This window comes from Tardiphaga sp. OK246 (assembly GCF_900188215.1).
Classification (GTDB): Bacteria; Pseudomonadota; Alphaproteobacteria; order Rhizobiales; family Xanthobacteraceae; genus Tardiphaga; species Tardiphaga robiniae.
In genome coordinates this window covers 168,392-225,098 of record NZ_FZOX01000008.1, presented here as the reverse complement: position 1 = coordinate 225,098, position 56,707 = coordinate 168,392, and the positions used below count along the sequence as shown (strand labels likewise).

At 60.8% G+C, this 56,707-nt stretch carries 57 protein-coding genes, 1 tRNA gene and 1 pseudogene (2 of these 59 cut by a window edge); 39 read left to right on the top strand and 20 right to left on the bottom strand.

Annotation, left to right across the window (positions count from 1 at the left end):
- From CHC01_RS28895 to CHC01_RS28885, 3 genes are all read right to left on the bottom strand, one after another.
- On the bottom strand, positions 1-774 hold the 5' end (the start) of the coding sequence (locus CHC01_RS28895; protein WP_089267769.1) for a bifunctional diguanylate cyclase/phosphodiesterase. The gene continues 1,956 nt to the left of window position 1, outside the view; the window shows 774 of its 2,730 coding nt (coding positions 1-774); the start codon lies at positions 772-774; its stop codon lies beyond the left edge, outside the window.
- A gap of 125 nt (positions 775-899) precedes the next feature.
- The gene (locus tag CHC01_RS28890) at positions 900-2,390 is read right to left on the bottom strand and encodes a sensor domain-containing diguanylate cyclase (RefSeq protein WP_089267768.1); all 1,491 of its coding nucleotides are present in this window, start codon (positions 2,388-2,390) and stop codon (positions 900-902) included.
- Positions 2,391-2,631: 241 nt separating this feature from the next.
- Positions 2,632-3,381, bottom strand: a complete 750-nt coding sequence (locus tag CHC01_RS28885) for an SDR family NAD(P)-dependent oxidoreductase (protein WP_089267767.1) — start codon at positions 3,379-3,381, stop codon at positions 2,632-2,634.
- Positions 3,382-3,730: 349 nt separating this feature from the next.
- Here CHC01_RS28885 and CHC01_RS28875 point away from each other — a divergent pair, with 349 nt between their 5' ends.
- Positions 3,731-4,657 carry an AraC family transcriptional regulator gene (locus CHC01_RS28875; RefSeq protein ID WP_231078897.1) on the top strand — a complete coding sequence of 309 codons (927 nt, stop codon included), beginning with the start codon at positions 3,731-3,733 and terminating at the stop codon, positions 4,655-4,657.
- Between the two features lie 303 nt (positions 4,658-4,960).
- Positions 4,961-5,593: an HAD-IA family hydrolase gene (locus CHC01_RS28870; protein ID WP_176454738.1), complete on the top strand. Its 633-nt coding sequence runs from the start codon at positions 4,961-4,963 to the stop codon at positions 5,591-5,593.
- A gap of 220 nt (positions 5,594-5,813) precedes the next feature.
- Here CHC01_RS28870 and CHC01_RS28865 read toward each other — a convergent pair whose 3' ends face one another.
- Both CHC01_RS28865 and CHC01_RS28860 read right to left on the bottom strand, forming a co-directional pair.
- Positions 5,814-6,146, bottom strand: a complete 333-nt coding sequence (locus CHC01_RS28865) for a PepSY domain-containing protein (protein ID WP_068729486.1) — start codon at positions 6,144-6,146, stop codon at positions 5,814-5,816.
- Between the two features lie 119 nt (positions 6,147-6,265).
- Positions 6,266-6,562: a DUF2283 domain-containing protein gene (locus tag CHC01_RS28860; protein ID WP_283805468.1), complete on the bottom strand. Its 297-nt coding sequence runs from the start codon at positions 6,560-6,562 to the stop codon at positions 6,266-6,268.
- Between the two features lie 131 nt (positions 6,563-6,693).
- Between CHC01_RS28860 and CHC01_RS28855 the strand changes: the two genes are divergently transcribed.
- The 4 genes and pseudogenes from CHC01_RS28855 to CHC01_RS33360 form a co-directional block, all read left to right on the top strand.
- The gene (locus CHC01_RS28855) at positions 6,694-7,137 is read left to right on the top strand and encodes an SRPBCC family protein (RefSeq protein ID WP_089267764.1); all 444 of its coding nucleotides are present in this window, start codon (positions 6,694-6,696) and stop codon (positions 7,135-7,137) included.
- Positions 7,138-7,199: 62 nt separating this feature from the next.
- The gene (locus CHC01_RS28850; RefSeq protein ID WP_089267763.1) at positions 7,200-7,853 is read left to right on the top strand and encodes a dihydrofolate reductase family protein; all 654 of its coding nucleotides are present in this window, start codon (positions 7,200-7,202) and stop codon (positions 7,851-7,853) included.
- A 331-nt stretch (positions 7,854-8,184) separates the two neighbouring features.
- Complete coding sequence (locus tag CHC01_RS28845) at positions 8,185-8,451, top strand: hypothetical protein (RefSeq protein WP_089267858.1); 267 nt, start codon at positions 8,185-8,187, stop codon at positions 8,449-8,451.
- 193 nt (positions 8,452-8,644) lie between these two features.
- Positions 8,645-8,788, top strand: a pseudogene (locus CHC01_RS33360) (helix-turn-helix domain-containing protein); the annotation flags it as partial.
- Between the two features lie 106 nt (positions 8,789-8,894).
- Here the strand turns inward: CHC01_RS33360 and CHC01_RS28835 are convergent.
- From CHC01_RS28835 to CHC01_RS28825, 3 genes are read right to left on the bottom strand one after another with little or no spacing between them, the layout of a single operon-like run.
- Complete coding sequence (locus CHC01_RS28835) at positions 8,895-9,452, bottom strand: Mov34/MPN/PAD-1 family protein (protein ID WP_141137196.1); 558 nt, start codon at positions 9,450-9,452, stop codon at positions 8,895-8,897.
- Entirely contained in the window at positions 9,404-11,038 is a 1,635-nt protein-coding gene (locus CHC01_RS28830) for a ThiF family adenylyltransferase (protein WP_089267761.1), read from the bottom strand. The genes CHC01_RS28835 and CHC01_RS28830 overlap by 49 nt, the downstream gene beginning before the upstream one ends.
- A gap of 4 nt (positions 11,039-11,042) precedes the next feature.
- A complete protein-coding gene (locus CHC01_RS28825; protein ID WP_089267760.1) occupies positions 11,043-12,236 on the bottom strand; it encodes a CBASS cGAMP synthase in 1,194 nt (397 codons plus the stop codon).
- A gap of 220 nt (positions 12,237-12,456) precedes the next feature.
- Here CHC01_RS28825 and CHC01_RS28820 point away from each other — a divergent pair, with 220 nt between their 5' ends.
- On the top strand, positions 12,457-13,032 hold the full coding sequence (locus CHC01_RS28820) for a hypothetical protein (protein WP_210421721.1): 576 nt from the start codon (positions 12,457-12,459) through the stop codon (positions 13,030-13,032).
- Positions 13,033-13,101: 69 nt separating this feature from the next.
- Here CHC01_RS28820 and rpmB read toward each other — a convergent pair whose 3' ends face one another.
- Entirely contained in the window at positions 13,102-13,404 is a 303-nt protein-coding gene (gene rpmB / locus CHC01_RS28815; RefSeq protein WP_089267758.1) for a 50S ribosomal protein L28, read from the bottom strand.
- A gap of 372 nt (positions 13,405-13,776) precedes the next feature.
- On the opposite strand from rpmB, the gene CHC01_RS28810 reads away from it, so the two are divergent.
- The 5 genes from CHC01_RS28810 (at position 13,777) to CHC01_RS28790 (ending at position 20,768) form a co-directional block, all read left to right on the top strand.
- Positions 13,777-14,748, top strand: a complete 972-nt coding sequence (locus CHC01_RS28810; RefSeq protein WP_244558558.1) for a DUF3108 domain-containing protein — start codon at positions 13,777-13,779, stop codon at positions 14,746-14,748.
- A gap of 420 nt (positions 14,749-15,168) precedes the next feature.
- Positions 15,169-18,636 carry a helicase-related protein gene (locus CHC01_RS28805; RefSeq protein WP_089267757.1) on the top strand — a complete coding sequence of 1,156 codons (3,468 nt, stop codon included), beginning with the start codon at positions 15,169-15,171 and terminating at the stop codon, positions 18,634-18,636.
- A 48-nt stretch (positions 18,637-18,684) separates the two neighbouring features.
- Entirely contained in the window at positions 18,685-18,954 is a 270-nt protein-coding gene (locus CHC01_RS28800) for an RNA-binding S4 domain-containing protein (protein WP_089267756.1), read from the top strand.
- A gap of 151 nt (positions 18,955-19,105) precedes the next feature.
- The gene (gene fdxA, locus CHC01_RS28795; RefSeq protein WP_068730400.1) at positions 19,106-19,444 is read left to right on the top strand and encodes a ferredoxin FdxA; all 339 of its coding nucleotides are present in this window, start codon (positions 19,106-19,108) and stop codon (positions 19,442-19,444) included.
- Positions 19,445-19,703: 259 nt separating this feature from the next.
- Positions 19,704-20,768: a CarD family transcriptional regulator gene (locus CHC01_RS28790; protein ID WP_439059997.1), complete on the top strand. Its 1,065-nt coding sequence runs from the start codon at positions 19,704-19,706 to the stop codon at positions 20,766-20,768.
- Between the two features lie 83 nt (positions 20,769-20,851).
- On the opposite strand, the gene CHC01_RS28785 is transcribed toward CHC01_RS28790, so the two are convergent.
- Positions 20,852-22,315: a M48 family metalloprotease gene (locus CHC01_RS28785; protein WP_502695689.1), complete on the bottom strand. Its 1,464-nt coding sequence runs from the start codon at positions 22,313-22,315 to the stop codon at positions 20,852-20,854.
- Between the two features lie 101 nt (positions 22,316-22,416).
- Entirely contained in the window at positions 22,417-23,178 is a 762-nt protein-coding gene (locus tag CHC01_RS28780; RefSeq protein WP_244558557.1) for a thermonuclease family protein, read from the bottom strand.
- Between the two features lie 222 nt (positions 23,179-23,400).
- Here CHC01_RS28780 and CHC01_RS28775 point away from each other — a divergent pair, with 222 nt between their 5' ends.
- The 4 genes from CHC01_RS28775 (at position 23,401) to CHC01_RS28760 (ending at position 28,450) form a co-directional block, all read left to right on the top strand.
- On the top strand, positions 23,401-24,606 hold the full coding sequence (locus CHC01_RS28775; RefSeq protein ID WP_089267753.1) for an ABC transporter substrate-binding protein: 1,206 nt from the start codon (positions 23,401-23,403) through the stop codon (positions 24,604-24,606).
- 55 nt (positions 24,607-24,661) lie between these two features.
- Entirely contained in the window at positions 24,662-25,450 is a 789-nt protein-coding gene (locus tag CHC01_RS28770) for an enoyl-CoA hydratase (RefSeq protein WP_170849608.1), read from the top strand.
- 2 nt (positions 25,451-25,452) lie between these two features.
- Positions 25,453-26,214 carry a VOC family protein gene (locus CHC01_RS28765; protein WP_439065200.1) on the top strand — a complete coding sequence of 254 codons (762 nt, stop codon included), beginning with the start codon at positions 25,453-25,455 and terminating at the stop codon, positions 26,212-26,214.
- A gap of 109 nt (positions 26,215-26,323) precedes the next feature.
- Positions 26,324-28,450 carry an acetate--CoA ligase family protein gene (locus tag CHC01_RS28760; protein ID WP_089267750.1) on the top strand — a complete coding sequence of 709 codons (2,127 nt, stop codon included), beginning with the start codon at positions 26,324-26,326 and terminating at the stop codon, positions 28,448-28,450.
- A gap of 97 nt (positions 28,451-28,547) precedes the next feature.
- Here CHC01_RS28760 and CHC01_RS28755 read toward each other — a convergent pair whose 3' ends face one another.
- The 3 genes from CHC01_RS28755 to CHC01_RS28745 form a co-directional block, all read right to left on the bottom strand.
- Positions 28,548-29,354, bottom strand: a complete 807-nt coding sequence (locus CHC01_RS28755; protein ID WP_089267749.1) for an enoyl-CoA hydratase/isomerase family protein — start codon at positions 29,352-29,354, stop codon at positions 28,548-28,550.
- Between the two features lie 130 nt (positions 29,355-29,484).
- Entirely contained in the window at positions 29,485-30,645 is a 1,161-nt protein-coding gene (locus CHC01_RS28750) for an acyl-CoA dehydrogenase family protein (RefSeq protein WP_089267748.1), read from the bottom strand.
- Between the two features lie 28 nt (positions 30,646-30,673).
- Positions 30,674-31,738: an acyl-CoA dehydrogenase family protein gene (locus CHC01_RS28745; RefSeq protein WP_089267747.1), complete on the bottom strand. Its 1,065-nt coding sequence runs from the start codon at positions 31,736-31,738 to the stop codon at positions 30,674-30,676.
- A gap of 256 nt (positions 31,739-31,994) precedes the next feature.
- On the opposite strand from CHC01_RS28745, the gene CHC01_RS28740 reads away from it, so the two are divergent.
- Positions 31,995-32,780: an SDR family NAD(P)-dependent oxidoreductase gene (locus tag CHC01_RS28740; protein WP_089267855.1), complete on the top strand. Its 786-nt coding sequence runs from the start codon at positions 31,995-31,997 to the stop codon at positions 32,778-32,780.
- Positions 32,781-32,853: 73 nt separating this feature from the next.
- Here the strand turns inward: CHC01_RS28740 and CHC01_RS28735 are convergent, their stop codons facing one another.
- Together CHC01_RS28735 and CHC01_RS28730 are read right to left on the bottom strand one after the other, a co-directional pair.
- Positions 32,854-33,123 (bottom strand): GlsB/YeaQ/YmgE family stress response membrane protein, encoded by a 270-nt coding sequence (locus CHC01_RS28735; RefSeq protein ID WP_089267746.1) that lies wholly within the window; start codon positions 33,121-33,123, stop codon positions 32,854-32,856.
- A gap of 27 nt (positions 33,124-33,150) precedes the next feature.
- Positions 33,151-33,780, bottom strand: a complete 630-nt coding sequence (locus tag CHC01_RS28730) for a YidB family protein (RefSeq protein WP_089267854.1) — start codon at positions 33,778-33,780, stop codon at positions 33,151-33,153.
- A gap of 133 nt (positions 33,781-33,913) precedes the next feature.
- Here CHC01_RS28730 and CHC01_RS28725 point away from each other — a divergent pair, with 133 nt between their 5' ends.
- The 3 genes from CHC01_RS28725 to CHC01_RS28715 all read left to right on the top strand — a co-directional run bounded on the left by CHC01_RS28725 (position 33,914) and on the right by CHC01_RS28715 (position 36,438).
- Positions 33,914-34,930 carry a 2-dehydropantoate 2-reductase gene (locus CHC01_RS28725; protein ID WP_089267745.1) on the top strand — a complete coding sequence of 339 codons (1,017 nt, stop codon included), beginning with the start codon at positions 33,914-33,916 and terminating at the stop codon, positions 34,928-34,930.
- Between the two features lie 474 nt (positions 34,931-35,404).
- Positions 35,405-35,662 (top strand): hypothetical protein, encoded by a 258-nt coding sequence (locus tag CHC01_RS28720; protein WP_231078919.1) that lies wholly within the window; start codon positions 35,405-35,407, stop codon positions 35,660-35,662.
- Positions 35,663-36,000: 338 nt separating this feature from the next.
- The gene (locus CHC01_RS28715; protein WP_244558556.1) at positions 36,001-36,438 is read left to right on the top strand and encodes a CAP domain-containing protein; all 438 of its coding nucleotides are present in this window, start codon (positions 36,001-36,003) and stop codon (positions 36,436-36,438) included.
- A 21-nt stretch (positions 36,439-36,459) separates the two neighbouring features.
- Here the strand turns inward: CHC01_RS28715 and CHC01_RS28710 are convergent, their stop codons facing one another.
- Positions 36,460-37,185 (bottom strand): hypothetical protein, encoded by a 726-nt coding sequence (locus CHC01_RS28710; protein ID WP_244558555.1) that lies wholly within the window; start codon positions 37,183-37,185, stop codon positions 36,460-36,462.
- A gap of 337 nt (positions 37,186-37,522) precedes the next feature.
- Complete coding sequence (locus CHC01_RS28705) at positions 37,523-37,903, bottom strand: hypothetical protein (RefSeq protein WP_089267744.1); 381 nt, start codon at positions 37,901-37,903, stop codon at positions 37,523-37,525.
- A gap of 195 nt (positions 37,904-38,098) precedes the next feature.
- Between CHC01_RS28705 and CHC01_RS28700 the strand changes: the two genes are divergently transcribed.
- Positions 38,099-38,175 (top strand) — tRNA-Arg (locus tag CHC01_RS28700).
- Positions 38,176-38,235: 60 nt separating this feature from the next.
- Here the strand turns inward: CHC01_RS28700 and CHC01_RS28695 are convergent.
- Together CHC01_RS28695 and CHC01_RS28690 are read right to left on the bottom strand one after the other, a co-directional pair.
- Positions 38,236-40,965: a bifunctional diguanylate cyclase/phosphodiesterase gene (locus tag CHC01_RS28695; protein WP_089267743.1), complete on the bottom strand. Its 2,730-nt coding sequence runs from the start codon at positions 40,963-40,965 to the stop codon at positions 38,236-38,238.
- 105 nt (positions 40,966-41,070) lie between these two features.
- Complete coding sequence (locus tag CHC01_RS28690; RefSeq protein ID WP_089267742.1) at positions 41,071-41,820, bottom strand: GntR family transcriptional regulator; 750 nt, start codon at positions 41,818-41,820, stop codon at positions 41,071-41,073.
- A 227-nt stretch (positions 41,821-42,047) separates the two neighbouring features.
- Here CHC01_RS28690 and CHC01_RS28685 point away from each other — a divergent pair, with 227 nt between their 5' ends.
- From CHC01_RS28685 to CHC01_RS28600, 18 genes are all read left to right on the top strand, one after another.
- On the top strand, positions 42,048-43,289 hold the full coding sequence (locus CHC01_RS28685) for an alpha/beta hydrolase family protein (RefSeq protein ID WP_176454737.1): 1,242 nt from the start codon (positions 42,048-42,050) through the stop codon (positions 43,287-43,289).
- Positions 43,290-43,291: 2 nt separating this feature from the next.
- Complete coding sequence (locus CHC01_RS28680; RefSeq protein ID WP_089267740.1) at positions 43,292-43,939, top strand: cysteine hydrolase family protein; 648 nt, start codon at positions 43,292-43,294, stop codon at positions 43,937-43,939.
- A gap of 37 nt (positions 43,940-43,976) precedes the next feature.
- Positions 43,977-44,861 carry a polysaccharide deacetylase family protein gene (locus tag CHC01_RS28675; protein ID WP_244558554.1) on the top strand — a complete coding sequence of 295 codons (885 nt, stop codon included), beginning with the start codon at positions 43,977-43,979 and terminating at the stop codon, positions 44,859-44,861.
- A complete protein-coding gene (locus CHC01_RS28670) occupies positions 44,858-45,565 on the top strand; it encodes a fumarylacetoacetate hydrolase family protein (RefSeq protein WP_309942401.1) in 708 nt (235 codons plus the stop codon). The genes CHC01_RS28675 and CHC01_RS28670 overlap by 4 nt, the downstream gene beginning before the upstream one ends.
- A gap of 2 nt (positions 45,566-45,567) precedes the next feature.
- Entirely contained in the window at positions 45,568-46,452 is an 885-nt protein-coding gene (locus CHC01_RS28665) for a polysaccharide deacetylase family protein (protein WP_089267739.1), read from the top strand.
- Positions 46,453-46,471: 19 nt separating this feature from the next.
- A complete protein-coding gene (locus CHC01_RS28660) occupies positions 46,472-47,323 on the top strand; it encodes a branched-chain amino acid ABC transporter permease (protein ID WP_068729440.1) in 852 nt (283 codons plus the stop codon).
- Positions 47,320-48,282, top strand: coding sequence for a branched-chain amino acid ABC transporter permease (locus tag CHC01_RS28655; RefSeq protein WP_089267738.1), 963 nt, complete (start codon positions 47,320-47,322; stop codon positions 48,280-48,282). The genes CHC01_RS28660 and CHC01_RS28655 overlap by 4 nt, the downstream gene beginning before the upstream one ends.
- Before the next feature lie 45 nt (positions 48,283-48,327).
- Positions 48,328-49,587 carry an ABC transporter substrate-binding protein gene (locus CHC01_RS28650; RefSeq protein WP_089267737.1) on the top strand — a complete coding sequence of 420 codons (1,260 nt, stop codon included), beginning with the start codon at positions 48,328-48,330 and terminating at the stop codon, positions 49,585-49,587.
- A gap of 62 nt (positions 49,588-49,649) precedes the next feature.
- Entirely contained in the window at positions 49,650-50,405 is a 756-nt protein-coding gene (locus CHC01_RS28645) for an ABC transporter ATP-binding protein (protein WP_176454736.1), read from the top strand.
- Positions 50,398-51,102 carry an ABC transporter ATP-binding protein gene (locus CHC01_RS28640; protein WP_089267735.1) on the top strand — a complete coding sequence of 235 codons (705 nt, stop codon included), beginning with the start codon at positions 50,398-50,400 and terminating at the stop codon, positions 51,100-51,102. The genes CHC01_RS28645 and CHC01_RS28640 overlap by 8 nt, the downstream gene beginning before the upstream one ends.
- A 7-nt stretch (positions 51,103-51,109) precedes the next feature.
- Complete coding sequence (locus CHC01_RS28635; RefSeq protein ID WP_141137194.1) at positions 51,110-51,304, top strand: hypothetical protein; 195 nt, start codon at positions 51,110-51,112, stop codon at positions 51,302-51,304.
- The gene (locus CHC01_RS28630; protein WP_089267733.1) at positions 51,304-52,689 is read left to right on the top strand and encodes an amidase; all 1,386 of its coding nucleotides are present in this window, start codon (positions 51,304-51,306) and stop codon (positions 52,687-52,689) included. The genes CHC01_RS28635 and CHC01_RS28630 overlap by 1 nt, the downstream gene beginning before the upstream one ends.
- Positions 52,690-52,705: 16 nt before the next feature.
- Positions 52,706-53,695: an amidohydrolase family protein gene (locus CHC01_RS28625; protein ID WP_089267732.1), complete on the top strand. Its 990-nt coding sequence runs from the start codon at positions 52,706-52,708 to the stop codon at positions 53,693-53,695.
- 12 nt (positions 53,696-53,707) lie between these two features.
- Positions 53,708-54,382 carry a flavin reductase family protein gene (locus tag CHC01_RS28620; RefSeq protein ID WP_244558553.1) on the top strand — a complete coding sequence of 225 codons (675 nt, stop codon included), beginning with the start codon at positions 53,708-53,710 and terminating at the stop codon, positions 54,380-54,382.
- A 115-nt stretch (positions 54,383-54,497) separates the two neighbouring features.
- On the top strand, positions 54,498-54,848 hold the full coding sequence (locus tag CHC01_RS28615) for a VanZ family protein (RefSeq protein WP_089267849.1): 351 nt from the start codon (positions 54,498-54,500) through the stop codon (positions 54,846-54,848).
- 347 nt (positions 54,849-55,195) lie between these two features.
- The gene (locus CHC01_RS28610; RefSeq protein ID WP_141137193.1) at positions 55,196-56,098 is read left to right on the top strand and encodes a LysR family transcriptional regulator; all 903 of its coding nucleotides are present in this window, start codon (positions 55,196-55,198) and stop codon (positions 56,096-56,098) included.
- 154 nt (positions 56,099-56,252) lie between these two features.
- Positions 56,253-56,687 carry a TadE/TadG family type IV pilus assembly protein gene (locus tag CHC01_RS28605; protein WP_089267729.1) on the top strand — a complete coding sequence of 145 codons (435 nt, stop codon included), beginning with the start codon at positions 56,253-56,255 and terminating at the stop codon, positions 56,685-56,687.
- 12 nt (positions 56,688-56,699) lie between these two features.
- A protein-coding gene (locus CHC01_RS28600) for a TadG family pilus assembly protein (protein ID WP_089267848.1) crosses the window boundary here: on the top strand, positions 56,700-56,707 show its 5' end (the start). It continues 1,651 nt past the right edge of the window; the window shows 8 of its 1,659 coding nt (coding positions 1-8); it begins with the start codon at positions 56,700-56,702; its stop codon lies off the right edge, out of view.

Here is a 56,707-nt window from a genome sequence, read left to right as displayed (position 1 = left end):
CTGCAGCAGCGGGCCGCTATTGAAAACCTTGCCGATCGAAGAGGGCGTCTGCGGGTAGCGCGCCAGCAAGGTGCCATCGCGGTGGAACATCGCAATGGTCGCGTTCTCGCCGAGCGTGACGGAGGCAAAGAACTTCTCGAACTGATGGGGCTCGACGCTGCGTGTCACGACGCCGAAGAACTCGCCCTTCGGGCCTAGAATACGGCGTGCAAACAGCGTCTTCCACTTGCCAGTGATGCGGCTCAGGACCGGCTGTACGATCTCGTCGTCAAAAGTGAGGTCTTGCGATTTGAGTTTCTGGAAATATTCACGGTCGGCCAGCACCAGATCCGGTCCGGGCCAGGCTCCTGTCCAGTTGACCAGACGGCCTTCGGCGTCGAGTACGGTGATGTCGTTGGCGAATTCATCATCCAGCTTCGACTTCAGCATCATGTGGGATTCGTAGCTCGACATGCTGCTGGCAAAGCTGTGCACCGACATCACGCCGTTGGCGAGAAGATGAGCCGTGAGGCTCTTCTGGATGCGCTGGAGATCCTGGAACTGCTGATCGAAATGCCGGCTGAGCAGCAGCACGGTGTTTTCAAGTTCGCGGTTGGAATTGTCGATGGTGCGCTGACGGAAATTGTTCACAGTCATCGCCGTGCCGGCGGCAATGGTGACGATCAGCACGGCGCCAACGAGCACGAGCCAGCGCACCGGCGCGCGGCGTGTCGTTGAGCGCCCATCGCCATGCTCGGCGGCGCCCGGCGCTGAAACGCGCACGTCGTTCGTCATTCGCCTCCCCAGCAGCCGCATGAATTCCTACCCCTCGTGCATAGGAATACCCGAGCAAGGGTGGAAGACGCGTTAGGAAGTCAGGTGAACCGCGGGTTAATTACAACCGTACAAATGGTATCTGCTTACGCCGCAAGGCTTTTCTGCTGCGGTGCGACCGGCCATGTCTGGTTGCGACCGTGCGCTTTTGCGGCATAGAGCGCACTGTCGGCATTGCTGATCAGGTCGTTCGACGTGGTCAGCGATGACGGCACGAGACACGCTGCACCGACGCTGATCGTCGTCGTGGTCATGCCGTCGCGCTCGAGATGGCCGACTTCGACGCGGATCCGTTCGCCGAGCTCGATGGCGTCGGCGAGGGAGAGGCCCGGCAGGATCAGCGCGAATTCCTCGCCGCCATAGCGCGCGGCGCAATCGCTGGCGCGTTTGGCATGCCGGGCGATGCTCCAGGCGATCCCGCACAGAACGAGGTCACCGGCTTGATGGCCGAAATTGTCGTTGAACACCTTGAAATGGTCGGCGTCGATCATCAGCAGCGAGATCGGTGCGCGGGCGCGCTGGGCGCGCTGCCATTCCTTGTCCATGACCACGTCGAAATGACGTCGGTTGGCGAGACCGGTGAGGCCGTCGGTCATGGCGAGGCGCGCCATCCTGTCTTCCATCTCGCCGCGCTTGCCCATCTCGCGCGCCAGGATCAGCATCAGCGCGCAGGCGATCAGGCCGAGTGCGGCCATGGCGCCGCCGATCTGCAGCGCTTCCTTGCGCCACTGGCCGAAGATCACGTCGGTGGACCGCCCCACCATCACGATCAGCGGGTGGGAGCCTTCACGCCAGACAAAAAGACGCCGCACGCCGTCAGTCGCGGAATCGCCGATATGGGAGCCGGAGAAATAGGCCAGCGCTTTCTGTACGCCCGGGACCCGACTGAGATCGCGGCCGATGATCTCCATGTCGAACGGTGCGCGCATGATCAACACGCCGTCCTGCCGGATGACGGAAATCACGTCGTTCGGCTCGAGCTGCAAGCGATCGGCGATCTCGTGGAAATAGCTGTAGCGGATGAAGCCGGCGACGATGCCCAGAAAAGTTCCGTCGCGCGCCGCGATGCGGCGGCTCAGCACGATGCCGTAACTGCCCTGATGCAGCATCGGCTTGGAGATATAGAGGCCGAACAGCGGATCGCGCTTGTGGACCTTGAAGAATTCCTCATCGGTGAAATTCTGCGGCTTCGGATCCAGCGTCGACGAATCCAGCGTCACGTTGCCGGCGACGTCCGTGACCTGGATGGCGCCGAAGTGGCGCGCGGTGGCGGCGTGGTCGAACAGGATCAGTTGCCGCATCGGCCGCGAAATCTCGACCAGTTCCGGCGAGGTCATGTTGCTGACCACGTTGCGCAGCGACAGATCGTAAAGTTCCACATTGCGGGCGACATCGGCATCGATGCTGGAGGCGAGGTTGCCGAGCGTCTGGTGCGCCAGCTTCTCGTCGCCGCGCCGCATGCTGAGCAGTACGCTGCCGCAGATGACTGTGAATCCGACAACGACGATCGCCGCAGCGGCCAGCAGCCAGCGCGGGGAGATCCGGCGGGTCGTCTCGGATGTATTACGGGCCAGCATTGGCTTTCGTCGATCAAAAAGGACTGCGTTACAATCACCGACGCATAGCATCAGAACCGGTAATTCTTTGACAGCTACGCGGTGATCAACAGTTTCGTTTCGCCGTTTTGTGACGGGCGGTTAATAGGATGTGAAAGAAATCGAGACGCTTTGGCCGGCGAATGCGCAAAAAGAAATATGGGCGTGCCGCGCAGGCACGCCCACAAGCGTCGGGAGGAACCTGGGAAAGCGGGTTCCCGCATCACCGCATGGCGCCGGCCACCATGATGTCGCGGCCGGAACGATCAGCCCTGTCGTCGCAGGTCAGCGCCACGGCGATGTCGGCGATGCCTTCAGTTGTGTGGTTGCGCGCGGCGGGCAAAGCGATGAACTGCCGGTTCCGCACGCTGCCGTCGAGCACGTCGATGGCGGCGGGTTCCTCCGGGCCGAGCATGCCGGGCGCGATGGTGCTGACGCGGACATTGCGCGTGCCATAGGCGCGGGACAATCCGCGCGTCATGGCATCGATGGCGGCGTCGGCGCCGGGGTCCGGCAGCGATGCGGGCGCTGTCGGAATGCCATCGAGCGCGGTGAGATTGACGATGCTGCCGCCGGCGACGCCGAACATCCGCACCGCCTCCTGGCACAGCAGCATGGCGCCGAACACCTTCAGCTCGCGCTGCCGGTGCAACTCGTCCTCGGACACCACGTCCGCCACCTCGCTGCGCGCGAGGGCGCCGTTATTGACGAGAATATCGAGCCGGCCGAAGGTCGCCGCGATTTCCTCATAGAGCCGCCGCACGTCCGGCCAGCGGGCGATGTCGCCCTGGACGGCGATGGCCCGGCCGCCGCGCCACACGATTTCGGCGACCACGCGCGCCGCGCCGCGGGGATCGTCCGCGTGATGCACGATCACCGCCGCGCCTTCTGCGCCGAAGCGCCGCGCAATGCCCGCGCCGATGCCGTCCGCGGCGCCGGTCACGAGCGCAACTTTTCCTGCCAGTCTTGTCATGGCATGTCCTTAGATCTGGATGATGTCTGTCTTGATCGTCAGTCGTGTGCGTAGATTTTGAGGCGGAATCGATCCGGGCGTGATCGCGCCCCGACAACAGTCTGGACGCGCAATGCGGGGAGTTCGACCCGATACCCGTATGGCCTGGCAGATCCGAGGCCCGCGGGCGGCTCGCCGATCTGCTCTGTGGCTGACGCCGTTATCGCAAATGCAGCCGCGTCGGTGTTAGCGCGATCCTGCATCTGTTTTGCACGATCCTGCAAAAGTGATCCCGCAGCCATTTCCCTGCCACGGCACTGCACCTAGATACACCTCGGCATAAAAGGCCTGCCGCTTGAGGGGTTTGCGTGTGACCGAGACGATTCGTGAGATTGCCGACATCATTGCCCGTTACGCCGCCAATGGCAGCGACCATCCGACCGGCCTCGCCAGCCTCTATCTGAAGCGGCAGACCGAGCCGACGCAGCTCGTGCATACCGCGCAGTGGCCGTGTTTCGGCCTCGTGGCGCAGGGCGCCAAGCGGCTGCAACTGGGCACCGAGACCTACACCTATGCCGCCGGCGATTATGTGCTGGTGTCGCTCGATCTGCCGATGTCGTCCTGCATCGTCGAGGCCTCGGAAGCGCAGCCGCATCTCGGCATGGGCTTTGCGATCGATCCGCAACTGTTGAAGGAGGTGCTCGGCCGGTTCGGCAACGGTCATGCCGATGCGCCCGCGCATCCGCAGCTCCCCGAGCGCGGCGTCGTCGTCGCCAAGGCCTCCGCCGATCTGCTCGACGCCACGCTGCGGCTGCTGCGCCTGCTCGACCGGCCGCAGGACATTCCGGTGATGGCGCCGCTGCTCGAACAGGAAGTGCTGTATCGCCTGCTGGTCGGCCCTTACGGCGCGCGTCTGCGGCAGATCGCGCTGGCCGAGAGCCCGAGCAACAAGGTCGCCAAGGCCATTTCCTGGCTGCGCAGCAACTATGCCAGCCCGCTCCGCATCGAGGATCTCGCCGACCGCGTCGGCATGAGCGAGTCCTCGCTGCACCACAATTTCAAGACCGTCACCGCGATGACGCCGATGCAGTATCAGAAGCAGCTTCGTTTGCACGAGGCGCGCCGCCTGATGCTGGTGGAGCGGCTCGATGTCGGCAGCGCCGGCTATGCGGTCGGCTATCAGAGCCCGTCGCAATTCTCCCGCGAATATGCCCGGCTCTACGGCCAGCCCCCGATCCGCGACGTCGGCTCCGCGCGCGGCCCGGTGCTCGGAGGCGAGGCCCGCGTCGCGGGGTGACGTCGCTCTTTTCTTCCCCTCTCCCCCAGGCGAAGCGAAGCTTCGCTAGGCGGGAGAGGGTGGCGCGTAGCGCCGGGAGAGGGGGACTTTCCGCACGCGCGGAGTTCGCCCAGCCATACTCCGTCCTCTCCCCACGTCATTGCCGGGCAGCGCGAAGCGAGCTTCGCTAGATGACCCGGCAATCCACCTTAAGCCGCGAGCGCAGACGAAGATGGATACGCGGGTCAAGCCCGCGTATGACGTCGGAGTGTGAGGCGGCGTGGTCGATTCATAAAAGCGGCCGGGTAACAAAAGGGAACATTCATGATCTCTGCGGTGATCTTTGATTTCGGCGGGGTGATCACCTCCTCGCCCTTCGAGGCCTTTGCGCATTACGAGCAGAGCCATGGCCTGCCGAAGGACATCATCCGCCGCACCAATGCGGACAACCATTTCGAGAATGCCTGGGCGAAATTCGAGCGCGCCGAAATCGATCTCGCCACCTTCGACGCGCTGTTCGCTGCCGAGTCCAAAGCGCTCGGCGCCGAAGTGCCCGGCCGCGATGTGGTCAAGCTGCTGAAGGGCGAGATCCGCCCCGACATGGTCGAGGCGCTGCGCCGCATCAAGGCGGCGTTCAAGACCGGCTGCATCACCAACAACCTGCCGGCCAATGCGATGGGCTCCACCGACGGCCGCGCGCTCTATGTGGCCGAGGTGATGGTGCTGTTCGATCACGTGATCGAGTCCGCCAAGATCGGCCTGCGCAAGCCCGATCCGCGCATCTACACGATGATGACCGACAAACTGTCAGTCGATCCGAAACACTGCGTCTATCTCGACGACCTCGGCGTCAACCTCAAGCCCGCGCGCGAACTGGGGATGACCACGATCAAGGTGACATCCGCCGCGCAGGCGATCGCGGAGCTCGAAGCTGCGACGGGATTGAAGCTGACGTAAGCCGCGAACGCGGACAGCAGTGTTCCCTCCCCCTTGCGGGGAGGGTCAGGGTGGGGGTGCCCCAAGCTCTGATGTCACGTGTGGCACCCCCACCCCGGCCTATCGGCCGACCCTCCCCGCAAGGGGGAGGGAGTCTACCAGCCGCGGCGCGTCTCACATCAGTGCTACACAAAAACAAACGGCGCGCTCATCGCGCGCCGCTTGCTCACTTCCCACCCGATCAGATAATCGACCGATCCACATGACGCACTTCGCCGGTGCGCGCATCGATGTCGACCTGGATCCACTTGCCGTATTGATCGCGGCCCTCGATCTCCCATTCGTTGTCGTCGAAATGGGTGTTCTGCACCGTCACCACGCCGATCCCCGAGGCGATCGCCAGCGCATCCTGCAGCGTCAGCGGGCCCGATGGCACCACCACGGCGGCTCGCGGGGCGGGCTGCCGCATATAGACGTCGGCGGCGAAGGCCGGCGCCGCGACGCCAATCGCGCCCGCCAGTGCCAGCGGAAGCAAGGCCTTCGAAAATACGGCCTTCTTCAAAATCTGTTGCATCGAAATCTCCTCATCTGTCCCACGCGCCGCATGCGGCGCAACCGGGTTAAGAACGGTGCACGCTGCACTGCGTTCCCGGAGGAAATGAGGCGATTTGGTGCGGGAAAAGCGGTGATGCGCTATGCTGGCAGCAGCACATCAGCACTCTCACGAATGAGATTTTTGGTCGAGGTCAGTGATGACAAAGAAAGCTGGCAAAGCGTTGGTGAAAAACCGCAACACCCGCGGGTGAGGGGCCTTGCGCTTACTCTGCTGCGCTCACCGCTGGCAGCGAACGTCTCGATTCGCGTGAGGTCGCGCTTGCCGGATGCCTGATCGATAGCGAAGCCCACCACATCGCCGTTGGCGTCGCGATCGACCACCAGCCCTGCGACGATTTCCCGGCTCCCGGCGCCGGGCGCATCCTTCAGCACGATATAGAGACTGTCAGGATTTTTATTCCGCTGAGATGTCGGGGCCTGGCGGGCCCGTTCGTCATGGATGTATCGGGCGGCGGAAGCTGCCCGCCGGACGACAACCGAAGTAACCGAGCCACAGGAAGAAGCCCATGCCCAGCACGATCCGTCTGCATCGCGTCATTGCCGCCAGGCCGCAGAAGCTCTATCGCGCGTTCCTCGAGCCTGACGCGATTGCGAGCTGGCTTCCGCCCTTCGGGTTCACATGCACCGTCCATGAGCTGGATGCGAAGGTCGGTGGCCATCACAGGATGTCATTCCGCAACTTCACCACGGGCGGCAGTCACTCCTTTGGCGGGACCTATCTGGAGCTCGTTCCCGGTGAGCGTCTCGTCTACACCGGCCGCTTCGATGATCCCAACCTGCCGGGCGAGATGAAGGTCACGGTGACGTTGAAGGCCGTGTCTGTCGGCACGGAGGTGAATATCGAGCAGCAGGGCGTGCCCGACGTGATCCCGCCCGAGGCCTGCTATCTCGGCTGGCAGGAATCCCTGCGCAAGCTCACGAAACTCGTCGAGCCCGAGATCAACCAGTAGCGCCGCCGTCGCTTCCGGAATGGTTTAAGGAAACGCGACCAACAGCAGAAGGAGCGCCAGCCATGTCACTCGCCCGTGTCCAACATGTCTCCGTCTCGCTCGACGGTTTCGCCACCGGCGAAGGCCAGAGCCTTGACGCGCCGTTCGGTCACGCCGGCGAGCGGCTGCACCAATGGATGTTCGCGACCCGATGGGGTCGCCAGATGCTCGGCCAGCCCGGCGGCACGGCGGGCATCGACGACGCGTTCCTGCGGCTGTTCGCGCCCGGGATCGGCGCCGAGATCATGGGCGCCAGGAAGTTCGGTCCTCCCACATGGCATGAGGATCCGGACTGGAAAGGCTGGTGGGGTCCCAACCCGCCGTTCCATACGCCGGTCTTCGTCCTCACCCATCATCCGCGCGCATCGATCGACATGGAGGGTGGCACGGTGTTCCACTTCATCGACGCTTCGCCTGCCGAGGCCCTTGAGACGGCCCGCGAGGCTGCGGCCGGCAAGGACGTGCGCATCGGCGGCGGTCCCACCACGATCCGCGACTTCCTTGCCGCCGGGCTCGTCGATCACATGCACATCGTGGTGGTTCCGATCCTGCTCGGCCGCGGCGTGCGCCTGTGGGATGGCGTGGAGGGTCTTGAGAAGGACTACGAGATCGAGACGACATCCTCTCCGGGCGGGGTCGCACACATGACATTCGCTCGAAAGCACAAACCGCTATGAGAAACGGCGCCAGAAACCGATCCCAGAATGCCATGTCGTCGAACTGCCGAAGGCGTTCGGTAACGGCGCGATCCACGACATGAGGAACCGATGGTCCGTTTGGCGTAAGGGAGTGCCGAGACCACCAGATCGATGATGAGCGTTTCGTCGCAGTCTGTGATCGGAATATTCGTAAAGCACCTCAGGTCGCGCCGGGGCAGCCTCGGGAGGCCGGGGCTGGCTGGCGCGATGCGCGGAAACTGCAATGTTGCAATGCGGTATTGAACTGTGCAATGCAGCAAAAGAAGTCTAGGCTCCCTCGTTCAATCCTACGAGGAGATTAACAGTGAAGATGACCTTATCGATCACCGTCGCGGCCGTGATCTCGATTGCGGGTGGCTGCGCCGGCTTCGCTGCGGAGTTGCCGACCTATGGATCGGCGGGTTTGCCGATATCGGCGGTGCAGGTTCGCGTGCTGGGAGCTGCGAACGTCCAGGAGCAGTCGGCGGCGCCAACCTCCACGGCGTCTCTGCATCAGCTGAGAGTTCTGGCACCGCGGACGGAAATGACGACCGCGACGGCACCAACCCGGACCGAAACCGCTCGCTCACTTCGTTGACCGGCACCTCGTACCGATATCACCGCGTCTTTCATTTTCGAAAGGGCTTCGCGTGCACATCAGGGCGGTGCCGCACCTCTCCCCGCCGGGGAGAGGTCGCCGCGTCTTCGCGGCGGTGAGGGGGCTCATGACAGACGGGCGATCCATCTGCTCAATGTTACCAATCCCGTGATATCTCTATCAGCAGGCCAATCTCAGCCAGGCGGTGTTTGCAAGCTACCTCAAGCTGACAGTCGGCTATGTGTCCACGCTCGAACGCGGCACGGAAAGCCCGAAAGGACCGACGCTCGTCCTGCTCGATCTCATCCGCCGCAAGGGCTTTGAGGCGATTCTTTGATTGCGATAAGAGCCGTGAGTTGCCAGCGCCGCGCGCGGGGCAACCGAGTTAAGAACGACGCGCGGCGCTGCGTTCCCGGAGGATGAGGCGATTTTGTGAGAGAAAACTAAATAGAGGAATCTTGGACCGCTCTGTTTCGCACTTGAAAAGCAATTCCATCCGCAGATCGTTCAACTTCCCGATACGTTATGGGCGTGCGTTCGTGCGGCACACAAAGGCCTATCCAACAGCTCTTCCAACCAACGATAAGAAAAACCATCGGCGCAGTCCGTTGCTCGGTGATTTCATTCCAGCTTCGAACATCAATGGATGAGGGAGTAGGGTCGTTCTCTGGGTGAGAGTGCCATTCGCCGATCCAATCAACGATATTACTCGACTGCTTCCACCGTTTAATAGCGATTTCGCTATGACCGTTGGCAGACCTGCAAAATGAAAACATTGTGCTGGAATCCCAGCGCATTGGACGGGTGGCTTCTGTAACTTCCAGATGAGGGCCGCGCCGTTTTCCAAGAAGTATGCCGCCACGTTCTTTGTCGTGGCCAAACGATCTTACATCGGAAACTATCTCTTCCAGTGCCCCAAGGGACACCAGAATAGTCGAAGAGATTTCGGTACTCATCCGTTGCATGCCCCGCAACTGTTGCTGCGCTTCGGAGATGTCCACTTAACATCGTTTCCTTCCGCGTGATTCAAAGTCACGGTACGCAGTCTTTGTCCCGGCTGATGTTCGGCCCAATCAAGAACTGCCCGTAAAGTAAGGGCCGCAGCAACAGTTGGAGCATCGGCTGAGAAGGGAACGTAGCCTGCTTCACCGCAATTAGCCGGCGCTATTTGTTGTGGCGCTTTAACGTCTTTGGCAGGCGATTGGCGCCAACTCCCTCCAAAAATAGGTTTCAAGCAGTGATAACAGGCCAAGCCGTCATTTAAGTTCAGGAAAGATTGAGCCGCAATGCCATTTCCAAATACCCAAGTGTGGAGAATAGCCAGCTCATCGCCTGATCTTTTTGAATTCATGCGCAATTCGTTGAGCGCCGTCGCAACATTGTAGTCTCCGGTTGCATCGATGATTAGGTCCGATCGCTCAATGCTTGACCAATCCTGAACCGCATTTCTATGGAATGGGGCAATCTGAACGTCAGGATGAAATTGGCCAAGATGCTCCGCGAGGGCGATCGCCTTTGGTTGCTCTAGGTCTGAGTACCCTAAGACATGACGACCCAAATTTCCGGGGCGAAGGATGTCGGTATCGTAGATATTGAAACGCTCTTCGCAACCCGCTCCCGATTGAACCAAGAGCTTCGCGAGGTGCCCGCCGATGGTACCGCATCCCACCATGGATATCTTTTTCTCAATCAGAGTTGTCTTGCCATATAGATTTCGCTTAACAACCTGCTTCAGATCGAGTTGAAGTCCTGTCATCTTCCTTAAGCCCACGTTTGAAAGCGAATTAACTAGCTGCTTGCGAAGAAAACTTTTGCGCACCCCGCTTGCACTTTTCAGTAGTTGTATGTTGGGAGGAAAGACGGGGTGCCAACCGATCAGAGCATTTGGCGAAACGACGAAAACTGGCTTTGAATCTGCGGCTGAGGTGATAATTTTCTCTTGTAGCCCTGCGGGACCGTTGGGTTGTCTTTTGATCCAGTCGATAAAATCAGCCAGATTTTCTGATTTAAAAGCTGGTGTATGTTTCAGCGTTGAATTGAACGAGATTGTCGTTGTTGGTTGGCGTGAAGAAGTCTTTGCGTTCTTCCATTTCCCGGTTGGGACAAGAGCTCTTTTTTGCTTTTCGCCAATCCCAAAAACAATCAACTCCGAATCAAATATGGCGTTGGTTTCTGACGAAGGGAGCGCCACGTAGATCGTGGTTCCTTTCCAGTATGAAGCTAGTTCTGCTTCGTATTCAGCAGTTGCTCCATCGGCAAAAGATCGCTCCAGCGTTTCCTTTGCCTCCTCTAAAACTCGTAATATCGATCCGCCAGGATTGTAAATGTCCAGCGGCAATCCGCCTTGACCAGTATAGCAGATCGTGTCGTCCGTGTTGACGTGCGCCAAATGCTGAACTGGCAACTCGTCTGCATCGATTAATCTGACAACTGGCAGTTCAGAGAAACTGAAATCAGAAATTTCAATTTCAACGATAACTTTGTTTCCGTAAGGAAAAACTGGACCGATGTAAGTTGATGGTGGATTCGAAAGTCGAAAGCCTTTCGCCTTCAGCGTCCTGTCAATTTCCCAAAGGGGCTCCCGCACGAAACTACCCCGATGTGGAAGCCGTGACCTTTGGAACAGGTGTAGCGACCGCTGCTTGTGCTATTACTGCCGCAGCAACCGGCGGAACGATTTTGATGACGTCCGGACGGTTCGGGATGCGGTCACCGAATGCCTTGCGGAGGGCGTCGACCACCAATTCTGCAACGCCCGTGTTTACCAAAGCATCAGTCATTCGCTCGGCAAGCGCATGTGCCGCCCGGACAATTTCTCTGCGGTCGTTCGCTGACCAATCGTTGAGAACTTTTTGCTGGCCTGGAAATGCAGGATTCAAGATTTCTCGTTCGAGAATGTCAGGTAATCGCTGCGAAATCTCGTAAACAACTTGATCGTCGCTAAGGCTGCGATGCGCGCCATTCATGTGTTCGAGCGCCTCGGCGATAGCCGCCATGATCGTAATCGAAGTAAGGCGCCCGTTGGACCAACGGAAATCCCGCCATCCTTTGAAGTAGCGGCACCCTCGTCGAAAAAGCTCGCCATATCGTTCAACGCAGCGATCTACCCATTCGTGCAGCGCTAGTGGATCCGATTGATCCCAGTCGCCATTGCGATGTGCGAGCATGATTTTGTCAGTAGGCAGCTTCGCGTACTCGTGACCAGCTCGCTTGAGGATGACCGAGTCAGCGCGAGCGTTAAGGGCCACGGCATCCATTGCGATCATTCGATCAGCAGGTGCTGAGTAGATTGGAATGTCGATGTGACTTTCAGCATCCAATACAACTCGGACACATGTTTCTTTGGATTTGTCGAGCTCCCAACCTTGTTCTTTGCAGAGCGAAGCGAGAGCCTCTTCGACAAGACTGAACAGTGCCTGCGCGACGAGTGCAGGCTTCCCATTCTGCAAGTACTCGACGCCGACATACATGCCGTCATCAAGGTCTAGTTGCTGAACGATCCGTAAAACTGGATCCACTAGCAGGTTGTAGGCAACAGAGCCTTGAGTAAAAAATTTAGGCGAGACTTCTGGCCGCGTGCGTCGCGCGCGAATTGCAAAGCTCGCATCCCAAAACTGGTCTTCGCTTCGGATCCGTTTGGCTTCTTCTCGAATTCTTTCTCGGATCAGACCTCGCGCCGCAAGCAGCTTTGCGTGCCTTGCGGGGCCAACCTGAAGAGCTTCATGATAGCTCTTGGTTTCTCGCAAACCGATGAACAACGCATTCGCATTCGCGAGAAACTTCATTGAGGCACCCCTTCAAGTTGCCTGGAAGAATCGGTCTTTCATTGTAGTTGATTCATACTCTAGCTTTCTATAGCATGTTCATGTTATGTTCAAATTATGCCCAACGAAATACCTAGTGGGGATAGTCGCGTGGCTCACCGCTATGGTGGGCTTGGCAATAACGTTTGCGAACCGAGTAATTCTCGACGGGGCCGGTCTAACGATAGGCATCGGCCTTACGGTGAGCGTCGTTCAGGTCCTGATTGCGCTCGTACTAGTTTCCCCGCTCTGGCGAAAATTCTGGAAATGGTGGCCGCAGCTTAATAACTGGATCTACCCAGATTTGAACGGAGAGTGGGATGTCGAACTCACCTCGAACTGGCCTCGGATCGATGCCCTGTTAAAAACAGCAAATGGAGAGCTGCCTCAGCTTGATTTCAGGCAGGGCAATCCGTCGTTGTTACCCGCGATGGGCAGCTACAAGATGAAAGCCGAGATCACTCAGTCTTGGAGCACTTTTGAGATTCAACTGTGGAATCCAGGCCAAATTGGCCCGATCAAAGAGTCGAGGACTTTGTTAGTTGAGCCGTTTCGTAAGAACGAAGGGAGACGGCATGGGTTGGCCTACATCTTCGAGCAACGAAACGACACTGAGGAAATCGGCGACAATGATGCGTTCTGCGGCGCTGCATGGATTGAGCTTGATCGAAATGATCCCAAAGTTCTCTGCGGAAAAATGTGGACCAACCGTATGTGGGAGCGAGGAATGAATACTGCCGCCAAGCTCACATTCAGGCGAGCTATGAAGAAGAAATAAAAAAGGCCGGATCTTGCGATCCGGCCGTTTTCAAATTTCAGTCCGCTCAAGCTGAGCGGCGGGTCAGGCTCAGGCCGCGACTGCTGCGGTCTCGGCCTTCTTCTTTTCGATGGCGCGCTTGAGCAGCACGGCCTTCTGGGACAGCTCGCTCTCGCGGGCCTTGATCAGATAGGCATCGAAGCCACCGCGGTGGTCGACCGACTTCACGGCATTGGCCGACACGCGCAGGCGCACGCCGCGGCCGAGAACGTCGGACAGGAAGGTGACATTGACCAGGTTCGGCAGAAACCGGCGCTTGGTCTTGATGTTCGAGTGGCTCACCTTGTGGCCCACCTGGGGGCCCTTCAGTGTCAGTTCACAGCGCCGAGACATGGCGAAAATCCTCTGTCATCCCCGCAGCTAAAAGGCGAAGAGCCCAAAGCCGGGCAGGGGGTCAAAAATCACGTCCATTTCAGGAGTGGCGGACGTATAGGGGGCTTGGCCGCGATCGTCAAGATATCCGGACAGCGAAAGTCGCGGCAAAACCGGCAAAAGCCTGCGCATTCGGGTTCTGTATAGCCCGGCCTACGAGCGGAAACCACATGGAATCTGGCGCGGTTCCCATCATATAAACGACGTATTCGGGCCGGAAACAGGTCGCTCCAGCCCAATTGAGCGATGCGGCCCTGCGCCTTTGGCCGGGGATCGCCGACCAGGTGATATCAGCAAGTGAGCCTTCGCACGCCCCGCTTTGTGACCCGACCGGTGACCATCCCGCGGACCGCCGCGCCCGCAAGAGTACGATTTGCGGGTTTTGGCGCGCGTTTCGCCGTCGCCGCGGGCCTGATGCTGCCGGTTTTGCCGGTGGACGCCTCGGCGCAGGTGCAAGGCCAGATCCAAAGCCAGACCCAAGGCCAAGCTCAAGGCCAGAGCCCGGCCGCCGTGCCGGTTCAGGCCCCTGCGCAGGCGGTGTTGGCCGGCGGCAAGCTCGAGGCCAAATATGAAGCCAGCCTCGCCGGCATCGCGGTGGGCAAGGGCCAGTGGGCCATCGACATCAACGAAGACCAGTATTCCGCGACCGCCAGTGGCGGCACCGCGGGTCTGCTAAAGGCATTTGCCGGCGGCTCGGGCTCCGGCCAGTCCACCGGCCGCGTGGTCGCGGGCGCGCTGGTGCCGTCGAATTATCAGGCCGTCACCACCTCCGCGAAGAAGTCCGAGACGATCAAGATGCTGATCACGCCGGGCTATGTGAAGGAGTTCTCCATCGAGCCGGAGCCGCCGCTCGATCCCGAGAAGATTCCGATCACCGATGCGCATCGCCGCAACGTGATCGATCCGATGACCGGCTCGCTGATGCGCGTCGGCGGCACCGGCGAGTTGCTGACGCCGGATTCGTGCCGCACCGGCGCGTCGATCTTCGATGGCCGCATGCGCTACGATCTCAAGCTCGACTACAAGCGCATGGAAAGCGTGAAGGCCGAGAAGGGCTATCGCGGGCCTGCCATCGTCTGCGCCGTCTATTTCACGCCGATCGCCGGCTATGTGCCCGACCGCGCCGCCATCAAATATCTTGCCGCCCAGCGCAATATCGAAGTGACCCTGGTGCCGATCGCCGGAACCCGCGTGCTGGTGCCCTATCGCATGGTGGTACCAACCCCGCTTGGCGTCGCCATGCTGGAAGCCACCGAATTCGTCACCACCCCCGCGCCGGCCAAGGCCGTGGCGAAGACGAACTGAGTCGACCCCGCCAGCTCATGGTTCGAGACGCGCGAAGCCGCGCTCCTCACCATGAGGGACCGAGACGGGACGCTGCCGCAATGATGCCGCAAGACAAAGTGCGCCATCGCAGCATCGTCGCAAACGCGCCGCAGGATTTGCGCAGGATCCCGGCTTGACTCAAAGCCGGTTCGGAGTCCGTGCGCTGTTCATAACTTCGGGGATTTGTCGGCCCTTGTTGCGCTGTCACAAACTTGATCTAGTCAGTCTCGGAGAATGTCAGCGCGAGATGTTGGGGTGATGCGGCCAGGGAGGTGCCGAGTCACCGATTCGGGCCGCTTTCGTTCCGGACTCGTTCCAAACCATCAAAAAGCGCGGCTCTGAAGCGTCGTAACCTGTCTCGGTCCTTGACAGTCGGCGACGCGGAAATATCTGAAAAACATGGCCTTTTTGTCTTCTCCGCCCACGCTGTCCAACGGCAGGGCCCCCGGCGCCGGCGTTACCGCGGTGCTCGGCCCCACCAATACCGGCAAGACCCATCTCGCCATCGAGCGCATGCTCGCGCATTCGTCGGGCATCATCGGCCTGCCGCTGCGCCTGCTGGCGCGCGAGGTCTATAATAAAATTTTGGACCGCGTCGGCCCCGAAGCCGTGGCGCTGATCACCGGCGAAGAGAAGATCAAGCCCGCCAAGCCGCGCTACTGGGTCTCCACCGTCGAGGCGATGCCGCGAGATCTCGACGTGTCGTTTCTGGCCGTCGATGAAATCCAGATCGCGGCAGATCTGGAGCGCGGCCACGTCTTCACCGATCGCATCCTGCATCGCCGCGGCCGCGACGAAACGCTGCTGCTCGGCGCCGCGACCATGCGGCCGATCATCGAGCGTTTGCTGCCCGGCGCCAGCATCGTCACGCGGCCGCGTCTGTCGCATCTGGAATTTGCCGGCGATCGCAAGATCACGCGGCAGCCGCGCAGGACAGCGATTGTCGCATTTTCCGCCGATGAAGTTTACGCGATCGCCGAACTCATCAAGCGCCAGCACGGCGGCGCTGCGGTGGTCCTGGGCTCGCTGTCGCCGCGCACCCGCAACGCGCAGGTCGCGATGTTCCAGAATGGTGACGTTGACTACTTAGTGGCAACCGACGCGGTCGGAATGGGCCTCAATCTCGACGTCGACCACGTCGCCTTCGCCAGCGATCGCAAATATGACGGCTATCAATTCCGCCGTCTGACGCCATCCGAATTCGCGCAGATCGCCGGCCGCGCCGGCCGCGCCACGCGCAACGGCACTTTCGGCACCACAGGTCGCTGCGAGCCGTTCGAGCCGGAGCTCGTCAATCAGTTGCAGAACCACATCTTCGAGCCGGTGAAGGTGCTGCAGTGGCGCAATTCGAAGCTGGATTTCTCGTCGATCGCGTCGCTGCAGGTGTCGCTGGCGGAGGTGCCGCGCCACGAGGCGCTGACCCGTGCGCCGATCGCCGAAGACCTGCGCGTGCTCGATCATGCCGTCCGTGACGTCGACGTGCGCGAAATGGCGCAGGGCAAGGCCGCCGTCGAGAAACTGTGGGACGCCTGCCAGATTCCAGATTACCGCCGCATCGCGCCCGCTGCACACGCAGAGCTGGTAGTCACTATCTTCAACTTCCTGATGCAGCGTGGGCGCATCCCGGATGCCTGGTTTGGCGCTCAAATCGCGCAAGCGGACCGAACCGATGGCGATATCGACACGTTATCGGGCCGAATCGCGCAAATCCGGACCTGGACATTCGTGGCAAATCGCCCCGATTGGCTCTCAGATCCTGATCATTGGCAGGGAATTTCGCGCGAATTGGAAAATAAACTGTCAGATGCCCTTCATGAGAGGCTCACTGAGCGTTTCGTTGATCGTCGTACCAGTGTATTGATGCGCCGCTTGCGGGAAAACACGATGCTGAATACTGAAATTGGTAAGACGGGCGAAGTGATCGTAGAGGGCCATGTAATTGGCCGTCTCGACGGATTTACATTTTTGCCCGATGCGGCCGAGGCTGGCTCGGATGCGAAGGCCTTGCAGGCCACGGCGCTGAAGGCGCTGGCCGGCGAGATCGACGCGCGCGCCGAGAAACTCGGCAACGCGCCGGACGATCAGTTCGTGCTCGCCTCCGACGGCACCATGCGCTGGACCGGCGACGCGGTAGCCCGTCTGGTCGCAGCCGACGATGTGCTGCATCCCCGTCTCCGCATCATCGCCGATGAGCGCCTTTCCGGCGCGCCGCGCGATGCGGTGCAGGCCCGCCTCGATCTCTGGCTGAAGACGCATATCGAGAAGCTGCTCGGACCGCTGTTCGATCTGACCAAGGCCGAAGACATCACCGGCATCGCGCGCGGCATTGCCTTCCAGCTCACCGAAGCGCTCGGCGTGCTGGAGCGGCAGAAGATCGCGACCGAGATGAAGGACCTCGATCAGCCGTCGCGCGCGACCTTGCGCAAATACGGCGTGCGCTTCGGCGCCTATCACATCTATATTCCCGGTCTGCTGAAGCCTGCGGGGCGTTCGCTCGCGGCGCTGCTCTGGGCGCTGAAGCAGGACAATGTCGATATGTCGGCGCTGTCGAGCGCGCAGCATCTCGCAGGGTCGGGTCGTACATCCTTCCCGGTCGACAAGTTGCTCGATCGCGATGCCTATCGCGTGCTCGGCTATCGCCAGTGCGGCGAGCGCGCCGTGCGCGTCGATATTCTTGAACGTCTGGCCGACCTGATCCGTCCAGCTCTCGCTTGGCGCGAAGCGTCACCGGGCGAGAAGCCCGCCGGTGCCTTTGATGGCCGCCACTTCGTGGTGACGCAGGCGATGACCTCGCTCACCGGCTCGGCCGGCGAAGATTTCGCCTCGATCCTGCGTGCCCTGGGCTATCGCATGGAGAAGAAGGCGCCGCTGCCGCCGGCAGCTCCGAAGCCGGTCGCTGCGACGACGCCGATCGAGGTCAAGGCAGACGACAACACCGGCGATCAGCCCGACGCCCTGGTGGGACTTGCCGAGTCTGACAAGCCCGGTGAGGACAATGTCATTGCGGTCGAGGCTGCCGCTGAGGCCGCCGAGACGGCTGAGATCGCGGCTGCGGACGTCGCACCTGCCGAGGTTGCGACCGAAGCGGCCCCGGCCGAGGAAGCTGCAGCCGTGCCGTCGGCATCGCTGTTGCCTGAAGTCGCGCTGGTGCCCAGCACCGCGCCTGAGGCTGCGCCCGTTGAAGAGACGGCTTCCGTCGAAGCGCAGCCAGAGCCCGCTGCGGCCGTTGCCGAAACCGGGACTGTTGCCGAGACCGCAGCGGCTGATGCTGCTGCGCCTGCCGAGAGCGACCCCGCTGCGGTTCCTGCCGTCGCTGCCGAGCCCGAACTGGTCGAAGTCTGGCGCCCGGGTGGCCGTTCGGAAGAACGCCGTCCGCCGCGCCATGACCGCAACCGCCACCATCGCAACACCAACGCCCCGCAGGGCGCTGCGCAATCGGCTCCCGCCGAAGACGCCGTGGCCGATGGCGCGCAGCGCGAGCGGCATGACCGCGGAGGCCAAGGGCGCCGCGATCGCAACAATAACAACGAGTTCCGCCGTCCGCGCAGCGACGCGCCGGCCGCCGCGGTCTCCGCTGAAGGTGCGCCGAACCGCGACAACCGTGGCAATCGCGGTAACCGCGACAACAACAAGCCGGGCGATGCCGGTCGTCCGCCGCGCGAGCGCGAACGCTTCCAGGGCAAGGGCAAAGGGCCCTTCAAGGGCGGCGACAAGGGCCGTGAGGGCCGTGGCAACGACCGCGGCGGGGCGACCCGTCCATTCGCCACATCGGCCGCACCGCGCGAACGGGACCGTCCGATCGATCCGAACTCCCCCTTCGCGAAACTCGCCGCGCTCAAGGAACAGCTCAGCGGCCGCAAGGATTGATGCAGGTCATGTAAGGCGGCACCGAGCCGCCATTTGGTGGTGTGTCGGTTGGAGCGCCAGCGTCTCGATAAATGGCTGTGGCACGCGCGGGTGGTAAAGGCCCGCACCAGTGCCGCTGCGCTGGTGGAAGGCGGCAAGGTTCGCATCAATGGCGAGCGCGAGAAATCGCCGGGCCATGGTGTGAAGATCGGCGACGTGCTCACGGTGGCGCTGGATCGCACCGTGCGGGTGATGAAGGTCGAGGGCTTCTCGGAACGGCGTGGCGATGCCACTGCGGCGCGCGTGCTCTATACCGATTTGCAACACCTTCCGGAGTAACTATCTAGGCTAGATGCCGCGTCCAACGATGGTTTCGTGGCAGGCTTTTTCCTTGGTCGAAATGCCCTGACCTATGCCGGCTGCATCCCTTGCGGCAGCGGGGTTGGTGCGCTACGCAAACATTGAATATCGATCGTTTCCGGAGTTCTGGATGACTTACGTCGTCACCGACAATTGCATCAAATGTAAATACACCGACTGCGTCGAAGTGTGTCCCGTGGACTGCTTCTACGAGGGTGAAAACATGCTGGTCATCCATCCGGACGAATGCATTGATTGCGGTGTCTGCGAGCCCGAATGCCCGGCGGACGCGATCAAGCCTGATACCGAAGGCAATATCGAGAAGTGGCTGCAGATCAATCTGGAACACGCCAAGACGTGGCCGAACATCACCCAGAAGATCGACGAACTGCCCGAAGCCAAGGAATTCGATGGTCAGGAAGGCAAGTACGAGAAGTATTTCTCGGCGGCGCCTGGCAAGGGCGACTGAGTTCCCCGGTCACAACGATCAAGCAATTGATTGGGTGACCCCGATACCCCCAGCCACACGAAATTTACCCTAGCCCCGATTATGCCCCGGAAGCGGCCGCCGAGCGGCCGCGACAGGGCATAAATCATTGATTTTTGCGGGAAATGTGCTATAATAGGCACAATTCAAGAAGCTGGACCATGTGGTGCCGCTCGATTTGGCCCTGCCGGGTTCCCGTTTAAACATCAAACAGGGGCGTGGCGGTTTCCACGCGCAGGCTGTGTCACAGAAAACGCGTAAAAAGAGTGTTTCCAAGGCTGCTGTTTCGAAGAAGGCTACTGCTTCGAAGGTTTTGGATCCGAAGGCTTCCAAGAAAACAACTGCGGCGAGCCGCGTTGTGAAGGGTCCTGCTGCGAAGAATTCTGTCACCAAAGGCCGTGCCCGGGCTCCTGTCAAGGACACCCGGACCGCCGCGAAGGCTGCGGCTGAAAAGTCCTCCAAAAATAAAAGAAGTGCAATGCCCAACAAGACTGCCAAACCTGCCCCGAAGGCTGCTGCTTCGAAGACCACTGCCGCCAAGCCTGCTGCGCCGAAACCGGCCGCGAAGGCTCCCGCCGCCGCTCCTGCTGTGAAGGCAGCTGCGCCGAAGGAAGTTGCCAAGGTTGCTGCGAAGCCGGTCGTTGCCAAACCGGTTGCCGCCAAGCCGGCGCCCGCTGCGGCTCCGCGCGTCGAAGAGCCGAAGAAGCCACTGACCCAGCGTCAGGGCTTCAAGACCAACGAATTCGTTGTCTATCCGGCGCATGGTGTTGGCCAGATCCTCGCCATCGAAGAGCAGGAAATTGCAGGCGCCAGGCTTGAACTCTTCGTGATCAATTTCATGAAGGACAAGATGACCCTGCGCGTTCCGACCGCGAAGGTCGCGAATGTCGGCATGCGCAAGCTGTCCGAGCCGGCGCTGGTCAAGCGCGCGCTGGAGACACTGAAGGGCCGTGCCCGCATCAAGCGCACCATGTGGTCGCGCCGCGCACAGGAATACGAAGCGAAGATCAACTCGGGCGATATCGTTGCCATCGCCGAAGTGGTCCGCGATCTGTTCCGCTCCGACTCGCAGCCCGAGCAGTCCTACAGCGAACGTCAGCTGTATGAAGCAGCTCTCGATCGTCTGTCGCGCGAAATCGCTGTGGTTCAGCACGTCACCGAGACCGAAGCGGTCAAGGAGATCGAAGGCCAGCTCGCCAAGAGCCCGCGCCGTGGCGCCAAGGCCGAGGCAGGCGCCGAAGCCGGTGCTGACGAGGCCGACAGCGATGGTGACGATGATGTCGCCGCCGCGGACGAGGCTGCATAAGCAGCGTCTCGCAAGTTGAATACGAAAAGCCCGGCCGAGAGGCCGGGCTTTTTTGTTGTCTATGAGAAAGTACTTGGTGGATCTCAATCCACCACGACCTTGACGCGGTCGCGGGCTTTCACGCTGGCATTGTTCTCGAGCCCGTTCAATACGCGGAAGCGCTCCAGTGGACGATCGACGCCGCTCATGCGATGCGACAGTGACTCCACGGTGTCTCCGGGCTGCACGGTGATCACCTTGATGCGCAGCGGACGGGCGGCCTGAATCTCGGCCAGGGTCAGGCGGCGGAACGAGTTGACGGTGTCGCGGGCGTTGCGTTCGCTCTCGGTGCTCTTCTGCTTGGCAGCGAAGATGAAGCGGTAGACATCGCTGCCGAAGCGCAACGCGTAAACGCGGAATTGCCACTGGTCGCCGCGCGCGATGGCGGACGCTGCCGGGAAGCCGTTGATGGTCAGCTCTTCCGTGGTGGCTTTGTCGACATTCTCCATCCATCCGGAATTGAGATAGTCGCTCAGCGTCTGTTCGGATGGTACGCGGACCACATCGAAGCGCATGGCCTGATTGCCGCCTTCGCGCACGCCGATCACCGCCTGCGCCGTATTGTCGAGAGTGAAGGCCTCCGGCGCCTGGAAGGTGAAGCCGAGCTTGGGATGCAGGAAGCGGCGGCCGCGCACGAAACCCTCGCTCGGGTCCTCGCCATAGACGATGCCGTCGATGGCCGAGAGATAGGTCTCGCGATCGCGCTCGCCGCCGTCGGGCGAGGAATATTGCCGCGCATTGGCCTGCGCATTCTGCACGCGCTCGGGCGTCGCCGGATGGGATGACAGGAAGTCCTGCGCGCGGGGATCGAGTGGCGTGCGGCTGGCCTTCAGCGCCGCGTTACGCTCCATCGCAGAGAGAAAGCGCGACGCGCCATAGGGATCGAACTTTGCGCGGGCCGAGATGCCTACGCCTATGCCGTCGGCTTCGAATTCCTGCGCGCGCGAGAAGCTCGCCATCGTCAGTTTGGATTTGGCGAGCGCGAGCGCAGTGAGATCGGGATCGCTGCCCATATCGGTGACGACGCGCGTGACGATCGATGCCTGCCGTGCCTGCTCCTCGCGGATGGATGCGTGTTTGGCGAGCACATGCGCCATCTCGTGCGACAGCACCGATGAAATCTCGGATGTATCGCTGGCCAGCGCGATCAGGCCGCGCGTGACATAGAGTTGTCCGGTCGGCAGGGCGAAGGCGTTGACGGCGCCGGAATTGAGGATCGTGACCTTGTAGGCGAGGTCCGGTCGCTCAGAGGCAGCGACCAGCCGATCGACGGTTTTGGTGATCAGTGATTCCAGCCGCGGGTCGTCATAGGCGCCGCCATAGGATGCGAGGATGCGCTCGTGTTCTTTCTCGGCGGCCGGGGTCTGCACCACGGCAGGCTTCGGCGGCTTGGCCGGCACCGTCGGCTTGACCGACGAGGCGGCCTCGAACCGGCTGGCATCGCCGCAGGCCGATAGAGCGAGCGCGGCGCACAGCAGGGCAGGCGCAGCCCAAAGGCGGCGGCTCAAGCTGGTTTGCCGTCCCACACCAGTCACGTCGTCCACTCTCTGCCCAAACAGCCCATTCGCCCAAATCATCTTCGCTCAAGCGATCTTGCTGCCCAAGTGGCCTATTTGTCCCCGACCACTTCGATCTGCCACACCCCGAGCGCCTCGATCCGCGGCCCGCCGCGCCTCTCGATCCATCCCCGAACGCGAATATGTCGTCTTTCCAGGGACTTAAGTATAATTCCTGCCGTCTCGAAGGCGGCTATCATGCGCCTTGAAACGGTCACCGCAAAGTCCTCAGTCCAGCGACGCCCGAAATTGACGTAGGTCACCGTCCCGGCCTGGCGAACCGACAGAACCCGCCCCTCGACCACCCCGAAACGCCCCACATCGGCCAAGATATCGCCGGGACTTTCCGCGTTTTTTATGACGTTGGTTTGAGCCCAGATTCCGCGCTTCAGCCGGCGGGCCAAGCCTTCTGCAGCGGCGAGTTCCGCCGCACAGGCCTTGTCGGAAATCGCGCCAGAGGCGAGGGCGGCGCCCTGTGCTAGAAGCTGCGCCTGGAGCGACGGCGCAGTGGGATCGACGAAGACAAAGGCCGGTTGTCGGCCGTAGCGATCCGGCATGTCGCTTTCGCCGTACAAGGTGACATCACGGCCGGAGGCCAGTGCGAAGAGATCATTCGTCGGCCCTGATGAGTTTGCGATCGGCTCGATCCCCGCCAGACGGATCACGTTGCCGTCGCTCAAACGCAATGTTCTGACATCGATCACGTCGGCGACACGACCTTCGCCCTGCGCGGCGAACATGCAGGCCGCCGACGCAGGTTGCGCGGACGTTGAAAAAATGCCGATTGCCAGCAACAGCGCTGCGGCACGCGACACGTCACACTTTGCTGATGCGGCACGCATCACGCCACCTTGCGAGCTCCGGTCAACCTCTCGTCTATTATAGCCAGCAATCCATTCCGCTTTGCGGAAAACCTTGATGTCTTTGCAGCTATTCTTGGCAGCGCCGCCGCTTGCCGCTGTTGTTCCATTGCGGCATGATCGCGATAACAACAACACCGCGCACGAACAACAACGGCGCGTCTGAGGGAGGGACTTTTGAAGAAGATCATTTCAGGTCTGCTGGCGTCAGCAATGGCATTCGCGGCCACAAGTGCCATGGCGCAGACCAAGCCGCTGAAGCTCGGCGCCATTCTCGATATGTCGGGTCTGTATGCCGATATCACCGGCGTCGGCAGCGAGACCGCAGCCAAGATGGCCGCGGAAGATTTCGGCGGTGAAGTGCTGGGCCGCAAGATCGAGATCATTGCTGCTGACCATCTCAACAAGGCTGATCTGTCCGCCAACATCGCACGCGACATGCTTGATAATCAGGGCGTCGAGGCGATCATCGACGTTGCGGCATCGGCGACCGCGCTGGCTGCGAGTGAAATCGCGCGCGCGCGCAACAAGATCATCATCTTTAACGGCCCAGGCTCGATCCGCCTCAGCAACGAGGCCTGCGGCCCCTACACCGTGCATTATGTGTTCGACACTTACGCACAGGCCAATGTGACCGGTCTCGCCACCGTGAAAAATGGTCTCGACACCTGGTTCTTTCTGTCGGCCGACTATGCATTCGGCGCGGATCTCGAGAAAGACACCACGGCCGTCGTCACCAAGGCTGGCGGCAAGGTGCTGGGCTCGGTCAAGCATCCGCTGAATACGTCCGACTTCTCGTCCTTCCTGCTGCAGGCGCAGAGCTCGAAAGCCAAGGTCGTCGGCCTCGCCAATGCCGGCGGTGATACGATCACCGCGATCAAGCAGGCGGCCGAATTCGGCCTGACGCGTAGCGGTGGCCAGAAGCTGTCGCCGCTGCTGGCCTTTATCTCCGATATCGACAGTGTAGGTCTTGATACTGCGCAGGGCCTGATCCTGGCGGAAGCGTTCTATTGGGATCTCAATGACGAGACGCGCGCTTTCACCAAGCGCTTCCAGGAGCGCACCAAGCGCGTGCCGACGTCGGCCCAGGCCGGCGTCTATTCATCGGTGCTGCATTATCTCAAGGCTGTGAAGGCTGCCGGCACCACGGACTCGGCTCCGGTCATGAAGCTCATGAAGGAGACGCCGATCAACGACATGTTCGCCAAGAATGGCCGGATTCGCGAGGATGGCCGCATGGTGCATGACATGTACCTGTTCGAGGTGAAGAAGCCGTCGGAATCCAAGGGCCGCTGGGACGACTACAAGCTGCTCGCGACCGTTCCCGCAGAGCAGGCATTCCAGCCGCTGGAAGCCTCGCGCTGCCCGCTGGTGAAGAAGTAATCGTCAGGGTCTGAAGCTTGCCGGACGATCAAGAACAACAACAAGGAGCGCAATCATGAGCGACATTGTCCTGCAGGACCTCGACAACGGTCTTCTGACCATCACCATGAATCGTCCGGATCGGCGCAATGCGCTCAATCCGGAGATGACACAGGGCCTGGTTGCGGCAGCACGCCGCGCGCAGGAAGATCACGACGTCCGCGCCGTGCTCATCAAGGGCGCGGGCGGCACCTTCTGCGTCGGCGGTGACGTCAAATCGATGGCGGCTGGTCGCGCGCCGCTGCCGTTCGAGGCCAAGCGCGCCAACCTGCGCCGCGGCATGGAAGTGTCGCGCATTCTGCACCAGATGCCGAAGCCGGTGGTGGCGCAGCTCGACGGTGCGGCCGCAGGCGCCGGTCTTTCGATCGCGCTGTCCTGCGATCTCCGTGTCGCCAGCAAATCGGTGAAGATCACCACGGCTTTCGCCAAGGTCGGCTTCTCCGGTGATTATGGCGGCACCTATTTCCTGACCAAGATGCTTGGCAGCGCCAAGGCACGCGAGCTTTATCTAATGTCGCCGGTGCTCTCCGCACAGGAAGCGCTGGCGCTCGGCATGGTGACGAAGGTCGTCGATGACGCCGAGGTGGAGACGGCGGCGCGTGACCTGGCAATGTCACTCGCCCAAGGCCCGAGCATCACCTACGGCTATATCAAGACCAACATCAACAATGCCGAGACGATGACGCTCGAAGCCTGTTTCGACGGCGAGGCGATCCATCACACCCGCTGCAGCGATACCGACGATCACAAGGAGGCCGCCAAGGCCTTCGTCGAGAAGCGCAAGCCGGTCTTCAAGGGGCAATGACCATGAGCCAGATGCGGTTGCGGCAAGTTTGTCTGGTCGCTCCGCATCTGGAGCCAGTGGTGAGCGATATCGCGGCCATTCTTGGCCTCAATGTCTGCTACCGCGATCCTCATGTCGGCAAATACGGGCTTGAAAATGCACTGATGCCCGTTGAGGCGACGTTGCTCGAAGTGGTCGCGCCGACGCAGCCGGGCACGGCGGCCGGGCGGTTCATGGAGAAATCCGGTGGGCGCGGCGGCTATATGGTGATCCTGTCCTGCGAGGATCCCGACGAGCGTGGGCGCTTCGCCGCCAACATCGGCGTGCGCACCGCCAATGTGATCGATCATCCGCCCTATCACGGCGTGCAATTGCATCCACGCGATTGCCGGGCCGCCTTCATCGAGTTCAATCACACCAAAGACAGCGACGACGATTTCGGGCCGTATCCGCCGGCCGGTCCGGACTGGCAGGAGGCGATCCGCCACGACATCACGCGCGCGCTGACCGAGGTCGAGCTGCAGAGTCCGGACCATTACGATCTGGCGCAGCACTGGAGCAATATCATCGGCGTGCCGCTGACCTCGGCCCGCAACGACGATCCGCAAATCGCGTTCACGAACGGCTGTTTGCGCTTCGCCAAGGGTAAGAGCGAAGCCATGACCGGGATCACTTTTCGCGTCAACGACGTCGCACAGGTGCTCGGCAGCGCACGGGCACGCGGATGTCCCTGCGCCGGGGATGCATTTCTGCTGGCCGGGGTCACGTTTCGCGTCGTTGCGTGATCGCGGCAATCGCCGCACGATCCCTTCTTTTCTGACGCGTTTCCTTCATGCGAACCGGTATCCACTTCGCTCGGAAACGCTACGGCAACAACAATAAACCGGAAACGCCATGACAGTGACACGTCCGCATCCGCTGGACTCGTTCTTCAATCCATCCAGCATCGCCATCATTGGCGCTTCCCGCGATGTCATGAAGATCCCGGGCCTGCTTCTCTCCTTTCTGCGCAAGAATCAGTTCTCCGGCGCTATTTATCCGGTCAATCCGAACTATCGGGATATCGATGGGCTGACGTGCCATCCGAGCATCGCAGCCATCGGGCAGCCGATAGATCTCGCCATCGTGATCATTCCTGCGCGTGTCGTGCTCGGCGCGCTTGAGGAGTGCGCGACGCTCGGCGTCAAACACGCCATCATCATCTCCTCCGGCTTTGCCGAGGAAGGCGGCGGTTCCATCGCGATGCAGGATGCTATTGCGACGCTGGCGAAGCGCACGGGGATGCGGATCTCCGGACCGAACGCCGAGGGGTACTACAACCAGATCGCCGGCATTGCCGCGACCTTCAGCCCAACCGTTGATGTAAGGCCGGACCAGCTGCCGCTGGCCGCTACCACGAAGCGGGTCGGCATCGTCGCACAATCCGGCGGCATCGGCTTTGCGATCTATAACCGCGCCAAGTCGCTCGGCATTGCTCTGAGCACCGTGATCTCGACCGGCAACGAGTCCGATCTCGGCGCCGGCGAATTCTTCGACTACATGGTGCAGGATACGGCAACCGACGTGATCCTGCTGTTCATCGAGGGCATTCGCGACGTCGACAAATTTCTCGCCGCGGCTCGCAAGGCAGCGGAGCTCGGCAAGCCGGTCATCGTCGTAAAGGTCGGCCGCTCCGGTGCTGGCGGGCGCGCAGCAGCCTCGCATACCGCCAGCATGGCGGGCTGGACGGCCGCCTATGATGCGGTGTTCGCGCGTCATGGCTTCATCGTCTCCAACGATCTCGACGAAGCGGTGACCATCGCCGCCGTGCTGACCACGTCGCCGCTGCCGAAGGGCGATCGCGTCGCTGTCGTCACCGTCTCGGGCGGCGCAGGCATCTGGGGCGCTGATGCCGTGTCGGCGCAGGGGCTGCAGGTGCCCGAATTGTCGGACGGCGTTCAGGCGACGATTCGCGGGCTGATCCCATCCTACGGATCGCCGTGCAATCCGATCGATATCACGGCCCAGGCAGTGCACAGCGGCGGGCTGCAAAAGACCATTGAATTGCTCGACAGGTCTGACGAGGTCGATGCAATCCTGGTGGTCATCTCGCTGTCGAGCGAGACGCGGATGCCGTTCAAGACGCCGGAGCTGAAGCCCGTCATTGCCGCGCAGAACAAACCGATCGTGTTCTGGTCCTATACGCTACCGTCGAACTTCGCGCGCACCGGTCTCGCCGAATCCGGCGTGGTCGTGTTATCCGGGCTGACTCACGTGAGTGTCGCACTGCGGCGGCTGGTCGATCACGCTAGGTTCAGGCTGGCAGATCCGGTCGCAACAGCCATCGTCGCGCCGAACGATTTAGTTGAGCATCTGACTGCGCCGACGCTCTCCGAGTATGACAGCAAGACGCTGCTGCAGATTGCCGGTGTCGCGCTGCCAGGCGAGGTTCTTGTTGCCGACAGATCGGCGCTGGATGCAGCGATTGCCAAGATAGGCTTCCCGCTGGTGATGAAAATCCAGTCGCGCGACATTCCGCACAAGAGCGAGGTTGGCGGCGTCAGGGTCAACATCACCACGAAGCATGAAGCCGTAGCTGCCTATGACGCGCTGACTGCCAGCGCCCGGCAGCACCGGCCGCGGGCTGCGCTGCAGGGCGTGCTCGTTTCGCCGATGGCTAGCAAGGGTGTCGAAATCATCGTCGGCACGCTGCTGGACGAGACCTTCGGGCCGATGGTGATGGTCGGCCTTGGGGGAGTGACGGCGGAATTGTTCAAGGACGTGGTCTATCGCCCGGCGCCCGTGAGTGCCGCTGAGGCTGCTTCCATGCTAGGCGCACTCAAGGCTGCGCCGTTGCTGAATGGCTTTCGCGGGACGCCGAAGGCCGACGTGTCAGCGGCAGCGGCACTGATTGCACAGGTCTCGCAACTTGCGGCGCAGTTCAAGGGCGATCTCGCAGAGATCGAACTCAATCCCGTTCTGGTGCATCCCACGGGTGAGGGAGTCACCATCGTCGATGCGTTGGTGGTGCGGAAGGGGTAGGCGGCCGTCAAATAAAAATGGCCGGGGCGTCTAGCGAAGCTCGCTTCGCGCTGCCCGGCCATTTCACAGTGAGGTTTGAAAAAAACCCGACGGGGACTTAGCGCCCCTTGAAGTTCGGCACCCGGCGTTCGGCAGTCGCCGCAACGCCTTCCTTGAAATCTTCTGTCTTACGCAGGCGCGTCTGCTCGGCCAGTTCGTGCTCGGTCGCCTTGGCCACGCGATCGGCGAGGCCGTTGCGCATGGTGGCGCGGGTCGAAAGTAGGCCGAGCGGCGAGCATTCCGCGATTTCTTCCGCAAGCCTGATGGCGGCGTCGCGGACCTCGGCCTGCGGCACCAGCACATTGGCCAGGCCCATCTTCAAGGCTTCCTCACCGCCGACGCGGCGCGATGTATAGAACATCAGCTCGGCGTTGTTCTTGCCGATCAGCTCGGTCAACGCAACAGTGAGGCCGAAGCCGGGATGGAAGCCGAGCTTGGTGAAATTGGCAGCGAAGCGCGTTTCCGGGCAGGCGACGCGGAAATCGGCCGACACCGCGAGGCCGAGGCCACCGCCGATGGCTGCGCCCTGGACGGCCGCAACGATTGGCTTCTTGGCGCGGAAGATACGCACGGCTTCCATATAGAGATGGCCGATGGAGCCGAGATTGTCGGCGGGGTCACCGCTCTTGGCGGCTGCCTCGGTCTCCTTGCGGTTCGGGTCGCTGAAATCGGCGCCGGCGCAGAACGCCTTGCCTTGCGCGCACAGAACCGTCGCCCGGATCTCGGGATTGGCGTCGATCTCGTCGAGCGCATTGGCGATCTGCTGGATCAGCAGGATGTCGAAGAAATTCAGTGGCGGCTTGCGGATCTCGATAATCGCAATGTGGCCGCGGGTCTCGACGCCGATGTCTTTGTAGGTGGTCATGTGTTTCCTCGTCATTCCGGGGCACGCCCGGCGCTTGCCGGGTGTGAACCCGGAATCTGGATGTGTTCAACCATGTCGAGGTTCCGGGTTCACACGCGCAAGATGCGCGTGCGCCCCGGAACGACGAGCCTCAGCGCAGACCAAGTCCGCGCGCGATGATGCCGCGCAGGACTTCGGTGGTGCCGCCCTGAATGGTCAGTTTTGGCGCCGTCTTGATGGCGAAGCCCAGCATCTCGTCCAGCGTGGCGTGATTGGAGGCACTGTCGTCGACGAAAGCCGCGAGTTCGCGCACGCGATGGGGCAACTGCTGCTCCCAGATCGTGCCGATATCCTTGACGATGGACGCTTCCACCACCGGCTCCTTGCCGGCCTGCAGCATGCCGGCCACCGACACCGACATGCGGCGCATCGTGTGCAGCTGTGCGACGAGGCGGCCGATGCCTTCGGCGCTGCGAGTGTCCGGCTCCGGGCCGACAGCACGGACCAGTTCGGTCAGCACGTAATAGGTTTCAAGGAAACGTTCGGGGCCGGATCGCTCATAAGCGAGCTCGCTGGTGGCTTGTTTCCAGGCGCTGTCGAGCTCGCCGAGCATGTGGTCGTCCGGCACGAAGTGATCGGTGAACACGACTTCGTTGAATTCGTATTGGCCGGTGATCTGCGCGATCGGGTTCACCGTAATGCCCGGTTTCTTCATATTGACCAGAAACTGTGTCAATCCGTGGCGGCGATTTTCCTTGGTCGGGGCCGATGTGCGGAAGATCGCGATCATGTAGTCGGCCATATGCGCCGAGGTCGTCCAGATCTTGCTGCCATTGATGAGCCAGCCGCCGTCGGTCTTGGTGGCCTTGGTCTTGGCAGCGAACAGATCGGAGCCCGAATTCGGCTCGCTCATGCCGATAGAGAAACAGACCTCGCCGCGGCAGATGCGCGGCAGGATGTCCATCTTGATGTGCTCGGGGGCGTATTTCAGGAGCACCGGGCCGCTTTGGCGGTCGGCAACGAAAAAGCGGCGCACCGGCGCGTTGGCCACGCGCATCTCTTCGGTAACAACGTAGCGTTCAAGGAACGAGCGCTCGTGGCCGCCATACTTCTTGGGCCAGGTCATGCCTAGCCAACCGCGCTCGCCGACGCGCTTGCTGAATTCGGGATTGTCCGAGTCCTCGCGCTGGGGCTTGTGCGGATCGAAAGTGCCAGCGGCGATTTCCTCGGCGAGGAACGCGCGGACTTCCTTGCGCAACTGCTCGCATTCGGGCGGCAGGCGGATCGGATCGAAACGAAGGGCTGCAGTCATGTGAAAGGATCTCGTTTCTTGTGTTCGATCAGCGCGACGCGACCAGAGGCCACAGCTCGTCGGCACCGCGCGCAGCGACCAGTTTGCCGAGTTCGACCGCCCAGTAGCTTTCGCTGCCGAAATCATCGCGCCATGCCAATGCGCGCAGCGTGTAGCGATGCAGGATGTGTTCCTGCGTGAAGCCGATGGCACCAAGAACCTGATGCGCAATGGCGGCGCCCTTTTCGGCGGCCTCGGAGCAACGGATCTTTGCAGCGGCGGCCTCGAGGAAGAGCGCGTCATCGAGTGGTGCGCCGCTGGAGAAGGCGTCAGCCGCGGAGCTGGCAGCGGCGAGGGCTGCCGAGGTCTCGCCTGCGAGTTTCGCCAGATTGTGCTGCACCGCCTGGAACTTCGAGATCTTCTTCTCGAACGCCACGCGCTCGCCAGAATAGTTCACGCCGATGCCGAGCATGGTTTCCATTGCACCGGCAATCTGCTGGCTGCGCACGAGTGCGCCCATCAGCAACAGCGCTTTCTGATCGAAGCCCGATGGCGCAGATCGAAGGGTGACCGGCCTCACAGCGTCGAAATGCACCGTGTCGGACGGATCATCGGCCAGACCGAGCCCGGCTTCAATCCGGCAGGCGCTGGCGTCCACCAGCGCAATAGAGGCTCCGCCGATGCCGGAGGCGACGATGGCGATGTGTTTCGCATCCCTCGCGAACGGCACGCCGCGCGCGCGGCCGGTAATTGTACCATCGGCGTTGAGCGTGAGGCGATCGCGCGGGCTTGCCGGCGCGACGGTCATCATGCCTTCGGGCGATTTGATCTGGGCCTGCGCGAGCAGCCAGCCCGCCAGCATGGTCTCGGCGAGCGGTACAGCAACGCCAGCGCGGCCGGCGACGCTGAGGACACTGAAACCTTCGGCCATGCTGGTGCCGGAGCCGTCGCACTCTTCAGGCACCCATGAGAGCGGCAGGCCAGCATCTGTCAGTGCCTGCCAGAGCGGCGCTTTCCAGCTGCCGTTCTTGTCGTGATTGATGGTCTGTGCGTCAGCGAGATCGGCGAAAATACGTTCCGCGGTTTCCGCAACGATATTGTCTGCGTCCGTCAAGGCGTTCCCCGTGTGCTAGCGCATCTCATTCGGCAGGGAATGCCGGGCATGGGCGCTGCCACTTTTCTTGCATTCATGATGCGGAAAAGGTGGAAGGAAGACAAGCGGGCTGGCCGCAGAGGGGCCTGCGGTGGCGGCATGATGTGTTGGTGCAGCGCAATTTAATTCCGCAAAGCGAACTTGTGCCGCGTTGTATACCAGCGCGACCGCATTATGGTAGATCGCATCAGCGTCAGAACAAGCAGAGGAAATGCAGATGGCAAGTGACGGTTTGTGCGTCGTGATTACAGGGTCGGCATCGGGGCTTGGTGCTGCGACCGCCGCCATTCTCGCCAAGGACGGCGCCCGTATTGTCATCAACTATTCGTCGAGTCAGAAGGAAGCCGAAGCCACTGCCGAGCTGTGCCGCGATGCTGGTGCAACCGAAGTCATCGTGGTTCAAGGCGATGTATCGAAGGACGACGATTGCAAGAACATCGTCGCGGCTGCCCAGCACTGGGGGCGGATCGATGCGCTGATCAACAATGCCGGCATGACCAAGCATGTGCCGCATCACGATCTCGATGGCCTGTCCGCGGAAGATTTCCAGCGCATCTATGCGGTCAACACGATCGGGCCCTATCAGATGGTGCGTGCGGCGCGTGCCTTGCTCGAAGCCGGCGCCAAGGCGTCGGGTCGTGCTTCGGCCGTCGTCAATGTCTCGTCCATGGCCGGTATCACAGGCGGCGGTTCGTCAGTCGCCTATGCCGCCAGCAAGGGCGCGCTGAATTCGATGACGCTGTCGCTCGGCCGTGCATTGGCTCCGCTGATCCGCGTCAATACGGTCTGCCCTGGCTATATCGATACGCCATGGTTCACCAAGGGACGCGGTGCGGACGGCGCTGCCAAAGTTCGCGATGCCGTAATCGCGCGAGTTCCACTGAAGGTGGCCTCGACCGCGGAGGACGTCGCCGCCCTGATCTGCTTCCTCGCCACGTCGCCATCGAGCAATATGACGGGCGAATTGGTGCGGATGGATGCCGGCATGCATCTGCTGGCCTGATCGGAAACCTGCGTCAAACAGCAAAAAGCCTCGGGTAATGCCCGAGGCTTTTTCATTCTCGATTGCTGGCAGATCAGCGATTGCCCGGATCGGAAATCATCCGGCGGGCAACCAGTCTGTTCCAGATGAACAGCACCACCAGCGCGCCGATCGTGGCGGTGATGAAGCCGGCACCCTGGTTCGGGCCGTAATGGCCGATCTGCTGGCCGATGAACGTCGCCAGGAATGCGCCGGCAATACCCAGGATAGTGGTCAGAATGAAGCCGCTGGGATTGTTTGGCCCCGGTGACAGAAGGCGGGCGATAATGCCTGCGACAAAGCCCACAACGAGAATCCAGATCATAGCAATATCCCCTCTTCTAAGTGAGCGTTAAACCCAGCTGGACTTAACTTCGTCTTCCGTGGGTAGCCGGCCATGCGGTGTGAACTGATTAACGGCATCGGGTAGTTCGTTGCTCAGCTCCGCGAGAAGCTGCTCGCGGGACATGCCGGTGCGCGACGTCAGTTGCGCGATCTGATCCGCGCCAAGTGCGGCGCCGAGATCATTAGGCGAGATCTGCTTGTTCGGGCCGGAGCTGACCCAGGAATCCGCGGCGTCGCCATGGCCGTTCTGCTGGAACTGCTTAAGCAGGTCGCCGAGGCCACCGCTGAGCACGCTGCCGGCGGCTCCGCCCGCCAACAGACCGCCGAGCGGGCCCTTCAGAAGGTCGCCGAGGCCGCCACCGCCTGCTGCAGTGCCAGAATTTCCGCCGAGGAGGCCGCCAAGCATACCACCAAGGCCGCTATCTTGCGCGCTGGCCTGCGTCGTATTCGGCGGCGGGATTTCTTGCGAGTGCCCCTGTGCCGCCGGTTGGCTACCAGTGAAGTGCTTGTATCCTTTGTAGGCGAGCAGCGCGAGGATCGCCATCGTCATCGGCGACATGCCGCCGCTCTTGTCGTCGGGATCGCTGGGGCCACGCGGCCCGTTGGCCATGCCATTCAGAATGTCGAGCAAACCCATGATCATCTCCTGTTCTGCCAGCCCGGCGAAAGCATAGCTGCGCGGTATGACGCCTACAAGGCGCGTCGGTTCCGCCGATAGGCAGCGCTGCGGCATTTTGCTAGTAACGGATGCTGGATGAACGGGAGATGACGTGATCGAAACGCGGCCCATTTGTATCGCCGGTGCCGGCAGTATCGGCTGTTTCGTGGGTGGCATCCTGGCGGCAGCCGGCCGCGACGTCGCCATACTGGCGCGGCGGCGCATCGTGGACAGCATCGAGGGGCACGGTCTGAGGCTGACGAGCTTCGAGGGACTTGATCAACGTCTCGCCCCCGGCCAGCTGCGGCTGTCGGATGACCCCGCCATCATGAGCGAGGCGAAGATCATTCTGGTCGCGGTCAAGAGCGGCGATACGGCGGAGATGGCGGGGCTGATCGCGGATCATGCAGCGCAAGACGCGATCGTCGTCAGCCTGCAAAACGGCGTCGGCAATGTTGCGGTCCTCCGCGCAGCTCTGCCCGGGCGCCGCATCCTCGGCGGAATGGTGCCATTTAATGTCATCGCAAAGGACGATGGTCATGTTCACCGCGCAACGTCCGGAAACATCGTCGTCGAACGCGATGGGGCCGATACCGCTTCGAAGCTATCCGTGCCGCATCTTGCCGTCCTTGCGAGCGACGATATCGTCGGTGTCCAGTGGGGTAAGCTGCTGGTCAATTTGAACAACGCGCTCAATGCGCTGTCGGATATACCGTTGCGGTCGCAGCTTGCACAGCGCGCGTGGCGCTCGTTATTCGCCGATCAAATGGCGGAAGGCCTGGCCGTTCTGAAAGTCGCCGGTATCAAGCCCATCTCGGCGACGCCGATCCCTGCGCGACTAACGCCGCATTTGCTGCGGCTACCTGACGGCCTGTTCAATATGCTGCTCGGGCGGACGATGAAGATCGACGCAAATGCGCGCTCGTCCATGTGGGAGGATCTGCAGCGCGATCGACGCACCGAGATTGACTATTTGCAGGGTGTCGTCGTTGAGCTGGCGGCGAAATATCAGATCACGGCTCCGCTATCGCTGCGCGTGATGACACTGATCAAGCACGCAGAGACGTCAGGCAAGGGATCGCCCGCACTCAAGCCAGATCAGATTCGCAGTGAACGTGACATTGATTGAGCCGAAGGGACTGTTGGACCGGCTTCGGCGCTATCATTACGAGAATGTTACTATTCGTTTCGGCTACTATCGGCGGACTCAACTATCCGAATGCTCCAATTGCGTCTGCCGGTCAATGCGATGGTACCATTATCCGTTGCATTCGCATTAAGCCGATGATTATCCGTTAAATATCAATTGCGGATACGCGTCGGTGAATTCTCAGTAAATGAGATGTAAAGCGTCTTTTAGCCCGTTATTCGCAGACGAGTAGCAGTTCGCGTCGTGAAGAAGGCTCGCAGGAGTACGGCTGGTTCAATACTAGACATCATGATGTGACATCAGGGGCTATGTCATTCGCGACATCTTTAGTATAGAAGGCCGCGTGATTTGACGGTGGTTCGCGCTTCGCGCGCCGGGCTGGGCGTTTGATCCTTTCATATCATCGGCAAAGCGTGTGCCGGTCGAATTATTCAACTAACAATCGGAGCTACAATGGCCAAGAAAGCGAAAAAGAAACTCGTCCGTCGCGAGTACACCAAGGAAGACGTGAAGATCCTGAAGGCGCATTCGAAGGCCCAGACCCCGCTCGAGAAGATTTCCAAGGAGATGAAGCGCACCGGTGGTTCGCTGCGTCAGAAAGCCATTAAGCTTGGCATTCCGCTCGGTCATCGTCGCCGCAAGGCGAAGAAGGTCGCCACGAAGGCTACCAAGGTGACTAAGACTGCAAAGGCCAAGAAGGCCAAGAAGTAAGCTTTCGTACTGAACGAAGCCGGCCTGAAGTTCGTTAGCGCTTCAGGCCGTTTTCTTGGGTGGAGCGATCGATGCGAACCCTGTTTTTGAAGGTCTTGAAGCGGAAATCCTGCGCCGCTATCGCTGTGGTTGCGGCGATACTAAGCATTGGTGCCATCGCACCTGCATTTGTGGTTCCTCCGACGGTCACCCCGTCGCCGGGTTATGATGCCCGGCTTGCCGAGCAACGACGCGCGACTGAAGTGCAGGCGCCTGCGCATGCTCGCAAGCCCGCTGCCGCGATCGTCTGCGCAACGTCGTCGGTATAGTCATTGGATCTGATCCGTGAAGCGATTGTCATGACCTACCGCCCCCTGAGGTTGTTTGTGCTCTGTGGTGCGTTGATCATGGCAACCATTGTCGAAAGCAGAGCGGCTGATTATGCGAGCCAGATCAGTGCCTTTCGCCGAGCGCACAAGCTCTCCTCTGTCACGCTGGACAGTAAATTGAACGCGGTCGCGCTTGCTCAGGCGCAGGCGATGTCATCCAGTGGCAAGGTCAGCCACGAGGTCGGCGGTGTTTTCTCCGCGCGTGTGGGGAAGCTCCGCAAATCCAAAGCAGCAGAGAATATCGCGGCGGGCTTCCTGACATTTCCCGAAACGTTGAGGCAATGGGAAGAGAGCCCAGGTCATCGCGAGAACCTGCTCATGTCCGGCGCACGCAAGGTCGGCGTCGCTTACGTCGCCAATCCCAAGTCGACCTACCGGATGTTCTGGGCGATGGTCATCACGGATTGATACCTGACAGGTTGCTATGGCTCAAGTGCGCTTGGTCTTGGCCGGCGCGTTCGTGCCGAACAGCGCGTCCTTGATGTCTTTCAGCCCCGATGACAATTTGGACCACCCACAGGTAAGGGGCTCGATCGCGCAATCCGGCTCCTTGGCGCGCACTTTGGGCCGAGGCCTAGGTAGCAGGACAGGCTTCGCATCGCTTGGGGTTTCCGCGGTCTGCCGAAAGTCCGTTTCGAGCGCAGCCTGGGTTTGCGCTTCGCGCTGCTTTTCAGCGAAGGCCGCGACGATGACGCTGCGACGCTGATTGTCCAGATAGATCTTGTACTGCTCGTCGATCGCCTTCTGTTCAGCCGTGGTTGGGTTCGGGCCAGCGATATCAAAGCTGCGGTTCTGCATGAAGTCGTGATACGTATAGCCGCCACCGCGCTTGCGCCGTCCCGCGAATTTGCTTTCGCAATCCGACAGCGCCACAGCCTTGGCGTCTTTCGAAGCCGTCGATTTTTCGATGCGCTCGGCGCAATCTTCATAATCCGCAGGCGCGGCAGTCCACCATTGCGCACGAGCAGGCGAAGACATCAACGCGAGACCGGAGAGTGATGCGGTCGTCAGTAGCGCAAATATGAGTGACTTGTATGCGGACAAATGAGCCACGTGGGTTCCGATGTAGATAACAAACCCAATTCTCGCCATTTGTGGGCCATTTTTCAACCTCGGATGTGTTACTTCTCCCCGCTTTTGGAGCAAGTGCAGCATGACTGCATCAGTGCGGTCATGTGGTACGCAGACCGGCGTTATTTCGCGATACAACGCTGATGTGGAAGTGTTTTCAGGCAGAGATCTGTGGCTGCTCTCATATCACTGAAATTGATGACTTCAGAGTTTTGAGTCATTCTTGACAGTAGTTTTCGGATCGCGCTGCTACTCGACGCGCAATCACCTACACGGGACCACACGTAGTTTGCGAAGCGACGGGCTCACGTCCGATGGAGCGGTGTTGTCGCTTCGTTTCGTGTGCCTGGGACTCTATCCGATGACAGACACGAAAAAGGGCGGTCCTTTGGGCCGCCCTTTTTCTCAGATGTCAGTTGTCTTACTGGCAGATGTGTCGTCGGCCGTCCTCGCCGCGGAACCAAGTTCCCGGCTGACACACGAAGCCCATGCGCTGTGCGTAGGAATCGCGCGGGACGCCATTGTAGCCATCATAGGAATTGTAGCTGTTCCGGAACGGCGCAGTTGCGATGGCCCCGGCGGTGCCCACAGCCGCACCCGCTACACCGACCGCGCCGCCAACCACGCCTGCCGCAACGTCACCCGGCCAGAAGCCCGAATCACGATAGCCGCTATCGACTGTACTGGCGCGATAGTCCTGCGTGGCCTGCGCCCGGCGATTCATCGGGTCCTTTGCCATCACTGGCGTAGCGATCAAGCCAGAGACCACGGCAGCAGCAGCAAGAAGTTTCATCTTTGTCATGCGGGATTCTCCATCGTTATTATGACAACCAGCCAACGATGGGCGGTCCGAGACGTTCCGCGATAGATGTCCCGATCTTTTAAGGGCATGTGACGCCGGTTCCGGCCCCGTCCTATTTGAATTGCCAACGGGTAGCGATGATCGAACGGCTCTGATATGGAACTGTCCATGCCCGGTGTTCCTGACCGGGATCGCGGTCCCGTAGCTCAGCCGGATAGAGCGACGGTTTCCTAAACCGTAGGTCGCATGTTCGAGTCATGCCGGGATCGCCAGCTTTCCTTCTGTTTAATCCAAAACAGGCCATTTTCGCGACGACTTCGGACCTCCTGGCGTCAGGCGACGGCGATCTCGCGCTTCTGGAGCATGGCGCGAATCTCTCGTGACGGCTTGGCGGCACTGAAAAGAAAACCCTGCATCTGGGTACAACCGAGCATACGCAGTGCGTCGAGTTGATCGGCTGTCTCAACGCCCTCCGCCGTGGTGATCATGTTGCGGGCGGCCGCGATGGTTACAACCGCCTGTACGATCGATGACGATCCGCCGGGCGCCACGATGTCCCGGATGAAACTGCGGTCGATCTTGACCTTGTCGAACGGGAATCGCTGCAGATAGCTGAGCGATGAATAGCCGGTCCCGAAATCGTCCAGCGCAATCCCGACACCGATGCCGCGGAGCTGATGGAGGATCGCGAGCGCCATCTCATCATCGCGGATCAGCACTGTTTCCGTGACCTCAAGTTCGAGTCGGTGAGCTGGCAAGTTGGCTGCCACGAGGGCTCGAGTGACATTCAAGGCCAGGGTCTGCGTCGTGAATTGAATCGGCGATACATTGACAGCGAGCTTGATTGGCGCCGGCCAGGAGGCCGCCTCAGCGCATGCCGTTCGCAATACCCAATTGCCGAGTTCGGTAATCAGGCCGGTTTCTTCGGCGATCGGAATGAACTCTGCCGGTGAAACCATGCCGCGAACCGGATGCCGCCAGCGGAGCAACGCTTCGCAACCAGTAATCTCGTTGCTGGCGATATCGACGACGGGTTGATAGTGAACCTCAAGTCCGTCTTCCGCGAGCGCCTTCCGCAGATCCTGCTCCAGCGCGCGCCGCGCCCTTGCGCCTTCATCCATGGCAGGCTCGAAGAAGCGAAAGGTGCGCCGTCCGGCGGCCTTGGCGCTATACATTGCGAGGTCGGCATGTCTCAGCAATTCGTCGAGATCGGAGCCGTCATCGGGGGCTACAGCGATTCCGATGCTGGCATCGGTCGTGATCTGGTGACCAAGGCATTCATAGGGCTGCCGGATGGCGTCATAGAGCGGCACCACCAGATGGGTGACATCGCTGCGGCGGGCAATTCCCGTATGCACGATGGCGAATTCGTCGCCGCCAAGTCGCGCGACAAAGCCCGCATTACCGACACAGCTGCGCAGCCGCGTGGCCACGATTTTCAGCAGCTCGTCGCCGATCGCATGACCGAGCGTGTCATTGACGCTCTTGAACTCATCGATATCGATATAGAGAATCGCAAATCGCGCGCCGTCATGCAGCGTTGCGATTTCCGCTTCGAGGCGCTCACGGAACATCACCCGATTGGGGAGATCTGTCAGAGCATCGTAATGCGCAAGATGGGCGATGCGCTCTTCCGAACGTTTGCGATCGGTGATGTCCTCGAGCGTCGAGGCCCAGCCGCCGTCCCCCGATCTCTGAACGAGGATCTGGATCGAACGACCATCCGGCGTGGTCAGTAGCGTATCGTGGACAGGGCCTTCAGCAACGCTTCGCAAGAACGACGTGCAGTATTCGTCGACATCGCCGATGAAGGTTCCGTTGTCCTTGCGATGCTGGATGAGGTCGCGGAAATAGCAGCCTGGCTTCACGATCTTGTCGGATAGTCCGAACATGTCGATGAAGCGCTGATTGCAGACGACCAGCCGGCCATAGGCATCGAACAACAGCAGGCCCTGCGTCATATTGTTGATTGCAGTATCGAGATGTGTCGATTTTTGCGCCAGCATCCGTTCGGCCGAGCGGTGCTGGCGGTTCAACTGCCGGACGATCAGGAACAGCGTCGCCAGGATCACCAATGCGGCAAGTGTCGCACCGATGATTTGATATTTGGTCTGCTCGCGCCAGTCATGCAGGGCCGCGGGCATGCTGGTGGTCGCGACGATCATCACGGGAGCCGCCGCGAGGCGCCTTGCGGAGCCCAATTCGTCTTCCCCGTCGATGGGGCTGATATAGTGCCCCGTCGAGGTTCCGCCCGTCGACCAGAGGTCCTTGAAGACTGAGCTGTTGCTGAGGTTCTGGCCGATAACGGTCTCGTTCTGCGGATAGCGAGCAAGCACGGTGCCGTTGCGGTGGATCATCAAGATCTTGGCGTCTTTTTCGAGCGCGAGGGATGCGAAGAAGCTCTCGAAGTGAACCGGCTCGACGCCGCGGCTGATGATGCCCATGAATTCGCCATGGCGTCCGATCAGCTTGCGCGAAAACACGGCGGTCCATGCACCAGTCACCCTGCTGATGACGGGTTCGGCCAATACGACCGCGGGCCCGTTGTCGGCCTGCAGCGTCTGGAAATGCTGACGGTCGGCAATGTCGATGGCAGGCACCGGCCAGGTTTCCGACGAGTTGAGCAGCTTGCCTTCGGAATCGAACAGGTTGATGCCGCCGACATAGGGCAGGCTGCTGAGCTTGGTGCGTAGCATGCGGTGGACGTCGATCCCCGACATCAGATGCTGATAGGCGGCGCTGTTCTGGATGTTGGCCGACTTCATATAGGTGATGACGTCGTTCTGGATGCCCTGCAGGTCTCCGAACTGCTGGTCGAAGTGTCGTGCGACCAGCAGAACCGTGTTGTCCAGTTCGCGCTTCTTGCTCTCGATGGAGCGGTCTCTGAAATGGACGGTGATGTAGGCCGTGCCGATGGCGATGGCGGTAATCAGCAGGCAGCCGCACAGGATGAGGCCTTGGATCGGCCCGCCTTGAAATCGGAAACGGCGCAGCGCGGCGAAGCCAGCAAGGCCGCCAGCGCCATCAGACCGTTCCCCCGACTTTGCGTCGTTTTGCCCCATGCGTAGTTTTGTACCGGGGGGACCGCCAACGCGCCGTTACGAACTTCGGTGAATGATAGGTTAAGACGCTGCGCCATCGCGACGATGTCGATACGCCGCGGTGGCCTATCCCGCCGCCGAACCATTGACGATATCGGCCTGCTCGCCGCGCTCGATCAGCGATTTGACCAGCGAGGATTTCACGCCGGAGACGTGTTCGCGCATCAGTACCTCCGCGCGCCAGGGCTCGCGGGCCATAATGGCGTCGTAGATCCGGTGGTGATCATCATGACGCCGGCGCACGTCGCGATGCTCGAAGGCGACGATGTTGCGGCTCGATGACATCGGCACGTGGTGGCAGATCCGGATCATCTCCGCCAGCATGCGGTTACGGGCGGCGCCCAGCAGGGTGTCGTGGAAGTCGCCATTGATGCCGCGATAGATGGTGAGATCGCCTTCGGCAAACTCACCGCGCGCCAGCAGTTTATCGCCGGCGACAAGGCTTTCCTCGATGATGGCGCGCTCCTCGGCGCTCAGTCCACGTTCGGCGGCGAAGCGTGCGGCCACGCCTTCCAGCGATGCGCGAATTTCATAAGCATCGACGATGGCCGAGAGCGGGAATTCACGGACGGTGAAGCCGCGATTGGGGGCGTAGTCGAGCAGCCCTTCGCCGGCCAGTGCCTGCAAGGCGGCCCGGACGGGGGTCCGCGAGACCTCCAGCGTCTTGCTGAAACGAACTTCGTTGATCCGTTCGCCTGCGCTGACCGTGCCATCCAGAATGGCGTCGCGGATCTGATCCGTCACCGATAGCGACCGGTTAGCGGCGCGGCTGGGGCCGCCAGCTTCAGGCGGCGGCAAGGGGGATGAGTCGGGCATCGGTGGTGCTCCGCAGCAAAGTGAATACAATTCAATCCGAGTGTGATCCGTCTTTGCTACTCAGCATACAGGAAAGCGCAATTTTACTGCATAAATATCGCGCATAAAGGGGAGGCAATTCGCGGAAATGATGAGCATCTGAAAAAGTGTATGTAATTCCGATTGACTCGTGACCCGAACCCGCAATGATGCGGTCACGTTCACAAGAAGCAGGCGGTACGCGTCTCATGGCGGCAGGGAAGTCGATCGGCGAAAACGCCATCGAGGAGATCACGGCGGATCGCACCCCGCACTATGAGCCGTTTGGCTGGCATCACTGGCCGGAGCATCCCTGGCTTGCCTATCAATTCCGCCGCGGTCTCGGTGAGACCCAGGAGGGCGGCGGCAGCGTGTCCGAGGTGATGCTGGCCGGTTCGCGGATGATCCCGGGCGACCTCGAAAGCTGGCATAAAGAGTGGATGGTGATCGCGGATGCCAACTGGCAGCGCGGCCTTTCCGAAGAAAAGCTCGGCCACATCCGCACGGCGATGAACTGTTTCCTGCGGGCTGCCGATTATTACCGCCAAGCCGAATTTCATCTCGAGCCGACCGATCCGCGACGGCTGCCGACCTTCGAGAAGATGGAAGCCTGCTCGCATAAGTTCATTTCCTATCTCAATCCGCCCGGCGAAGTGGTCGAAATCCCTTATGAGCCGGGCAAGCCGATCTGCGGCTACTTCATCCGTGCGCCATTTCCGGGAGACAAGCTGCCGGTGCTGATCTGCATGGGCGGTCTCGACTCCATCAAGGACGAGATGTGGTTCATGCAGGCCCATGGTTGCCTGCAGCGCGGCATCTCGGTGCTGATGGTCGATCTGCCCGGGCAGGGCGGTACCTTGCGCCGCCACGGACTTGCAACCCGCGCCGATACGGAAGTGCCGGTCGGCAAATGTGTCGACTGGCTCGAAAAGCGCGCCGATGTCGATAGCTCGCGCATCGCGGTCTGCGGCTCCAGCATGGGCGGTTACTACGCCGCGCGCGCCGGCTGTTACGAGCATCGCCTCGCGGCGGTGATCTCGCACGGGGCTGTCTGGTCGGTGCACGACATGTGGGGCCAGAAGGGCGACGACTTCGGTCTGGCGATGCATATCCGCTGGGTATTTGGCGCCAAGACCATGAAGGAAGCTCATGAGCTGATGAAGCCCTTTACGCTGAAGGGCCATCTCGAACACATGAAGTGTCCGTATCTCGTGCTGCATGGCGGCCACGACGTGCTCACGGTGACCGCGGCGCGCTCGACCTATGACCATGCGATTGCCAATGGTGTTGATGCGACATTGCGCGTGCTTGAGCCGGACGAGACCGGCGCCGAACATTGCCAGCACGACAATCCCACCATTGGACAGGAAGTGTTGGCCGACTGGCTCGCCGACAAATTCAAGATCGATCAGCGCACTCTGCTGAAAACTTCGTTGAACCCGCTGGTGTGATCATGAATTTTGGTGTCGATCAGATCAAGGCTGCCGTTGTCGCGATCGACCTGCATCGCGGTCATCTGGACATGTCGGTGGCGACCATGCCGACCACGCCGGATGTCGCGAAGACGGTGATCGCTGCCAATAAGCGGCTGTTCGACTGGTGCCGTAGTGTCGGCATTCCCGTGATCCACCAGGTCACGTCCTATCGCGACGAGGCCGAGATCCGCGCCAATCCGTTCTGGCGGACCCGCGCCGAGGATCCAAAAGCAACGCGCAAGAATGTGATGCGGCACAATATCATGGGCGGCCCCGGCTGCACCGTGATGCCGGAGCTGCTGGACCCCAGCGACTTCATCGTCAACACCAAGAAGCGCTACGATTGCTTCTTGGGCACCGATCTCGATTTCGTGTTGCGTTCGCACGGCATCAACACGCTGCTCGTCACCGGCGTAAACACCAATTCCTGTGTGCTGGCGACGACGACGGCTGCCAATGTGCGGGACTACTCGGTGATCGTCGTCGAGGATTGCGTCGACAGCATGGACGGGCCGGAGTTGCATGCCGCCGGCCTCGCCTGCATCCGCACCGCCTTCGGTTTCGTGATGGATACCGATGCCGTGATGCAGCTCGATGGCCTCAAGGGTGCAGGACGCGCCGCATGATCCCATACAACTTCCCACTTTCGAAGGGCATCCAGCCATGACCGGTCCCATGCAGCCGCGCGAGCGTTGCGACTATTCCGCCATCGTCGATCGTCCCAAGCTGAAGCTGCCGGGCAATGCCCGCATGATCATCTGGACCATCGTCAATCTCGAGGTCTGGGATATTGCCAAGCCGATGGCGCGTCAGGTGCTGCCGGCGCCGACCGGCATTCCGCTGCTGCCCGATGTCGCCAATTGGGGCTGGCACGAATACGGCATGCGTGTCGGTGTCTGGCGTTTCTTCGATCTCTACAAGAAGCTCGGCATCAAGCCCACGCTGTCGATCAATGCGCGCGTCTGCGAGGACTATCCACGCGTGGCCCAGCAGGCGAAGGACGCTGGCTGGGAGTTCATGGGCCATGCCTATGAGCAGGGGCCTATCCACAAGGAAGCCGACCAGAAGGCGATGATCAACCGCTCGATGGATGTGATCGAGAACTTCACCGGCAAGCGCCCGGTGGGCTGGCTCGGGCCGGGTCTTACGCAGACGCTGGAGACCCCGGAATTCCTCGCCGAAGCCGGCGTGAAATATATCGGTGACTGGGTCTATGACGACGAACCGACCGTGATCCGTACCGAGAAGGGGCCGCTCACAACGCTGCCTTACACAGTGGAGATGAACGACATCCCGATGATGATGGTGCAACATCACGAGAGTACGCAGCTACTGAACCGTGCCAAGGATCAGTTCGATCGCCTCTATGCTGAAAGCGTAGAGCGGCCGAAGATCATGTCGATCGCGATCCACCCGTATATTTCGGGTCAGCCGTTCCGCATCAAGTATCTCGAAGCGATCTATGACTATGTGAACCAGTTTGAAGGCGTGGTGCATTGGAATGGTGCCCAGATCCTCGACTGGTACAATACCCAGGTGACCAAGTGAGCGTGACGTCCCAGCAGATGCTGCCCGCAATTCCCGTCACCGGCGTGCCGGTCGTGGGTGGCGGTTTTTTCCCTGTACGCCGCGTCTATTGCGTGGGGCGCAACTATCTCGACCACATCCGCGAGATGAAGGAAGCCGACGAGCGCGATCCGCCGTTCTTCTTCCAGAAGCCGCGCGACAGCGTGGTGCCGGACGGCGCGCGCGTGCCTTATCCGGCGTTCACCGAAGACTTCCAGTTCGAGGTTGAGCTGGTGCTGGCCATCGGACGCGGCGGCCGCGATATCGCGGTGGAGGATGCGCTCGATCACATCTGGGGTTATGCCGTTGGCATCGATCTCACCCGTCGCGACCGCCAGCGCGATGCCCGCGATATGCGACTGCCTTGGGAAATGGGCAAAAGCTTCGACGCGTCCGCGCCTTGTGGCGAAATTGCGCCGGCTCGCGATGCCCGGCATTTCAACAATTGCGCGATCACGCTGTCGGTGAACGGCGTCGAGAAGCAGCGCGGCGATATCGGCCAGATGATCTGGAGCGTGCCGGAGATCGTGGCGCAGCTGTCGAAGCAGATGAAGCTCGAGCCGGGCGATCTCATCTATACGGGCACGCCTGCCGGCGTGGGTCCCGTCGTTCCGGGCGACGTTATCGACGCGCGGATCGAAGGCCTGCCGTCGCTCGGCATTACCATCGTTGAGCCGGAGACCTGATCATGTTGCCGACCGAACGCATTTCCTACTCGCCGATTGACGCTCGTCCACCGCTGAAGCTGCCGAATGGCAAGCGCATGGCAGTGTGGATCATCGTCAATGTCGAGGAATGGGACGCCAAGCAGCCGATGCCGCGTACGGTGCTGACACCGCCGGCCGGCGGTTCGCCATCGCCGGATGTTCCCAACTGGGCCTGGCACGAATACGGCAATCGTGTCGGCTTCTGGCGCATGCTGAAAGTGTTCGACGACTACAAGCTCCCCGCCGCGCTGGCGATCAATGGTTCGGCGATTGCCGCTTACCCGCCCATCGTCGAGGCAGCCAAGGCGCGTAACTGGGAATTCATGGGTCATGGTTTCACCCAGCGCAATATGCAGAAGGTGGAGAACGAACGCGAGGATATCCGCAAGACTGCCGACGTGATCGAGAAGGCCACTGGCAAGCGGCCGCGCGGTTGGCTCGGGCCGGGTCTGACCGAGACCTGGGAAACGCCGGACCTGCTGAAACAGGAAGGCTATGACTACGTCGCCGACTGGGTACTCGACGATCAGCCCGTATGGCTCAAGACCACGACGACACCGATCGTCAACGTGCCCTATACGCAGGAATGCAATGACGTCGCGATGATGCTGATCCAGCATCACAAGGCGTCGGAATATTACGACCGGGCCATCGACCAGTTCGAGCAGATTTACGAGGATTCCGAGAATTCGACCCGGGTCATGGCATTGGTTGTGCATCCCTACATCATGGGCGCGCCGCATCGCCTGAAGCACTTCCGCCGGATCTTCGAGACCATCCAGAAGAAATCCGACGTGGCTTTCATGACCGGCGAACAGATTCTCGATTGGTATCTTTCGGTCGGACCGAAAGCGCCAGAAGCATAGATCAGGCAAGCAGCAGGGCATGAGTCTCTTTCAACTCCTCAACGGCCTGACTTTCGCCGCGTTGCTGTTCGTCGTGGCAAGCGGCTTCACGCTGATCTTCGGTCTGCTGCGCATCGTCAATCTCGCGCATGGCGCGCTGTATCTGTTCGGCGGCTATATCGGCTATAGCGTTGCGGTGAAGACCGGCAGCTTTGTGCTCGGCGGCATCGGCGCCATGGCTGCGATTGCGGCCATCGGCTTCGTGCTCGATCAGGGATTGCTCCGTTTCGTGCGCGGCAATGAGCTGCGGCAGGTGCTGCTGACCCTCGGCGTCGCCTTTTTCCTCAACGATCTCGCGCTGGTGATCTGGGGCGGCGACAGCTTCACTGTGCCGATCCCGGAGATGTTGCGCGGCGGCACGCGGGTGTTCGGCACCTTCTATCCGATCTACCGGTTGTTTGTGCTGGGCATGGGCATCTTCGTCTTCATCGGCCTGTGGGTGCTGCTCAATCATACAAGGCTCGGCGCGCTGATCCGTGCCGGCGTTGACGATGCCGAGATGGTGGAAGCCTCCGGCGTGAATATCCGCCGTGTCTTCCTCTTCACCTTCCTGTTCGGTTCGGCGCTGGCCGGCCTTGGCGGCCTGATGGGAGGCGCGTTCCTGTCGCTCTATCCGTCGGCGGACGCGGAAATCCTCACCTTCAGTCTCGCCGTCGTTATCATCGGCGGGCGTGGCAGCCTTGTCGGCGTCGGTGTCGGTAGCCTGCTGGTCGGGCTTCTGAATACGCTCGGCCAGGTGATGTTCCCCGAACTCGCTTATTTCGTGATCTTCGGCCCGATGGCGGTGTTGCTCGCATTCCGTCCGCTCGGCTTGTTCGGACGTGCCACATGACGCAGCCCGTATCCAAAACGTCAGTTCTCGCCGGCATGACTAGCCGTGCGCTCGTCATCGCCGCGCTGGTGGTGATCGTCGCGGCCTGCCTGCCGATGGTGCTGTCGAGCTATCAGGTCGGCCTCGCCACCGAAGTGTTGATCTTCGGAGTCCTCGCCATGTCGATCGATATTCTCGCCGGCTTTGCTGGTCGGACTTCCCTCGGGCATGGTGCCATCTTCGGTGTCTCGACCTATGTCGTCGTTTATGCGACTGGCCAGGCCGGCCTGTCGCCCTGGGCGGGCTTCGCGCTTGGTGTGCTGGCGGCCACCGCGGTGGCCTCGGTATTTGCGCTGCTCGCGGTGCGCACCTCCGGCGTCTACTTCCTGCTGCTGACGCTGGCGCTCGGCATGATCGTGTGGGGCGTCTGCCTGCGCTGGACACAGGTCACCGGCGGCGAGAACGGCATGCGCGCCGATGTGCGGCCGGCGGCCCTGATGAGCCACAGCGCGTTCTATTGGGCGGTGCTCGCTGGCGCCGTCATTGTATCTTTTGCCATGTGGCGGTTCGTGCGATCGCCGTTCGGCCTGACGTTGCGCGGTATCCGCGACAGTGAGAGCCGCATGCGCAGCCTCGGTTACAATGTGCCTCTGCATCTGTTCATCGGCTTCACGGTGTCCGGCATCTTCGCGGGCATCGCCGGTGGGCTCTATGCGATGTTCAACAATTTCGTTAGCCCTTCGACCGTCGCGCTCGCACAATCGGTAGAGGGTGTGTTGATGATGATCGCCGGCGGTGTAGGCACACTGTTCGGCGCCTTTGTTGGGGCAGCGGCGATCATCGTGCTGGAGAATATCGTCAGCTCCTATACCGAGCGTTGGCTGATGGTGCTTGGCATCACTTTCGTTCTCATCATGATCTTCGCCCCCGAGGGCATCATAGGCAAGCTGCGCGCGATCACCTCGCGCAAGGTGCGATAAGTCGGTTTCACGTTTCAATCGGGTTGCTCACGAAAGGACTTCGAGATGGATCGCAGGCAATTTCTCAAGAACACGACGGCGGCTGTCGCTGCCGCGGGCGTCGGCGTCGCTCCGTGGCGCTCCGCACAGGCCCAGGCTGGCCCGATCAAGATCGGTCTGCTGGCGCCGCTGACCGGCGTTGTCGCTTCGGGCGGCAAGGAAATGGTCGAGGGTGTGCAGTTCTATCTCGATCAGGTGAAGAACGAGATGGGCGGCCGCAAGGTCGAGCTGGTGATCGAGGACGATGCGTCGAATCCCGACACCGCTTTGCAGAAAGCGCGCCGTCTGGTCGAGCAGGGCAATTGCCACATGCTGATCGGCAATCTGCTCGCCAATACTGGCCTTGCTGTCGCCAACTACGTTAAGGGCACCGGCACGCCCTACTTCATTCCGATTATCGCGGCTGACGATCTCACCCAGCGCGCCCGCATCAAGAACGTAATCCGCGTCGCCGGCTATTCTGCCAGCGCCTTCACCCATCCGTTCGGTGATTGGGCCCTGAAGCAGGGCTACAAGAAGATCGCCACCATCAGCCAGGATTACACCTTCGGCCACGAACAGTGCGGCGGTCTCGCCCAGGTGTTCACCGAAGGGGGCGGGCAGATCGTGCAGCAGTTCTGGCATCCGCTGAACACCGCCGACTTCAGCCCCTATCTCGGCCAGCTCGCCGATCTCAAGGTCGATGCCATCTTCGCGATGGAAACCGGTGCTGATTCGACTCGTCTGATCCAGCAATATGCGTCATTCGGCCTGAAGGAAAAGACGCCGCTGCTGATGGCGATGAACGGCACCGACCAGTCGGTGATCCGCACCATGGGCCCAGAATGCGAAGGCATCATCGCAGCGGCGCATTTCGCCGAAGGTTCGGACGTTCCGACCACGGCGAAGTTCGAGAAGGATTATGAGGCGAAGTACGGCAAGATCCCGTCGCTCTACGGTTTCTCGATGTATTCCGGCATGATGTGGATCGATGCCGCGCTGAAGAAGATGGGCGGCAAGGTCGAGGACCGCGAAACCTTTATCGATACGGTACTGAAGACCGAGCTCGACAATTCGCCGCTCGGCAAGACCGTGAAGTTCGACGACTACGGCAACCCGATCTACGACGTCTACATTCGCAAGGTCGTCAAGCGCGCCGATGGCAAATACTGGAACGTGCCGATCGAGACCTATCCGAATGTCTCGCAATTCTGGAAATACGATCCGGCGACCTATCTGAAGCAGCCGCCTTACTCGCGGACCTTCCAGGGCATCAAGAAGACCTGATTCAATATTGCTGACATCGAGGCGCGGCCGTGTCGCCGCGTCTCGTTCACTGGGAATTATTCGTGTCCGAACCGATCCTGACGCTGACAGATGTGGTCGTGGCCTTCGATGCCTTGCGGGCGGTCGATGGCGTCAGCCTGACTGTGCCGCGGGGCCAGCGCCGCGCCATCATCGGCCCCAATGGCGCCGGCAAGACCACGTTGTTCAATGCCATCGCCGGCGCGCATCCGCCGACATCCGGCAAGATCAAATTCAACGGGCATGACGTGTCCAGACTGCCGCCGCACCGGCGTGCCCAGCTCGGTATCTCGCGCACCTTCCAGATCACCAATCTGTTCCCCACGCTGAGCGTGCAAGACAACATGATGCTAGCGCTGCGTGGACTGAGGCCGAAGAAGTTTTCGCTGTTCGGTTCGCCCGATCCGGACGATAGCGAGGCTACACGTATCGCGGCCGCGCTGAATGCCGCACGGATCGCCGAACGCGCCGACATCATCGTCAAGGAAATGTCCTATGGCGAGCAGCGTCAGCTCGAAATCGCGATTGCGCTGGTGACGACGCCGACCATGTTGTTACTGGATGAGCCCGCGGCCGGCCTGTCGCCGTCGGAGCGCTCGATGATTGCCGAGGTGATCCGTTCGCTCGATCCGGCGATCACCGTGATCCTGATCGAACACGACATGGATCTGGCACTCGGTCTGGTCGACTACGTGACCTGTATGTTCGAAGGCCGCGTGCTGGTGGAGGAGCCGCCGGAAGGCATCCGACGCAACAAGCAGGTTCAAGAAGTCTATCTCGGGAAGCCGCGTCATGCTTGAGGTCAAGGATCTGCACAGCGGTTACGGCGACGCCGTCGTGGTGCGCGGCGCCTCGCTTGAGGTGCGTCCCGGCGAGATCGTCGCGCTGCTCGGCCGCAATGGTATGGGCAAGACCACTTTCATTCGTTCCATTATGGGTCTGACGCCGCCACAGGTGCGCTCGGGCACGATCACCTGGCGCGACGAGAGCCTTGTTGGTTTGCGTCCTCATGATATCGCCAATCGCAAGATCGCCATTGTGCCGCAGGGGCGCCGGCTGTTTCCGTCGCTGACGGTGACCGAACATCTGACCATGCTGAAGAGCGTCCGCGCCAAGGACGGCTGGACACTCGATCGCGTATTCGGCATTTTTCCGCGGCTCGCCGAGCGCCGCCACCACCGCGGCGGCCAGTTGTCCGGCGGTGAGCGCGGCATGCTGGCTGTGGGCCGTGCGCTGATGATTGATCCCGAATTGATCCTGATGGACGAGCCGTCCGAAGGTCTCGCGCCGGTGATGGTGCAGCACCTCGAGAGCATCATTCTCGATCTTAAAAAGGAAGGGCTGTCGATCCTGCTGGTCGAGCAGAATCTCTATAGCGCGCTGGCCGTCGCCGATCGAGTCTACATCATGGAGACCGGGCAGATCGTGCATCACGGCACGTCGCAGGAAATGAATGAGCAGACTGACGTGCTATTCCAGCGCCTCGGCGTGCATTGAGGTGATCATGAGCGAAGACCTGTTGCGTCAAGTCGCCGACGAATTGAACAAGGCGCCTGGCGCCGCTGAACGCACACCGCGCATGACGGGGCTGGTCGTGGAAAACAACACGCGCGTCGCGACTGCGGCTATTCAAGACATGGCGTTCGATTCGACGCCCTACGCCTATCAGGCGTGGCTCGCTGGCATGGACAAGCGCTGATGCAGAGCGCGATTGCAGCCCTTGATCTCTGCGCCCTCGCGGATGCTGTCGCTAAAGGCGAAGTTACGTCCGTGAAGGCGACAACGGTGGCGCTGGAACGGCTCGATCTGATCGGCCGCAAACTGAATGCCGTGGTGCGACTTGACGACGAACGGGTGCTGAACGCGGCCGAAGCCGCCGACAAGTTGCGCGCATCGGGAGCGGCATTGCCAGTACTGCATGGCGTGCCCCTTGCACATAAAGACCTCTTCTATCGCGCCGGTGATCTGTCCGGTGGCGGCTCAAAAATCCGGGCGGACTTTCGCGCCGACGTGACAGCCACGGTGATCGCTCGGCTCGATGCCGCCGGCGCGCTCGATCTCGGCCGGCTGCAGCTGGCTGAATTCGCCATGAGTCCGACGGGCTATAACGAATCGCTGGGGCATGCACGCAACCCATGGAATCCGGGGCATGTGCCGGGCGGCTCGTCCTCCGGTTCCGGCGTCGCCGTCGCCGCGCGCCTCGTGACCGGCTCGCTCGGGACGGATACCGGCGGTTCACTACGTCATCCCGGCGCGATGTGCGGCCTGATCGGGCTGAAGCCGACCTGGGGACTGGTTCCGACCGATGGTGTGATGCCGCTATCTGCCTCACTGGATTGCACGGGACCTCTGGCTCGTACCGCACGGGATGCCGCGCGACTGTTGTCGGTGATCGCGGATCGCGACTATGAAACGACGCTCGATACGGGTGTGACCGGGATGCGCATCGCAATTCCCGGTGGATACTACCGCGAGCTCATGCATTCGGATGTGGCGACTGCGCTGGACGAAGCTGTGAAGGTGTTGCGGTTGCTCGGCGCCACCGTCGTCGAGACCTCGCCGCCGGACATGGCCTTGATCAACGCGCTGATGCAGATCGTCATGAGCGTTGAGGCTGCGACGATCCATCGCCGCTGGCTGATCGAGCGATCGCAGGATTATGCCGATCAGGTGCGCTCGCGCATCGAGCCCGGCCTGTTCTATCCGGCGACACGTTATGTGGAAGCGCTGTCGCTGCGAGCGCAGATCACCCAGCAATGGATCGCATCCTGCATCGGATCCGCCGATCTCGCGCTTCTGCCGGCGATCTCGATTCCGGTACCGACCATCGCGGCGACCACCGAAGGCAACCCCGCCGACGTCGCTGCTGTGATCGGCCAGCTCACACATTGCACCCGCGGCATCAATTATCTCGGTCTACCCGGAGCGTCAGTGCCGTGCGGCTTCGATGCGGCAGGTCTGCCGATCGCGTTCCAGCTGGTCGGCCGCCCCTATGCCGAGGCCGATATCCTGCGCGCGGCTCATGCTTATCAAGGTGTGACCGACTGGCATCATCGCGTCCCCGCCAGTGCCGAACTGAACTAGGAAGAAGAGATTTCGAATGCCCATCATCGACATGCACACCCATGCCCTCAGCAAGCGCGTCGAGCCGTTGGTGGCCGGACATTACGACCCGATGGACAATCCCTATCGCCGCGACATGTCGCCGGCGAGCCGCGAAACGGATGCAGAGCAGGGCAAGCTGCTCCCGGGCCTGATGCTCGACATCGCCAAGCGCCGCGAGATGATGGCGAGGATGGGTGTCGACTTTCAGGTGATCGCGCCGGCACCGGCGCAACAGAATTACTGGGCCGACGAGGATTTGCAATGTGCGCTGTCGCGCGTGCAGAACGAAGACATTGCCGCGCTCGTGGCGCAGGATCCTGCACATTTCGCCGGGATGGGTACGCTGCCGATGCGGTTTCCCGGGCGTGCGGTGGAGGAGGCGGTTCATGCAGTCGAGCAGCTCGGCCTGCGCGGATTCCAGATCGATACCCGCGTCGAAAACCTCGAACTGTCCCATGCCGCCTTCGATCCACTCTATGCGCGGCTTGCCAATCTGCGCATACCGCTGTTCGTGCATCCCTTGGGCTTCTCCCATGGCCAGCGGCTCGGCGATTTCTTCATGGTCAACAGCGTCGGCCAGCCCATCGAGGAGACCATTGCGATCGCCCACTTCATCATGGGCGGCATTTTAGACCGGCATCCGGATCTCGACGTGGTTATCGCTCATGGCGGTGGTTTCTACCCATTCTACGCAGCCCGACTGGATCACGCCTGGAAGGTGCGTCCGGAAGTACGCCGGCTCACGGCAGATGCGCCGTCGACCTATCTTAAGCGGCTCTGGTTTGACACCTGCGTGTTCTCTGCGGAGCTGATCGACAATCTCGTCAAGACGGTGGGCGTGGATCGCGTCATGATGGGCTCGGACTACCCGTTCGACATGGGGGACCCCGATCCGGTAGGGCTGGTCAACAAGGCCAAGCTATCGGACACTGATCGTCAGAAAGTCCTGTTCGGTAATGCGAGCCGGCTGTTCAAGATCGGATAAGCTCCTGCCTCGTTGCGGCAAGGTGCGGCACAAGAGGCAAAACCTGCGATGACGATCCACTTTGATTTCGCCAATCTTAGCGCGCCGGAGCGCTACAAGTTGCTTTGTGGTCTCGTTGTCCCGCGACCGATTGCGTTGATTACCACCATCTCAGATGCCGGCGTGGTCAATGCCGCGCCGTTTTCGTTCTTCAATGTGTTCTCCGAGAAACCGCCGCTGGTGGTGGTCGGCCTGCAGGCCAGGCCCGACCTGTCGGTCAAGGACACGACCCGCAATGTGCGCGCCAATGGGTTGTTTGTTATCAATATGGTGGATGAGGCCCTCGCCAACGATATGGTCGATTGTTCGATCAGCTTTCCATCTGACATCGGTGAACTGGATGCCCTGCAGCTCCCAATGACGGCTGGCATCAATGTGCCGGTGCCGCATTTGGCGAAAGCGCCTGCGGCACTGGAATGCCGAAAAGTGACAATGATGAACTTTGGCGCAGAGCGCGACCTACTGGTCGGAGAGGTCCTGGGCATTCAGGTTCGCGATGGTGTTGTCGACCCCGTCACCTTGCGTACGGACTACGATCACTATCTTCCGGTCGCACGCATCGCGGGAACCATGTATGCACGGATGCAAGATCGGTTCGAGATCAAACCCGACAGTTTCGACACCTGGCAACTCCGCAGCTCCCGCTGAGGGAGTTTTGTTCGGGGAGTGCGTCGGAATGCCGGTGGTAGTTCTCTGCGCGTTCGATTAACCGTCAGAGGTGAGAAATCGTCGCTCCTGCGCTTGCATGGGATATGACTGCTGGATGTATCGGAAAACCGTCATTGTTGTTGCGTGGACTACACTTGCATTGATTGCTTTTGCGACTCTGTCACCGATCGGGCTGCGGCCGCATTTTGGCGGCGTCAGCCTTGAGCGCTTCGGCGCATTCGCACTCGTGGGCCTTTTGTTCGGTCTCGCTTATCCCCGCCATCTCTGGCTTGTTCTGACGCTCGTTGGGGGGGCGGCAGTCGGGCTGGAGGTGCTGCAACATCTGACGCCGGACCGGCACGGCGAGGTGTGGGATGCGCTGGTCAAACTTGCAGGTGGCGTTACCGGCATCGGGATATCGCTCGCGCTCCATCAGACCTTAAAGCGATTTATCACCTTAGGTTGAGAATCAGATGAACTACCTCACTGAGGTACGTCAGTTTTTTCCGCGAAACGCGTTTGGTGAGTTCCAGCCTGTGAAGCGCTATCCTGATGCTTTACATCTCGCGGCTAAAAAAAATACGTGTAATCACGGTAGCGCTCTACCGCGCCCCTTCTTTGAGACTGCTAATGGCAGAAATCACACATGTCTCCACATGAAAGTACTTGGCATGTGTAAAAAGACACCGATACAACTTGAAGGAAGGTGTATGCCCTGGCGTCTACAATTTCGACGAGCCTAAGAAACGTTTCGGTCAGATTGATGTAGATGGCCGATGACTTTGGTGTGACGTCTCGAAGCGGACAATTCCGTTGCGTGGAGAAGACGTCGATCTCAAAGGACAACGTATTATGCATCGGCGGTACCAGCATTCGAGCATCCCGACCGAAATCATGCGATCGGTTGTCGGTATCTCCGAAGCCGGCAGCATCACCAAGGCCGCGAAGCTGCTCGGCTTGAGCCAGCCGGCCATCAGCTCGCAGATCAAGCGCATTGAGCACGCGGTCGGCGGCAGTATCTTCCAGAAGTCTGCCAACGGCTCATCGACGACAGAACTCGGAAAGCTCGTTCTGATCCAGGCCAGGAAGATTTTGGAGGCGAACGACCAGTTGCTCTTGCTGCGTGGCGCTTCGCCCGAAGATCAGACCATCCGGCTTGGTCTGACCAATTTCTATTCGCAACGCGCAATGGAAGGGATGAGCAAGGCGGCGATGAGCAATGTCTGCATCTATTCAGATAATTCGGCCGAGATCGCGAAAAGCATGCTCGACGGCTACGTCGATGTCGGCGTGTTCCTCAGTATCTCCGATATGCCCGGGGATGCGGCCATCGATGTCATCGCGCAACGCGACGATGAATTGACTTGGGTTCGATCCAGGGATTTTACGTTAAGTCCTGGCGCGCCCATTCCGTTGCTGACTTGGCCGGGGCAGATCGTGCATAACGTCATGATTCAGGCGCTTGAGCGCAAGGGAATGATCTATCGTATCGCATTTTCCAGCCCGGACTATCATGCACGGATCGAGGCTGCGAAGGCGGGCATCGGTTTGACCCTGCTGCCAATGGCTCTGATCCCGGCGTCGCTCTTGGCGGCCAATGAGTATTATCTTCCAAAGCTGGCGATACCCAAACTCGTGCTATGCGCGCGCGAGGGTATTCGCAAGAAACACAGCATTCTAATAGAGGAACTACACGTTAAATTCTTCGGTATATAGTTCTCTCATCAGCGCGCGTATCAGAAAATATGATCACCTCATCAAATCCAATGCCATCATCCAACACAATGCAGGCATTGGAGATGATCGATCCCACCAAGTGGTAGCAGAAGTTGTATAGGTAGTTTTCACGCGGTCTTGCGAAGCTCAGCGCATGTTGAGATTCGATGCCAGCATGAAAAAACTCCTATCGTGTCGACGCGGTTCTTCCGCAGTCGAATTCGCGATGCTGCTTCCCGTCTTTCTGTCGATCGTTTTCGGCATCGTCGTCTTCGGGTCATATTTTGCGGTCGTTCACGGTGTTCAGCAGCTTGCTGCCGAGGCAGCACGTTCCTCTGTCGCTGGGCTGACCGAGACCGAACGTGGCTCGATCGCATCGACCTATGTCACGTCGAATGCCGCGACTTATCCGCTGATCAATGCGTCAAAGCTGAGCGTCAATGCGGCGACATCGTCGTCGAACGCAAACGTCTTCGTGGTCACGGTCAACTACGACGCGTCGACCATGTTCATCTATTCACTTCCTTTCGTGCCGATGCCTCCATCGCAAGTCTCGCGATCTGCCGCCATTCCCTACGGAGGGTTTTGAGCGATGGAACCGATGCGCGC

Excerpts from the sequence above, each read along its gene's own strand:
- CHC01_RS28890 (WP_089267768.1), bottom strand. The coding sequence starts at position 2,390 with ATGCTGGCCCGTAATACATCCGAGACGACCCGCCGGATCTCCCCGCGC.
- CHC01_RS28885 (WP_089267767.1), bottom strand. The coding sequence starts at position 3,381 with ATGACAAGACTGGCAGGAAAAGTTGCGCTCGTGACCGGCGCCGCGGAC.
- CHC01_RS28870 (WP_176454738.1), top strand. The coding sequence starts at position 4,961 with ATGATCTCTGCGGTGATCTTTGATTTCGGCGGGGTGATCACCTCCTCG.
- CHC01_RS28865 (WP_068729486.1), bottom strand. The coding sequence starts at position 6,146 with ATGCAACAGATTTTGAAGAAGGCCGTATTTTCGAAGGCCTTGCTTCCG.
- CHC01_RS28855 (WP_089267764.1), top strand. The coding sequence starts at position 6,694 with ATGCCCAGCACGATCCGTCTGCATCGCGTCATTGCCGCCAGGCCGCAG.
- CHC01_RS28850 (WP_089267763.1), top strand. The coding sequence starts at position 7,200 with ATGTCACTCGCCCGTGTCCAACATGTCTCCGTCTCGCTCGACGGTTTC.
- CHC01_RS28845 (WP_089267858.1), top strand. The coding sequence starts at position 8,185 with ATGACCTTATCGATCACCGTCGCGGCCGTGATCTCGATTGCGGGTGGC.
- CHC01_RS28825 (WP_089267760.1), bottom strand. The coding sequence starts at position 12,236 with ATGAAGTTTCTCGCGAATGCGAATGCGTTGTTCATCGGTTTGCGAGAA.
- rpmB (WP_089267758.1), bottom strand. The coding sequence starts at position 13,404 with ATGTCTCGGCGCTGTGAACTGACACTGAAGGGCCCCCAGGTGGGCCAC.
- CHC01_RS28805 (WP_089267757.1), top strand. The coding sequence starts at position 15,169 with ATGGCCTTTTTGTCTTCTCCGCCCACGCTGTCCAACGGCAGGGCCCCC.
- fdxA (WP_068730400.1), top strand. The coding sequence starts at position 19,106 with ATGACTTACGTCGTCACCGACAATTGCATCAAATGTAAATACACCGAC.
- CHC01_RS28770 (WP_170849608.1), top strand. The coding sequence starts at position 24,662 with ATGAGCGACATTGTCCTGCAGGACCTCGACAACGGTCTTCTGACCATC.
- CHC01_RS28765 (WP_439065200.1), top strand. The coding sequence starts at position 25,453 with ATGAGCCAGATGCGGTTGCGGCAAGTTTGTCTGGTCGCTCCGCATCTG.
- CHC01_RS28760 (WP_089267750.1), top strand. The coding sequence starts at position 26,324 with ATGACAGTGACACGTCCGCATCCGCTGGACTCGTTCTTCAATCCATCC.
- CHC01_RS28755 (WP_089267749.1), bottom strand. The coding sequence starts at position 29,354 with ATGACCACCTACAAAGACATCGGCGTCGAGACCCGCGGCCACATTGCG.
- CHC01_RS28750 (WP_089267748.1), bottom strand. The coding sequence starts at position 30,645 with ATGACTGCAGCCCTTCGTTTCGATCCGATCCGCCTGCCGCCCGAATGC.
- CHC01_RS28740 (WP_089267855.1), top strand. The coding sequence starts at position 31,995 with ATGGCAAGTGACGGTTTGTGCGTCGTGATTACAGGGTCGGCATCGGGG.
- CHC01_RS28735 (WP_089267746.1), bottom strand. The coding sequence starts at position 33,123 with ATGATCTGGATTCTCGTTGTGGGCTTTGTCGCAGGCATTATCGCCCGC.
- CHC01_RS28730 (WP_089267854.1), bottom strand. The coding sequence starts at position 33,780 with ATGGGTTTGCTCGACATTCTGAATGGCATGGCCAACGGGCCGCGTGGC.
- CHC01_RS28720 (WP_231078919.1), top strand. The coding sequence starts at position 35,405 with ATGGCCAAGAAAGCGAAAAAGAAACTCGTCCGTCGCGAGTACACCAAG.
- CHC01_RS28715 (WP_244558556.1), top strand. The coding sequence starts at position 36,001 with ATGACCTACCGCCCCCTGAGGTTGTTTGTGCTCTGTGGTGCGTTGATC.
- CHC01_RS28710 (WP_244558555.1), bottom strand. The coding sequence starts at position 37,185 with ATGCTGCACTTGCTCCAAAAGCGGGGAGAAGTAACACATCCGAGGTTG.
- CHC01_RS28705 (WP_089267744.1), bottom strand. The coding sequence starts at position 37,903 with ATGACAAAGATGAAACTTCTTGCTGCTGCTGCCGTGGTCTCTGGCTTG.
- CHC01_RS28695 (WP_089267743.1), bottom strand. The coding sequence starts at position 40,965 with ATGGGGCAAAACGACGCAAAGTCGGGGGAACGGTCTGATGGCGCTGGC.
- CHC01_RS28690 (WP_089267742.1), bottom strand. The coding sequence starts at position 41,820 with ATGCCCGACTCATCCCCCTTGCCGCCGCCTGAAGCTGGCGGCCCCAGC.
- CHC01_RS28685 (WP_176454737.1), top strand. The coding sequence starts at position 42,048 with ATGGCGGCAGGGAAGTCGATCGGCGAAAACGCCATCGAGGAGATCACG.
- CHC01_RS28680 (WP_089267740.1), top strand. The coding sequence starts at position 43,292 with ATGAATTTTGGTGTCGATCAGATCAAGGCTGCCGTTGTCGCGATCGAC.
- CHC01_RS28675 (WP_244558554.1), top strand. The coding sequence starts at position 43,977 with ATGACCGGTCCCATGCAGCCGCGCGAGCGTTGCGACTATTCCGCCATC.
- CHC01_RS28665 (WP_089267739.1), top strand. The coding sequence starts at position 45,568 with ATGTTGCCGACCGAACGCATTTCCTACTCGCCGATTGACGCTCGTCCA.
- CHC01_RS28660 (WP_068729440.1), top strand. The coding sequence starts at position 46,472 with ATGAGTCTCTTTCAACTCCTCAACGGCCTGACTTTCGCCGCGTTGCTG.
- CHC01_RS28655 (WP_089267738.1), top strand. The coding sequence starts at position 47,320 with ATGACGCAGCCCGTATCCAAAACGTCAGTTCTCGCCGGCATGACTAGC.
- CHC01_RS28650 (WP_089267737.1), top strand. The coding sequence starts at position 48,328 with ATGGATCGCAGGCAATTTCTCAAGAACACGACGGCGGCTGTCGCTGCC.
- CHC01_RS28640 (WP_089267735.1), top strand. The coding sequence starts at position 50,398 with ATGCTTGAGGTCAAGGATCTGCACAGCGGTTACGGCGACGCCGTCGTG.
- CHC01_RS28635 (WP_141137194.1), top strand. The coding sequence starts at position 51,110 with ATGAGCGAAGACCTGTTGCGTCAAGTCGCCGACGAATTGAACAAGGCG.
- CHC01_RS28630 (WP_089267733.1), top strand. The coding sequence starts at position 51,304 with ATGCAGAGCGCGATTGCAGCCCTTGATCTCTGCGCCCTCGCGGATGCT.
- CHC01_RS28625 (WP_089267732.1), top strand. The coding sequence starts at position 52,706 with ATGCCCATCATCGACATGCACACCCATGCCCTCAGCAAGCGCGTCGAG.
- CHC01_RS28615 (WP_089267849.1), top strand. The coding sequence starts at position 54,498 with ATGTATCGGAAAACCGTCATTGTTGTTGCGTGGACTACACTTGCATTG.
- CHC01_RS28605 (WP_089267729.1), top strand. The coding sequence starts at position 56,253 with ATGTTGAGATTCGATGCCAGCATGAAAAAACTCCTATCGTGTCGACGC.